Source organism: Lysinibacillus sp. 2017 (assembly GCF_003073375.1).
Classification (GTDB): domain Bacteria; phylum Bacillota; class Bacilli; order Bacillales_A; family Planococcaceae; genus Solibacillus.
In genome coordinates this window covers 1,730,144-1,787,814 of the sequence record NZ_CP029002.1, presented here as the reverse complement: position 1 = coordinate 1,787,814, position 57,671 = coordinate 1,730,144, and the positions used below count along the sequence as shown (strand labels likewise).

The 57,671-nt window shown below is 37.4% G+C and carries 52 protein-coding genes (1 of these 52 cut by a window edge); 17 read left to right on the top strand and 35 right to left on the bottom strand.

Features of this window, described 5'->3' with window-relative positions; all coding sequences use genetic code 11:
- The first annotated feature begins 299 nt into the window (after nucleotides 1-299).
- Nucleotides 300-626 (top strand): DUF378 domain-containing protein, encoded by a 327-nt coding sequence (locus DCE79_RS08590; RefSeq protein WP_108712648.1) that lies wholly within the window; start codon nucleotides 300-302, stop codon nucleotides 624-626.
- 210 nt (nucleotides 627-836) lie between these two features.
- On the opposite strand, the gene DCE79_RS08585 is transcribed toward DCE79_RS08590, so the two are convergent.
- Nucleotides 837-1,430 carry a YpjP family protein gene (locus tag DCE79_RS08585; protein ID WP_108712647.1) on the bottom strand — a complete coding sequence of 198 codons (594 nt, stop codon included), beginning with the start codon at nucleotides 1,428-1,430 and terminating at the stop codon, nucleotides 837-839.
- A 722-nt stretch (nucleotides 1,431-2,152) separates the two neighbouring features.
- Between DCE79_RS08585 and DCE79_RS08580 the strand changes: the two genes are divergently transcribed.
- Nucleotides 2,153-3,202, top strand: coding sequence for a nucleoid-associated protein (locus DCE79_RS08580; protein ID WP_108712646.1), 1,050 nt, complete (start codon nucleotides 2,153-2,155; stop codon nucleotides 3,200-3,202).
- A 53-nt stretch (nucleotides 3,203-3,255) separates the two neighbouring features.
- Here the strand turns inward: DCE79_RS08580 and DCE79_RS08575 are convergent, their stop codons facing one another.
- The 5 genes from DCE79_RS08575 to DCE79_RS08555 all read right to left on the bottom strand — a co-directional run bounded on the left by DCE79_RS08575 (nucleotide 3,256) and on the right by DCE79_RS08555 (nucleotide 9,369).
- Nucleotides 3,256-5,052, bottom strand: a complete 1,797-nt coding sequence (locus tag DCE79_RS08575; protein ID WP_108712645.1) for a M3 family oligoendopeptidase — start codon at nucleotides 5,050-5,052, stop codon at nucleotides 3,256-3,258.
- A 179-nt stretch (nucleotides 5,053-5,231) separates the two neighbouring features.
- Nucleotides 5,232-5,861, bottom strand: coding sequence for a hypothetical protein (locus DCE79_RS08570; RefSeq protein WP_108712644.1), 630 nt, complete (start codon nucleotides 5,859-5,861; stop codon nucleotides 5,232-5,234).
- Between the two features lie 119 nt (nucleotides 5,862-5,980).
- The gene (gene rsgA / locus DCE79_RS08565) at nucleotides 5,981-7,036 is read right to left on the bottom strand and encodes a ribosome small subunit-dependent GTPase A (protein WP_108712643.1); all 1,056 of its coding nucleotides are present in this window, start codon (nucleotides 7,034-7,036) and stop codon (nucleotides 5,981-5,983) included.
- 358 nt (nucleotides 7,037-7,394) lie between these two features.
- Nucleotides 7,395-7,715, bottom strand: a complete 321-nt coding sequence (locus DCE79_RS08560) for a hypothetical protein (RefSeq protein WP_135841896.1) — start codon at nucleotides 7,713-7,715, stop codon at nucleotides 7,395-7,397.
- A gap of 292 nt (nucleotides 7,716-8,007) precedes the next feature.
- On the bottom strand, nucleotides 8,008-9,369 hold the full coding sequence (locus DCE79_RS08555) for a TraB/GumN family protein (RefSeq protein WP_108712641.1): 1,362 nt from the start codon (nucleotides 9,367-9,369) through the stop codon (nucleotides 8,008-8,010).
- Between the two features lie 256 nt (nucleotides 9,370-9,625).
- Here DCE79_RS08555 and DCE79_RS08550 point away from each other — a divergent pair, with 256 nt between their 5' ends.
- Complete coding sequence (locus DCE79_RS08550; protein WP_108712640.1) at nucleotides 9,626-10,102, top strand: YusW family protein; 477 nt, start codon at nucleotides 9,626-9,628, stop codon at nucleotides 10,100-10,102.
- Between the two features lie 94 nt (nucleotides 10,103-10,196).
- Here the strand turns inward: DCE79_RS08550 and DCE79_RS08545 are convergent, their stop codons facing one another.
- From DCE79_RS08545 to DCE79_RS08530, 4 genes are all read right to left on the bottom strand, one after another.
- A complete protein-coding gene (locus DCE79_RS08545; RefSeq protein ID WP_108712639.1) occupies nucleotides 10,197-12,044 on the bottom strand; it encodes an S-layer homology domain-containing protein in 1,848 nt (615 codons plus the stop codon).
- A 178-nt stretch (nucleotides 12,045-12,222) separates the two neighbouring features.
- The gene (locus DCE79_RS08540) at nucleotides 12,223-14,037 is read right to left on the bottom strand and encodes an ABC transporter substrate-binding protein (protein ID WP_108712638.1); all 1,815 of its coding nucleotides are present in this window, start codon (nucleotides 14,035-14,037) and stop codon (nucleotides 12,223-12,225) included.
- A 24-nt stretch (nucleotides 14,038-14,061) separates the two neighbouring features.
- The gene (locus DCE79_RS08535) at nucleotides 14,062-15,558 is read right to left on the bottom strand and encodes an ABC transporter permease (RefSeq protein ID WP_108712637.1); all 1,497 of its coding nucleotides are present in this window, start codon (nucleotides 15,556-15,558) and stop codon (nucleotides 14,062-14,064) included.
- A 13-nt stretch (nucleotides 15,559-15,571) separates the two neighbouring features.
- Nucleotides 15,572-16,969, bottom strand: a complete 1,398-nt coding sequence (locus DCE79_RS08530; protein ID WP_108714468.1) for an ABC transporter permease — start codon at nucleotides 16,967-16,969, stop codon at nucleotides 15,572-15,574.
- Between the two features lie 170 nt (nucleotides 16,970-17,139).
- Here DCE79_RS08530 and DCE79_RS08525 point away from each other — a divergent pair, with 170 nt between their 5' ends.
- Nucleotides 17,140-18,876, top strand: a complete 1,737-nt coding sequence (locus DCE79_RS08525; RefSeq protein WP_108712636.1) for an ABC transporter ATP-binding protein — start codon at nucleotides 17,140-17,142, stop codon at nucleotides 18,874-18,876.
- A 58-nt stretch (nucleotides 18,877-18,934) separates the two neighbouring features.
- On the opposite strand, the gene DCE79_RS08520 is transcribed toward DCE79_RS08525, so the two are convergent.
- From DCE79_RS08520 to DCE79_RS08470, 11 genes are all read right to left on the bottom strand, one after another.
- A complete protein-coding gene (locus DCE79_RS08520) occupies nucleotides 18,935-19,510 on the bottom strand; it encodes an ABC transporter substrate-binding protein (RefSeq protein ID WP_108712635.1) in 576 nt (191 codons plus the stop codon).
- A gap of 127 nt (nucleotides 19,511-19,637) precedes the next feature.
- Nucleotides 19,638-20,228 (bottom strand): 3-isopropylmalate dehydratase small subunit, encoded by a 591-nt coding sequence (leuD, locus tag DCE79_RS08515; protein WP_108712634.1) that lies wholly within the window; start codon nucleotides 20,226-20,228, stop codon nucleotides 19,638-19,640.
- A 12-nt stretch (nucleotides 20,229-20,240) separates the two neighbouring features.
- Nucleotides 20,241-21,650 carry a 3-isopropylmalate dehydratase large subunit gene (leuC, locus tag DCE79_RS08510; RefSeq protein ID WP_108712633.1) on the bottom strand — a complete coding sequence of 470 codons (1,410 nt, stop codon included), beginning with the start codon at nucleotides 21,648-21,650 and terminating at the stop codon, nucleotides 20,241-20,243.
- Nucleotides 21,651-21,679: 29 nt separating this feature from the next.
- Nucleotides 21,680-22,780, bottom strand: coding sequence for a 3-isopropylmalate dehydrogenase (leuB, locus tag DCE79_RS08505; RefSeq protein WP_108712632.1), 1,101 nt, complete (start codon nucleotides 22,778-22,780; stop codon nucleotides 21,680-21,682).
- A gap of 75 nt (nucleotides 22,781-22,855) precedes the next feature.
- Entirely contained in the window at nucleotides 22,856-24,397 is a 1,542-nt protein-coding gene (locus DCE79_RS08500; RefSeq protein ID WP_108712631.1) for a 2-isopropylmalate synthase, read from the bottom strand.
- A 1-nt stretch (nucleotide 24,398) separates the two neighbouring features.
- Nucleotides 24,399-25,412, bottom strand: a complete 1,014-nt coding sequence (ilvC, locus tag DCE79_RS08495) for a ketol-acid reductoisomerase (protein ID WP_108712630.1) — start codon at nucleotides 25,410-25,412, stop codon at nucleotides 24,399-24,401.
- Nucleotides 25,413-25,513: 101 nt separating this feature from the next.
- The gene (ilvN, locus tag DCE79_RS08490; protein WP_108712629.1) at nucleotides 25,514-26,029 is read right to left on the bottom strand and encodes an acetolactate synthase small subunit; all 516 of its coding nucleotides are present in this window, start codon (nucleotides 26,027-26,029) and stop codon (nucleotides 25,514-25,516) included.
- Nucleotides 26,026-27,774, bottom strand: a complete 1,749-nt coding sequence (ilvB, locus tag DCE79_RS08485) for a biosynthetic-type acetolactate synthase large subunit (RefSeq protein ID WP_108714467.1) — start codon at nucleotides 27,772-27,774, stop codon at nucleotides 26,026-26,028. The genes ilvN and ilvB overlap by 4 nt, the downstream gene beginning before the upstream one ends.
- Before the next feature lie 438 nt (nucleotides 27,775-28,212).
- Entirely contained in the window at nucleotides 28,213-29,883 is a 1,671-nt protein-coding gene (gene ilvD / locus DCE79_RS08480) for a dihydroxy-acid dehydratase (protein WP_108712628.1), read from the bottom strand.
- Between the two features lie 378 nt (nucleotides 29,884-30,261).
- Nucleotides 30,262-31,584: a D-arabinono-1,4-lactone oxidase gene (locus DCE79_RS08475; protein ID WP_108712627.1), complete on the bottom strand. Its 1,323-nt coding sequence runs from the start codon at nucleotides 31,582-31,584 to the stop codon at nucleotides 30,262-30,264.
- Complete coding sequence (locus DCE79_RS08470; protein WP_108712626.1) at nucleotides 31,572-32,747, bottom strand: alanine racemase; 1,176 nt, start codon at nucleotides 32,745-32,747, stop codon at nucleotides 31,572-31,574. The genes DCE79_RS08475 and DCE79_RS08470 overlap by 13 nt, the downstream gene beginning before the upstream one ends.
- A gap of 379 nt (nucleotides 32,748-33,126) precedes the next feature.
- On the opposite strand from DCE79_RS08470, the gene DCE79_RS08465 reads away from it, so the two are divergent.
- Entirely contained in the window at nucleotides 33,127-33,672 is a 546-nt protein-coding gene (locus DCE79_RS08465) for a cysteine hydrolase family protein (protein ID WP_108712625.1), read from the top strand.
- Between the two features lie 110 nt (nucleotides 33,673-33,782).
- Entirely contained in the window at nucleotides 33,783-34,040 is a 258-nt protein-coding gene (locus tag DCE79_RS08460) for a GlsB/YeaQ/YmgE family stress response membrane protein (protein ID WP_108712624.1), read from the top strand.
- Between the two features lie 180 nt (nucleotides 34,041-34,220).
- Here the strand turns inward: DCE79_RS08460 and DCE79_RS08455 are convergent, their stop codons facing one another.
- Both DCE79_RS08455 and DCE79_RS08450 read right to left on the bottom strand, forming a co-directional pair.
- Nucleotides 34,221-35,123: an alpha/beta fold hydrolase gene (locus DCE79_RS08455; RefSeq protein WP_234417376.1), complete on the bottom strand. Its 903-nt coding sequence runs from the start codon at nucleotides 35,121-35,123 to the stop codon at nucleotides 34,221-34,223.
- Nucleotides 35,124-35,443: 320 nt separating this feature from the next.
- Nucleotides 35,444-36,136: a lytic transglycosylase domain-containing protein gene (locus tag DCE79_RS08450; protein WP_108712623.1), complete on the bottom strand. Its 693-nt coding sequence runs from the start codon at nucleotides 36,134-36,136 to the stop codon at nucleotides 35,444-35,446.
- A gap of 169 nt (nucleotides 36,137-36,305) precedes the next feature.
- Here DCE79_RS08450 and mscL point away from each other — a divergent pair, with 169 nt between their 5' ends.
- Nucleotides 36,306-36,701 carry a large conductance mechanosensitive channel protein MscL gene (mscL, locus tag DCE79_RS08445; protein ID WP_108712622.1) on the top strand — a complete coding sequence of 132 codons (396 nt, stop codon included), beginning with the start codon at nucleotides 36,306-36,308 and terminating at the stop codon, nucleotides 36,699-36,701.
- A 53-nt stretch (nucleotides 36,702-36,754) separates the two neighbouring features.
- Here mscL and DCE79_RS08440 read toward each other — a convergent pair whose 3' ends face one another.
- Nucleotides 36,755-37,399, bottom strand: coding sequence for an HAD-IA family hydrolase (locus DCE79_RS08440; RefSeq protein WP_108712621.1), 645 nt, complete (start codon nucleotides 37,397-37,399; stop codon nucleotides 36,755-36,757).
- 170 nt (nucleotides 37,400-37,569) lie between these two features.
- Here DCE79_RS08440 and DCE79_RS08435 point away from each other — a divergent pair, with 170 nt between their 5' ends.
- The 4 genes from DCE79_RS08435 to cydC all read left to right on the top strand — a co-directional run bounded on the left by DCE79_RS08435 (nucleotide 37,570) and on the right by cydC (nucleotide 43,346).
- A complete protein-coding gene (locus DCE79_RS08435) occupies nucleotides 37,570-38,685 on the top strand; it encodes a methionine biosynthesis PLP-dependent protein (protein WP_108712620.1) in 1,116 nt (371 codons plus the stop codon).
- Nucleotides 38,682-39,845 (top strand): aminotransferase class I/II-fold pyridoxal phosphate-dependent enzyme, encoded by a 1,164-nt coding sequence (locus DCE79_RS08430; protein WP_108712619.1) that lies wholly within the window; start codon nucleotides 38,682-38,684, stop codon nucleotides 39,843-39,845. Before DCE79_RS08435 ends, DCE79_RS08430 begins: the two co-directional genes overlap by 4 nt.
- A 128-nt stretch (nucleotides 39,846-39,973) precedes the next feature.
- Complete coding sequence (gene cydD, locus DCE79_RS08425) at nucleotides 39,974-41,686, top strand: thiol reductant ABC exporter subunit CydD (protein ID WP_159083076.1); 1,713 nt, start codon at nucleotides 39,974-39,976, stop codon at nucleotides 41,684-41,686.
- On the top strand, nucleotides 41,679-43,346 hold the full coding sequence (cydC, locus tag DCE79_RS08420; RefSeq protein ID WP_159083075.1) for a thiol reductant ABC exporter subunit CydC: 1,668 nt from the start codon (nucleotides 41,679-41,681) through the stop codon (nucleotides 43,344-43,346). Before cydD ends, cydC begins: the two co-directional genes overlap by 8 nt.
- A gap of 220 nt (nucleotides 43,347-43,566) precedes the next feature.
- On the opposite strand, the gene DCE79_RS08415 is transcribed toward cydC, so the two are convergent.
- The 5 genes from DCE79_RS08415 to DCE79_RS08395 form a co-directional block, all read right to left on the bottom strand.
- Entirely contained in the window at nucleotides 43,567-43,890 is a 324-nt protein-coding gene (locus DCE79_RS08415; RefSeq protein WP_108712616.1) for a hypothetical protein, read from the bottom strand.
- Nucleotides 43,857-44,123 carry a hypothetical protein gene (locus tag DCE79_RS08410; RefSeq protein WP_108712615.1) on the bottom strand — a complete coding sequence of 89 codons (267 nt, stop codon included), beginning with the start codon at nucleotides 44,121-44,123 and terminating at the stop codon, nucleotides 43,857-43,859. The genes DCE79_RS08415 and DCE79_RS08410 overlap by 34 nt, the downstream gene beginning before the upstream one ends.
- 403 nt (nucleotides 44,124-44,526) lie before the next feature.
- The gene (locus tag DCE79_RS08405) at nucleotides 44,527-45,270 is read right to left on the bottom strand and encodes a CPBP family intramembrane glutamic endopeptidase (protein ID WP_108712614.1); all 744 of its coding nucleotides are present in this window, start codon (nucleotides 45,268-45,270) and stop codon (nucleotides 44,527-44,529) included.
- A gap of 211 nt (nucleotides 45,271-45,481) precedes the next feature.
- Nucleotides 45,482-45,895: a YhfM domain-containing protein gene (locus DCE79_RS08400; protein WP_108712613.1), complete on the bottom strand. Its 414-nt coding sequence runs from the start codon at nucleotides 45,893-45,895 to the stop codon at nucleotides 45,482-45,484.
- 133 nt (nucleotides 45,896-46,028) lie between these two features.
- Nucleotides 46,029-46,592 carry a GNAT family N-acetyltransferase gene (locus DCE79_RS08395; protein ID WP_108712612.1) on the bottom strand — a complete coding sequence of 188 codons (564 nt, stop codon included), beginning with the start codon at nucleotides 46,590-46,592 and terminating at the stop codon, nucleotides 46,029-46,031.
- Between the two features lie 205 nt (nucleotides 46,593-46,797).
- Here DCE79_RS08395 and DCE79_RS08390 point away from each other — a divergent pair, with 205 nt between their 5' ends.
- From DCE79_RS08390 to DCE79_RS08380, 3 genes are read left to right on the top strand one after another with little or no spacing between them, the layout of a single operon-like run.
- Nucleotides 46,798-47,232 carry a MarR family winged helix-turn-helix transcriptional regulator gene (locus DCE79_RS08390; RefSeq protein WP_108714465.1) on the top strand — a complete coding sequence of 145 codons (435 nt, stop codon included), beginning with the start codon at nucleotides 46,798-46,800 and terminating at the stop codon, nucleotides 47,230-47,232.
- Nucleotides 47,233-47,280: 48 nt separating this feature from the next.
- The gene (locus DCE79_RS08385) at nucleotides 47,281-48,219 is read left to right on the top strand and encodes a ring-cleaving dioxygenase (protein ID WP_108712611.1); all 939 of its coding nucleotides are present in this window, start codon (nucleotides 47,281-47,283) and stop codon (nucleotides 48,217-48,219) included.
- Nucleotides 48,220-48,232: 13 nt separating this feature from the next.
- Nucleotides 48,233-49,288, top strand: a complete 1,056-nt coding sequence (locus tag DCE79_RS08380) for an LLM class flavin-dependent oxidoreductase (RefSeq protein ID WP_108712610.1) — start codon at nucleotides 48,233-48,235, stop codon at nucleotides 49,286-49,288.
- Between the two features lie 116 nt (nucleotides 49,289-49,404).
- Here DCE79_RS08380 and DCE79_RS08375 read toward each other — a convergent pair whose 3' ends face one another.
- Nucleotides 49,405-50,802 carry an alkaline phosphatase family protein gene (locus DCE79_RS08375; RefSeq protein WP_108712609.1) on the bottom strand — a complete coding sequence of 466 codons (1,398 nt, stop codon included), beginning with the start codon at nucleotides 50,800-50,802 and terminating at the stop codon, nucleotides 49,405-49,407.
- A 185-nt stretch (nucleotides 50,803-50,987) separates the two neighbouring features.
- On the opposite strand from DCE79_RS08375, the gene DCE79_RS08370 reads away from it, so the two are divergent.
- Complete coding sequence (locus DCE79_RS08370; protein ID WP_108712608.1) at nucleotides 50,988-51,170, top strand: hypothetical protein; 183 nt, start codon at nucleotides 50,988-50,990, stop codon at nucleotides 51,168-51,170.
- Between the two features lie 117 nt (nucleotides 51,171-51,287).
- Here DCE79_RS08370 and DCE79_RS08365 read toward each other — a convergent pair whose 3' ends face one another.
- Nucleotides 51,288-53,648 carry a bifunctional 2',3'-cyclic-nucleotide 2'-phosphodiesterase/3'-nucleotidase gene (locus DCE79_RS08365; RefSeq protein WP_108712607.1) on the bottom strand — a complete coding sequence of 787 codons (2,361 nt, stop codon included), beginning with the start codon at nucleotides 53,646-53,648 and terminating at the stop codon, nucleotides 51,288-51,290.
- Between the two features lie 169 nt (nucleotides 53,649-53,817).
- On the opposite strand from DCE79_RS08365, the gene DCE79_RS08360 reads away from it, so the two are divergent.
- Entirely contained in the window at nucleotides 53,818-54,324 is a 507-nt protein-coding gene (locus DCE79_RS08360; protein WP_108712606.1) for a hypothetical protein, read from the top strand.
- Between the two features lie 134 nt (nucleotides 54,325-54,458).
- Nucleotides 54,459-55,031 (top strand): hypothetical protein, encoded by a 573-nt coding sequence (locus DCE79_RS08355; protein WP_108712605.1) that lies wholly within the window; start codon nucleotides 54,459-54,461, stop codon nucleotides 55,029-55,031.
- Nucleotides 55,032-55,083: 52 nt separating this feature from the next.
- On the opposite strand, the gene DCE79_RS08350 is transcribed toward DCE79_RS08355, so the two are convergent.
- The 4 genes from DCE79_RS08350 to DCE79_RS08335 form a co-directional block, all read right to left on the bottom strand.
- Nucleotides 55,084-56,130 carry a YkvI family membrane protein gene (locus tag DCE79_RS08350; protein WP_108712604.1) on the bottom strand — a complete coding sequence of 349 codons (1,047 nt, stop codon included), beginning with the start codon at nucleotides 56,128-56,130 and terminating at the stop codon, nucleotides 55,084-55,086.
- A 211-nt stretch (nucleotides 56,131-56,341) separates the two neighbouring features.
- Nucleotides 56,342-56,560: a hypothetical protein gene (locus DCE79_RS08345; protein WP_159083074.1), complete on the bottom strand. Its 219-nt coding sequence runs from the start codon at nucleotides 56,558-56,560 to the stop codon at nucleotides 56,342-56,344.
- A 122-nt stretch (nucleotides 56,561-56,682) separates the two neighbouring features.
- Nucleotides 56,683-57,510: a MetQ/NlpA family ABC transporter substrate-binding protein gene (locus tag DCE79_RS08340; RefSeq protein WP_108712602.1), complete on the bottom strand. Its 828-nt coding sequence runs from the start codon at nucleotides 57,508-57,510 to the stop codon at nucleotides 56,683-56,685.
- A gap of 10 nt (nucleotides 57,511-57,520) precedes the next feature.
- On the bottom strand, nucleotides 57,521-57,671 hold the final stretch of the coding sequence (locus DCE79_RS08335) for a methionine ABC transporter permease (protein ID WP_108712601.1). The gene runs 512 nt beyond the window's last position; 151 of the gene's 663 nt are visible here — the last part of the coding sequence; the start codon falls outside the window, past its right edge; the stop codon is at nucleotides 57,521-57,523.

Sequence of the window (57,671 nt, the reverse complement as noted above, 5' to 3'; positions counted from 1 at the left end):
TTAATTGTTATTTTATATAGTATAGCATATTCTTTTGAGGTGTATTTTGGGACTACTAACACGTTGAACTTTTTAAGGAATCAAACCAAAATACTTCTATAAGGCACTGTAAAGTTACTGTAAAATCTCAAGAAATGGCTTCCATAATTAATTTCACTTGTTAGTTCTCATCATTAATAAATTGTATAAATAAATGGTTACTGGGAAAAATAATTGGAGACATCGATAGTGAGGTTCTTTCGTATATCTTTTCTAATTATGAGGAGCTTCGCATCTAAAAATGAAGGAGATGTTACACGATGGGAATTTTGTATAGAATCGCTTTGGTTCTAGTAATAATTGGCGCAATAAACTGGGGACTAATTGGGTTTTTCAAATTTGATTTAGTTGCTTCTATATTTGGTGGGCAAACATCTGGGTTGTCAAGAATAATTTATGCCCTTGTTGGACTTGCAGGGTTAATATCAATACCTATTCTGATGAAACCATTAGATGATGAGGATGTTGCTGCCGCTTCTCATACAAGAGTAAGCAACAACCCAAGTTATAACATGGAAGCTGGTAAAGAAGAAGATTTCTCAAATATGGACAAACAAAAAAACAAAGATAACAATAATGGAAAATAATTTTCGTACTAAATCCTCTTCTTTCCATTAACTCATGCACTTATTGCGTTCGTCAGTTTTTATTTTGCGGAAATTAATTCAGGCGTATACGCTAAAAAGACCAGATACTCATTCGTGAGTCTGGTCTTCTTTGTAGGTACGAAATAAACGTCGATATCCCAATAATATAACAAAAAAACACCCGCAAATTTTACGAGTGTTTCAGACGTTTTATGACAACCATTTTGGCGGTGTGTTTTTGCTCCAGTAAATTTCACCAAGATCATAGTGTTTCACATACTGGTCTTCAAATGTATGATAATGGAAGTTGTAGTAATAGCCCTCAAAAGGTCGATTTTCAGTACGAACATGGAAACGAATGACGTCTCGATTTGTCTCGTTGTCCACAATGTGGAAGATTTTTTCTGCATACTCGCCACTTGGTTTTTCTGTGATCGCTAAGGAGCGTAATTTATCGTCTTCTAAGCGCGCAACTGTCGCTTCAATTGCTTCTTCGATTTTCGGGAAAATATTCATTTCAAATTCGTCCTCTATAACGGGTCCAACTCGCGTACCGAACTTCATATAGGCTTGTTCTTTTGCAGCTTCTATAAAAGTTCCAATAGTTGGCTGTTCATTATTATCGACAATAAAATCATCTAATTGATACGCACTTGCTATATCGTTTGTCGTGTTATGTTCTAAAGCTGATTTTGCATTACGATCGTCTTCAAAATTCGCCCATATTTCATGATTTGGCGTAATCATTCCAAACGTACATAATGCTACAGTGGCAACAAGTGTTTTATATAACCATTTTTTCATGAATTCCACCTACTTAATTTATGTATAATTTTTTAACAATTCCTTATATTTATATACGAACGCCCGAAGAAAAGGTTTCATCTTTTTTGTATTCATTGTACAATAATTAGGAAGAAATTGTAGGTTTTTCAAAGGAGGTAACATAATGAACACTTCGATCGTACTTGGCCTTGGGTTATTTTTAATGCTTGCTTACGTAACTTCTTTATGCTTCACGGACTAATATTTTATTCTTACTTTGCCATCTAGTACATGCTAGATGGTTTTTATTTTCACTTTTTTATGTATTTCTAAACAAAAAGTCCTTTTAAATTGGACAAGGGGGCCAGCCTCTCCATAATGGAAAGGGGCCCCCTCTAGTATTTAATAGATAGTTTTATAAATAAATGAAAGTCTCAACCCGATCATCCGGGGAATTTATATCTTATTCGGAGTAGCATAACTCCAGTTTTAACCGCGGTAAAATTCCACTAATTTTCTCTAACTTAAGCAACATAGTCCCTACCTGCTACTATGTCCTTGCAGCCCTTTAGCTTGCGCCAGTGTGAATAAGTATCCTCAAAAACACTAGCAGAATGCCAACCCATTCATACCACTATCTAAAATAGCACTTATTTATAATAGCACATATGTTCATATTTGTAAAATCACGAGCCTATCGTGCAAAATTTTGCGTAGTCCGTTATACTAAAAAAATCGGAGTAAAAAGGAGCATAACTAATATGAACGAAGTAGAAACTACACTTTCCATCCAAATGAAGCGCATGGCGGTGACGTTACTTGATATGGAACAAAGCCGTTTCGTATCAGCCAGTCAAACGATGGATCTGTCCGCGCTAGAACAGAATGTATACAGTGAATTTTTCGAGCAATACATTGATGCCACATTTAATAGTCCAAAATCTGTAGCCTGTAAGTTTTTAGATCGCGACAATGATATTTTAACGAAAATGAATCGCTACGTTGAGTATCAAGATGACACCCATTTTCTATCGCTAACAAATGATTTATCAAATAAGCTTTATCAAATCATGCAAACGGTGTCGAATAGTAATGGCTCGGTTTTCGTTGCGCATATTGAGCTAATTGGCGAGCCGTACATTTTATTATTAAAGCTAGATCCAAAAGATGCAGTCCAAATTGATTTAGAAACACTGAACCTAAAAACAATTGAAAATATTTTACCTGATGCAACAAGTCGCGTACAAAAATGTGCGTTAATCCGTATGAATTATGATCCGTTAGAAGAAAATTTATATGTACTTGATAAGCAGTCAGATGGTGAGCCAGCCAAATTTTTCATGGAAACCTTCTTACAAGCTACACCGATTGCATCGGATAAGAAGAAAACAAAAATGCTGATGAAGGAATTGTATGAAACGATTCAGCCAACGATTGCAGAGGAGCAAGCGCCGCGCTTACAACGTGCAATTGATACGGAATTTGAAAATGGTCGCTATATTGAACTTGAAGCATCTGTAAATAATGTTTATCATGCTATTGCTCCAGAAGTGAACCGTGATGATTATGTAGAACAAGGTTCGAAACTATTCATTAGTGAATTTACGGACCGGAATCCTGATTTTACACCAAACTTTGAAGTAAAGCGTGATGATTTGCATGTGTTATACAAGTCAGCAAATAACGAAATCATCTTTAAATACGATAAACACCTAGAAAATATCGACGTTCAACACGATCAAGTAAACGGAACCTATACCATTACAATCCGTGATGCGGATACACTCGATTTTACGTTACGAAAAAAGTAGTAAAATGAAAGCATCCTTTCCACATAATTTGTAGAAAGGATGCTTTTTCTTATTTATTTAGATGTTAATGCGATAAATTCCTCAACGTCTTTCTCACAAAGGGCGATTCCTTTTAACCAGAAATCTTGTTTTGTAATATCTTCTCCTAAGTGTTTCATCGCTAAATCTTCTACTGTCATGACTGCCGTATCACGTAGTAATGCCATGTATTTCTCTTCGAAACCAAGACCTTCTTCTTTTGCTTTTGCATAAATGCTTAATGAGAATAGGTACCCGAATGTGTACGGGAAGTTGTAGAACGGTACACCTGTAATATAGAAATGCATTTTCGAAGCCCAGAAGTGTGGATGCGTTTCACCAAGTCCACCTGCATGTGCTTCTACTTGTGCTTGTTCCATAATTTCATTAATACGTTTAGTTGAGACAACACCATTTTTACGTTCTTCATAGAAGCGCGTTTCAAATAAATAACGTGCATGGATATTCATGAAGAATGCCACTGAACGCTGGATTTTATCTTCTAAAAGTGCGATTTTTTCTTGCTCGTTTGTCGCTTCTTCCACCGCTGCATCTGCTACAATCATTTCAGCAAATGTTGAAGCTGTTTCTGCCACGTTCATTGCGTAACGCGTGTTTAAAGGATGCACTGGACGTAAGGCATACGTATGGAAAGCGTGACCAAGTTCATGTGCTAATGTTGATACATTTGACATTGTTCCAGAATACGTCATGAAAATACGTGATTGCTGTGAAAGTGGCATACTTGTACAGAAACCACCAGGACGTTTGTTGTCACGGTCTTCTGCCTCAATCCAACCATCTTCAAAAGCTGTGCGTGCAAAGCTTTCCATTTCAGAACCGAAGCGACCAAAATGTTTTAAAATGAACTCAGCGCCTTGTTGGTAGTCCATTGTTGCTGTTGAATCCGTTACAGGTGCATCAAAATCGAACCAATCTAATTTATCTGTACCTAGCATTTTTGCTTTATGTGTTAAGTAGTCTGCGAAAGTGGCCTTACGTGAAGTAATCGCTCCCCACATTGCATCGATTGTTTCTTGCTTCATGCGGTTGATTTGAAGTGGCTCTTTTGTTACCGATTCCCAACCACGCTTTTTGTATACCGCTAAACGGAAGCCTGCTAAATGATTTAATGTTTTTGCGAAAAATTCCTCGCGCTCAGTAAACACTTTTTCTAATGCATCGAATGCCGCTTTACGTACCGTACGATCTTTATGTGAGCTTAAGTTATTTGCTTGGCCTACTGATAATAATTTCTTTTCACCATCTACTTCGACTTCCACTTTGATGTCGCCGATTAACATGCTGTACAGTTGCCCCCAAGAGCTATAACCATCAACACCTAATGCTGAAATCAATGCTTCTTCATCTTCTGATAAGGATTCTTTCGACTTTTCACGCCATTCTGTTAAAATGAACGCAAATTGAGCAAGCTCCTCTGTTTCAAGTAAAGCTTCAAATATCGCTTGATCGATTTGACCAATTTTTTGGTTGAAGCTTTCTAAAATCGGTGAAAAATTTGCCGCAATACCTGATAATTGACCTTGTAATAGTAACGCTTCACGGTCTGTCGTATCTTGAGCAGTTAAACAAGAAAGAACGGCACCAGCCTGCGATATATTCATCATTGTATCTTTGATGTTTTCTATAATACTTACTATATCACCTGCTACTTCAACAGAAATAGGCACCTGTAAATTCGTTACCTTTTCTTTTAACTCTTCAAATTTTGGCGTTAAATTTTGGATATGCTCCTTCAACTCGGGTGATGCACTGCCTCCTGGGAAAAAGACATCTAAATCCCAGACTTGTGGATATGTAGTATTTGTCATTGATATAGCCTCGCTTTCAAAATAATTGTACAATTTCTATTTTACTAAATTATTCAGATAAATGCTCGGAAATATTTCGGGAATTGAAATAAAATAACGAGCCCTCGTATTAGGAGGAACTCGTTTCATCAAGATTATAAAATTGGTGACAGTAATCGCGATCTTTAATTCGCGACACTTTATTGGTGTAAATTATGCTCTTTAATCGATTTGTTGAAGCCATGTATAAAGAGAAAACGTTGAATACCTTTAGTTCCTTCAATTGCTTTTTTAGAATACTTCTCAAAAGCAGCCTTATTGTTTTCTTTTAATGCAAGCTCTGCATCAATCGCTGCTTCCATCCAATCCGACTTTAATGAATAACTTTTTGCCTCAACTCGATTTCCTAAACTGGCAGCAATTAAAGCTTTGCCGTAAGGTCCATAGGGCGTTTTCATTAATTTATCGGCAAATTCATGCGCTCGTTCAAAATCTTCTAATCGGATGGCACGGTTCATTTCGTATGTGTTTTTCATCGTTGGCTGTTTATAATGTGCAATCACTTTATCCGATGCTTCAATTTCTTGTTCCATCGTACCTGATTCCACTACTAATAGAAAATTCATGAATGGATCTTTTTTGTTTTTAATGATGTACTTTTTCACTTTATTCATGTCAGTTGAAAAGAAGGCAATGTAATACATATGTAAAATCTTAGCGATTGCCAAGACAATAAAGACAATCAGTAGAATCCATAATGGAACGTCAAAAATACTACTAACTAATCCTGCAATAATTCCTAGAACTATTACATATAGCCAATTCACCATACTCAATTCCCCCTTTTTTACAATTATACTATATTGTACCAGTTGTTTCGATGAAATATGTTAATTCAAAATAAAGCAGGTGAGGAAATACTTCCTGACCTGCTTGAAAAGTTGTTATGTTATTTTTTACTGCTTTTTGAACTTTGTTTAAACTTTCGTTTTTCTGCTAGCAATGCATCAGTATTTGCCTTTTTCTCGATATATGCGAGTTCTTTTTGTAGTTTAAAATAGCTTCTTAAACGAGCTTCTTCGATTGTTCCCTCATCAATCGCAGTACGAATTGCACAATGTGGTTCTTTTTTATGTGTACAATCACGGAAACGGCAATTTTCAGCAAGCTCTTCAATATCAGAGAAACTTGCACTTAAGCTATCCCCTTGATCCCAAAGCTGTAATTCACGCATTCCAGGTGTATCGATTAAGCTAGCACCTGTGGGAAGTAAAACTAATTCACGATGCGTAGTCGTATGACGCCCTTTTGCATCTTCTTCACGAATCCCTGAAACTTTCATTTGTTCATTTTCGACTAACGCATTCGTCAATGTTGATTTACCAGCTCCTGATGATCCGAGCAGTGCTGCCGTCATGCCTTCTGACAACATTTCTCGTAACACTTCAACTCCTTCACCTGTTACCGCGCTTACAACGATTATTTCGACACCAAATGCAATTGATTCCACCTCTTGTACATAAGCATCGACGTCATCACAAAGATCTGCTTTTGTTAATACGATGACTGGTTTTGCACCTGAATCCCACGCTGCGATTAAATAACGCTCTAACCGACGTACATTAAAGTCCGCATTTAAACTCATTGCGAGGAATACGATGTCAACATTGGACGCAACGATTTGTTCGTCCATTTCTTGACCTGCCATTTTACGCGTAAATTTTGACTTTCGTTCAAATAGATGATGAATAATGGCGCGCTCTTCTCCTGGCATTTGTTCGACTAACACGAAGTCGCCAACTGCTGGATAGTCTTTTCGGCTATACGAATTGAAAGCAAAGTTTCCAGAAATACTCGCTAGCCACTCTCCCTGTTCTGTTATCACGCGGTAAGAATGCTTATGCTCTAAAATGACGCGTGCTGGAATTTTATTCGTTGTATTAATTGTTAATTCGTTTAATTGTGTTTCAAAATAAGTGTTAAAGCCTAATGTTTGTAAGTTCAATGAAAATGCCTCCTAATGGCTGTATGTTGGATGTATTGTGTATTTAAGGACACAAAAAACCTCGTGATTAGCAATTCAGCTTATCACGAGGTTCCATCCGCACAGTTAAGAAGCGTGTACAATTATAAATGTGTACACAAAAGGCGAGGTATCGATGACAAACCGAATTGCATTGTTACAAAATCATATACATTTGTCATAATCCAGCACCTTCTTTCTTTATTAATTGAGTTAACTATAGCAAAATATTGTATGTATTGTCAATAGAGTACAATATTATTTTTTGAAATTTATAAAAGTTCTATTAAACCTTGCACTTCTTAGTTTCTCTTGCTTGAAAACTACACGAATCCATTTTTCATTTCCCTCTGTACTCTTTCTCAAACTGAATACTTTGTTGCTTTAGCTTTTCTCCCTTTTCAAAAAGTAGGAACTCCTTGCTTTTTGTGAACTCAATTTGTTGTTGATCGCAAAGGTGTTCTAGGTAATCCATTAGTTTTGCCTCATATTTATAGAAATTCAAGCGGATAGTCGCTTTATTTTTCAACTTCATGCTAATGCCATATCTATTTTTTATGTGAATCCGTTGAATGTCGTGAAACGAAATCACTTTTTGTTTTTGAAGAGGTACTGCCATGAAAGTACGGCGATATGTGAGCTTTTTGTCGTCAATTGTCATGGTCAATTTGATTGTCATTATTAATAAGCTCAATAAAAATAGTATATTGCATAGCAAATAATAAGGTGTGATAAAATCGCCAATATATGCTTGAATGATTAAAAAGACATTATAAAATACGAAAATGAAGAGTTAGGACCAATTTGTTTTCGAATAAAATGTCATTAACTAAACCTCCAAATTACTTATAACTTATTATTCTACAAAAGATTCATTATCCCTTCCATTAAGGAAAAGCTTAAAGGAAAAATACGCGGTATCCCTTTTAAATAAAGGGAACCCGCGCTTATTTTTATTCGTAAAATGGTACTACATCATATCCACTTTGTTCTAAATGATAACGAATATTTTTATCGACTAAGAAATGCCCTGAGCCAACAACTAAGAAGTACGTCCCTGCTTGTTCCTCTAGCACAGAAACAATTGATTTTGCCATTTCTTCATCACGTTTGCCAAATAACATTTGATCAAACTCTGACTGTTCACCCTCGATTGCTACAAAGCTTTCTGTAAAGGTTTTAACATCGCCACGTTTCCAACTATCAAACCATGAACCAAGTAATGTAATTCCTTCATCTACTTCCGTTTCTTCATAAGGTGCTAAAATGCTATCCAATACTTCTTCTAAAGATTGTTCTTGTGATTCTGGTGAAAGTGCCTCAAACATATCTACTTGTGCCTTCATACCTTCTAGCTCATAAATTGGCTTTTGCTGCAGCATTGCACTTAGTAAAAACTGCATATCAATGCCATGCATCGCCATTTGTTCCCCAGTTAAACCAAAAGCATCATCCATTGTAAGAAGTGATAAATTGTTCGAAATTAGCCATGGCTTATGGTATTTTAATTCTTCCATAGATAAGCCTATTTCATCAGCTACTTTTTGAAGCTTCGCGTACGTTTCTTCACTAATTACGTCTTTTAATGTTTGGCTACCAGAGAACATAGCTTTCTCCATATAATAGTTCATGCCTTCTGGGTCTAACATATTTGCCTCAACGAACAAGCCATCTGATTCATCAAAAGCTTTTGTTAACTTTTTATGCATTGGATAAAGGTCAGGGATTCCTAAGTGTATTGAGCCCAATAAATAGATTTTCGTATCTTCATCTTCTACCACCCATGCAACACCTTTTGACCCTTCATCAACTTGTGCATATGTATCCTTAATTAAGCGAATCGCGAATAATACGGCTTGCTGAGTTGTTGCCTGCTGTTCTAGCTGTAGGCCTTTTTCTGAGCCACGTAATACTTGGTGTTCCTTCATATAAGCTACTGGATCTTTTCCCGCTTTAATATCATACTGGGCAACAATATTATATAAACGATTCACAATGTCTCCACGCGTATTGTCACCGGTTACTTGTATTGCTGAAAATTTTTCGTTTTTCTTTAATTTTAATTTGTCGATTTTTTGCTCCGTTAAGTCAATTAACGTATCTAGTCGTTCTTTTGAAATCGCCGATTGGAAATCTTCATAATACCAATCTAATGGAAATACACCAAACTTTTCCCCTTCATTTAATGCTTCAATTGCCCAGTTACTTACTTCCGGCATTGCTTGTTGTTCTGCATAAATTGCAGGTGCAACGGTTGTTAACATCAATGTTGTGCCAAGTGCTGTCGCTAAAGCCTGTTTCGTCATTTTATTCATACTTTGAGCCTCCACTTTAATAGTCGGAAAAATTTGTGAATATTTCCCATAAATTAATTATAGCATATAGAATTTTCTAAAATATGTATATTTAATTAATTTTTTCGGTTATTTATGCATCATTCGCAGTGAAAATCTTTTTAACTAAAAATTAAAATTAAAAGTGACCAACTTTTTACTGAAGGAATGTTAAACTATCTTTTCGATTAAAACCTCTGTAAATTGGGTACTTTAATTATAGAAAGGTGGTCTTTATATGAAAAAAACAGCTTTATTTTTAGCCATTAGTGCAAGTGTCTTTTTAGTCGCTTGTGGTGATAAAGAAGATGCAACGAATGTGCCTGATAATGCACCTGTGGAAGGATCGAACACTACAAATAACAATGTAGATAATACAACAAGTAATGCAGATGCTGCATTTAACTTTACACATTTTGATTTGGATGTGACCTATGCAAACAATAAATCATATGAAGTCAGCTATGAAAACGAAACAACTGGTGCGGAGGTAAAGATTGAGGATGATATAAACAATAAAAAAGAAACCGGCAATCAGGCGGTCGATACACTCGCTCCCATTTTCGGAAGTTTCACATTTGATGCGACAACTGCAAATGATGATGTCATAAATGAAGTTTTACAGAAATTCAATTTGGCTAATGATTATAAGGAATTCGAGCTAGAAATCAAATTTCCCGACGGTACGGAAAAAGAATACAAAAAGGTTCAGTAATTAACTAAATCTGTTCATCATTTCAATTTATTAAGTTTATATAGTTAAAAAACTCACTGAGAATGTTAGACCTTCTCAATGAGTTTTTTCAATTTTAAAGCATATTCGCCATTTGTAAAGTTGTATACAGTACTTTTGCCATTTGTGAACGAGTTAGTTTGTCGTTTGGATCAAAGTTTCCATTTGATTTACCACCAAAAATACCTAATTGGTAAGCAACTGCTACATGATAACGAGCATTTGCAGATACTTTTTGGAAATCTTTAAATGGTACTTTACTATAATTAGTATCTGGTAATGCTATTCCCGCTTGTTTTAACATACGAACTGCAATGACCGCAGCTTGCTGACGCGTTACAATTTGATCAGGATAATAGTATTTACCATTTTTATCATCTAAAATGTTCGCCTCGATTAATGCTTGAATAGATGCGCCATACCATTTTCCTTTCACATCAACATATGGTGAACTTTCTGTCGCTGATAGATTCATTGCACGAGCAATCATCGTTGCATACTGACCTACCGTTACTTGAGCATTCGGTTCAAAATAGTTTGATGACGTTCCTGATACAATATTACGTTTAGCTAACTGTTCAATAGCTACTCGGTTGCCATCTGTCCGAATGTCGTGGAACACCACGCTTTTTGTCGATACAACAAATTCAGCAGATTTCTTCGTTTTAATAGTGTATTTCGTACCACTTTTTTTATAGTTTGCCGCAACTTCATTGCCATTTTCATCTACACGTAGAATTGTAGCGTTTGAAGGAAGTCCTTTAAGTTCGATATCTACATAGTTTGAGAATTGTACATCTTCATTGTTCACCGTTGCCGTAAATACAATGGAATTTCCATCATATTCATCAATTGACATTGCAATGACAGAAGTATCCCGGTAATCCGGAATCGATGTACGCGAAACTTTTAATGTGATGTTTTTAGAAACAGTAATCGTCGTCGGTGTGTAACGCTTCATTTCAGAAAGGGGTACTAAAACCGCATATGAGTTTCCACTTTTCTTTATCGTAATATCATCAAACTCTTCGTCCTCATCTTCGCCATTATAATAATCATATTCTGGATCCCAACCTAAATGAGGATTTTTTAATACGGTTTCAAAATAAGTTAAATCTCTCGTATTCGTCACAAAATTTTGTTGATATACAGTTAAATTATTATATAATTCACGTGCATCTTGCACTTCCTTCGGTGACGAAATTGTTGATAGTTTTGAAATCACATTAATGACTTTTTGCGCTGCTGAACGGTTATATTCTAGTGAAAAATACAATTCATATTCCTTAACTTTTTCCGCAGCTTTGGAAGAAATCAAAGTGCGATAATTATATGGAAGTGCATTATAAGCTAGCATTGCAGCAGAGTATTGCACTTGATAGTCGGTATCCTTTACATTTAATGCCTCTAATTTGGCTTCAGCTGCACGCATATTTGCAATATTAGTTAAGTAAGTTTGTAATTGCGTAACTAAATACGTAGGAATAACAGACTTTTGCAATGACGATAAAGAATTGTAATAACGATTAGCTTCCTCTACGTTGCGAATAAATGAACGATCATTGATAGAAATTGCATTCATTTTATTCGAAAAATTTGTATTAATTGTTTGGTAATCTGTATATGTATTTAAATAATTAAATAACGTGTAGGTATTGCTTACTTGTGACTTTTGAATTGTCGTCAAATTTTCATAAGCATTTTTAGCCAATTGCACTTGGTAATTAAATGATGTGCTATATGGGTTTATTTGATTGATCAACGTTTCAACATAAGTTACTTCACTTGAATAATATGTATTTCCATTATAATAGCCAACTGCCCCACTGTTTTCTGCTGCATGCGTCTCTGTTGGTGGAACGAAAAGAACGGCTGCAGGAATCGCTGCTAATGCGAGCATCGTCGTAGATTTTTTGTAGTTCATCTAATCAACCTTTCAATATAAATTCGTAATTATCATCCATTTTACCATGAAAATAACTTTAATAGGTTTATAATCCATATTATTCAACAACAATCGATCAAAAGTAATGGTGAGTATTTAGGTCACTAAATATGAAAAAACCCAAGCAGACAATCTGCTTGGGTTTTCACTTTATTTACTATTTACTTTCATAATATGCGTTTAAGAATTCTTTTACTTTCCCGCTATCGGCTTCTAATTTTAAGCCAGTGTCAATTAAAGGCGAAACTGTTGATACCGCTGACTTTTTCTTACCTTGGTAGTAGCTGATGAATTCCGATTGGTTGATCGAGTAAAGAACAGCTTTACGTAAGTCTGCTGATTTTGATACATCACGGCTTGTTGTGTTGAATAGCAAGTAAGATACCGCGTTGCTATCAGCTGTTTTTAATTGTAAGTTGCTATCGCCTTCTACAACATCTGTTTTTGTTTCAGGCACTGATTGTAATACGTGGATTTCTCCGTTACGTAAGGCTGACAGTGCGCTGTCATTATCTGCGATGAAGCGAACGCTAATATTGTTGATTTTCGGTTCGTTTTCAGTACCCACTTGGTACGCTGGGTTTTTCACGAATGTTGCTTCGTAATCATTTTTCTTCACTAAAATGTATGGTCCTGATGCTGCTAAGTTGTTCGCATAAGTTGCACCTTCTGTCACAGTTGATTGGTCACCGTAAGAGATGTCTTTGTTTGGATCATAGCTTGCCACATCAAATGTGTTCACGGCAGAAACAGCTTCTTCAGAAACGATACCACCTGATTGATGCGCTAAATAATTTAATACTTGTGGGAATGCCGTTGGTGTTGTAATTTTCACTACTTGATACTTCCCTGCTGCGTTATCCACATCTTTTTCATCCGTTACTACTTGCGCAACTGCAGCTGGTAATTTATCCGACAATTCTTCTAATACCGATTTGCCGTCCGCTGTTTTCACAGACTCTAATGCCGTAATATCCGAAACGATTTCTACAGACTTAATGTTTTCATGAATCGAATACGTACGGTGGTCTGCTACAGCGTCTTTATCTTTCGCACGGTTTAATGTGAACACGACATCTTCTGCTGATACTAAATCACCTGTATCTACCGCTGCATCATTTTCTACTTTTGCAAAGTTAATATCGTCACGTAATACAAAATAGTATTCTTCGTTATTTTCAGAAATCGCATGATTATAAGATAATGAACCATCTGAAACCACTTCATCAGTATCTGATAAGTTCACTAAACGTACGTACATATTTGTATTTAATGTATTAATAGATCCGTCATTTGCTTTAACGGGATCAAGTGAAGTAAGTGAACCAAGTGCTTGGTGTAATACTAAAGTTTCCGAAGCATTTTTTGATGCATCATTAAATGTAATAGACTCCCACACTTGTGCACGTGATTTTGGTAGACGTACTGAATCTGGGTTAACCTCTGTTTTATAAATACCTTGGAACTTTTGTGAAATATAAAGTGGTGCCATGTATGCATTGTCGAATACTAACGCTTGCTCTAGCTCTTTATATTTTTCCTTTGCATCATCACCAGTTAACGTACTTGCTTCATCGATTAATTTATCAACTGTCGCGTCTGACGTACGGCTGTAATCGCCACCTGTTTTGAATAAACCACGAACGGCGTAGTCTGGGTTACCTGTTACTGTCGTCCAGCTAGAAATGGCGATATCAAAGTTACCTGCATCTTGTTGTGCTGTGAATGAACCGTAATCTGGTTGCATGTTTAATTTTACATCAAATCCGTTTTTCACTAGTTGGTCACGCACAATGTTCATGTCTTGCTCAGATGAAGACATCCCAAGTAGCTCGATGACTGGCTTTGTACCAGCAGTTTCCTCAGTATCAGTAGGGCTTTCTTTTACATCGGATTTCGTTTCGACACAGCCTGTTAATGCGATGGCCGCTACTGTTGCAGTTGATGCTAACGTAAAATATTTTTTGTTCATTTTCCATTCCTCCAAAAAGTTTAATTAATTTGATTTCGGGTCTAACGCATCGCGCAGTCCATCACCAAAAAAGTTGAACGATAAAACGAGCAGCATAATACATAGACCTGGGAAAATCGCTAAATAAGAATGAGATTCTAAATACGTGCTTCCAACTTTTAAAATATTGCCCCACTCTGGAATATGTGGCTCAATACCAAGACCAAGGAAGCTTAAACTACTTGTCGAAATGACTGCGCCACCTATTGTAAGTGTCGCTTTGACAATCATTGGTGCCATGGCATTTGGCACGATATGTTTGAAAATAATTGAGCTATCAGATGCGCCTAACGCACGTGCAGATTCAACAAATTCATAGTTTGATATTTGTAAGACATTCGCACGCATCGTACGTGCATAAGTCGGAATTGCTCCAACACTTAACGCAATAATTAAATTTGTTGTGTTTGCCCCAAATGCCGCTATAATCGCAATGGCCAGTAAAATACCAGGAATCGCATACAGAATATCAAGGGCACGCATAATGATGTTGTCCGTGGATTTCCCGTAATAACCCGAAATTGCTCCAAGTGCTCCACCAATAATGGCCGGAATAAATGTGGCACAAAAACCTACAATTAACGAAATTTGCGCACCGAATACAATTCGTGAAAATAAATCGCGACCAAAATTATCAGTCCCTAACGGATATTCAAGCGTCGGTGTTTGCAGGAGCACATTATAATTGTTTTCGACAGCGAAGTCATAGTCAAATGTCCATGAGCTTACGACCGATAAACTAAACATAAAGACGATGAAAAATAACCCAAATACTGCCATCGTATTACGCAAAATTTTGTTCCATGTCTTTTGCCATTTCTCTATAGCTGATGGATCACTGTTGCGCGCTTTTCGAATAAGCGTAATACCGAGTAATAAGGAGAAGAAATTTCCGGTTAATACCGGAAGCAACATCAAAATTCCAAGTGGTAACATCCATTTTGGCGCAAAGCTCACAGTCACATAGCGTGAAATTAAAAACGCTACGACTAAGTAAACAACCGCAAGTACGACAAATGCCCCCATTGCGAGTAAAAATGTATCCACTACATATGGCTTAAAAATATTCAGCCCTGAAATAAGAATAATGAAAACTTGTGTATTGAATGCATACACCGCAAATGTATATTCCGCTGTTTTATTTTTGGTTGCGAGCATAAAACCAAAGCCTGCCGCAAACACATTCCCAACGAAAATCGTTAAAATCAGTGGAATTCCAAGTAAACGCGTACGCTTTGTAATTTCATGGCTATTCGCTAAATCCTTTTTTATAAGAAGAGATGCGACCACCACGTAGATGGTTGTAATTAGATAAAGGACGAAAAACGCGAGTACGTAAGGTCGCCAAACCCCTTGTGTAAAATTAAAACTGTAAAGTAAAAACAACAATGAAAAAATCGCAGAAAAAGCAATGGTAAACTGTGCATTTACATATTCTTGTGTTATTTTCAAAAGCAGTTTTACATCTGATATGAATTTCACTTGTTACCCTCTCCTAAGACTTTTTCATTTTTGAACGAATGCGCGGATCAAAGAACGCGTATAAAATATCAATAATCATATTCACGATTGAAATCGTAATCGCAATATAAACAACTCCGCCTAAAATTGCCGGAATGTCCGGAATAAATTGTTTATCGACAATATAGCTACCAAGTCCGCTAATATTGAATACCTTCTCTATTACTGAGGCACCACCAAGCATCCCACCGAATAATAATCCAATGACTGTAATAATCGGAATCATCGCATTACGAATCGCATGCTTAGTAATGACCTTGCGACCGCTTAGTCCTTTTGCTTTTGCAGTAATAATGTAATCCTCATTAATTACTTCCAACATGCTCGAACGCGTCATACGTGCAATGGATGCAGTAAGCGTTGTTCCAAGCACTACAATTGGCAGAACAAGAGACATCCAATTGTTTGGATTATATGTGGCTGGGAACCATTTTAATTCTAATGAGAACGTTAAAATGAAAATTAACCCTTGCCAGAAGCTCGGAATGGAAAGCCCGATTAATGCAACGAACATAAATACGTAATCAACAAATGAATTTGGACGTACCGCAGAAATAATCCCTACTGGAATTGCAATTGCTACTGCCATTAATAAGGAGAACAGTGCGATTTCTAATGTCACTGGAAATTTATTTAATATACTTTGTGTCACATCTTCCTTCCCAGCAAACGATGTTCCTAAATCAAACGTAAATAGTCCGGATAAAGAATGCCACAATTGCACGAGGTACGGTTGATCTAAGCCATAGAGCGTGTTGAAATTCGCCACCTGATCGGGTGTTGCTTCAACCCCAAGTAAATTTCTCGCTGGATCAAATGGTGATATGTACAAAATCGTAAATACTAATGTTGCAACCCCTATTATCACGAATACACTTTGTATTAAGCGTTCGAAAATGAAGCGGACAAATGAATTACTCGTGACTAATAAAAGTAAGTACATTACTATACCAGGAATTAGACTCAAAATTAAAAATGTAGGATTTTTTAAACGTTGACTAAAGTAGTTTTTATATGTACTTTGTTCAATCCCATGTAAGGCCATCTGTTTTTCCACTTCGCGCTGCAATTTTTGCTCAGCGAGTTGCTGTGCTATTGTACGAACTTTTTGTTCATCTATTTCTTGATTGAAAAAAGTTAATTTCGTACGTTCTTGCTGTTCGTACTGTTGTTGCCATGTTGTAACAGTGCCATCATCAAGCAGGTTTTTCTTGATTGGTGCGGTAAATTCTTCATTTTTAGATTTGGATCCGCTAACATAATACATCGTTAACGTAACTATATGCACGAGTATCCCAAGTACTGTGTACGCGAACATATAACCTTTTTTCGAAGCATTTTTAACATAGCTTTCGTAAAACAAGTTTGATATTTTCACCTTAACAGCTCCTTTCTACTATTTTCCAGCGCTGCGTAATGATTGGCGTTCGAATAGTGTGAATGTTTATATTGTATAATCCCTACCTGTATAGTACAGTATGGATTAGCAATAACTTTTCGTCAATAACAAATATTCGAAATATTTTAAAGGGTGAGCAAATAATGAGTGAAAAACTACTAGCAGTGCAGGATTTACGCGTTTCATTTATTACGGGAGAAACGGAATTTGAAGCTGTTAAAGGTGTCAGCTTCCATGTAAATAAAGGGGAAACGGTTGGAATTGTTGGAGAATCAGGTAGTGGAAAAAGTGTAACCGCTCGTTCGATTATGCGTTTACTACCATCCCCTCCCTCATTTTTAAAATCTGGTACGATTGAATTTCAAGGGAAAAATTTGATTACCCAAACTGAAAAACAAATGGAAGGTATTCGAGGAAAAGATATTAGTATGATTTTCCAAGACCCTATGACATCAACCAATCCAACCATTCGAATCGGTGAACAAATTGCAGAAGGCTTAATTAAGCACCAGAGCTTATCAAAAAAAGAAGCCCATGCGAAAACGATTGAACTATTAAAGTCAGTCGGTATTAAAAATAGCGTAGAGCGTTACAATCAATATCCACATGAATTTAGTGGTGGAATGCGTCAGCGTGTCATGATTGCAATGGCGCTTGCTTGTAATCCCGAGCTACTAATCGCTGATGAACCAACGACCGCTTTAGACGTAACGATTCAAGCCCAAATTTTGTCGTTAATGAAGCAAATGCAAGAGCGTTTGGGTACATCGATTATTTTAATTACCCATGATTTAGGTGTCGTTGCTGGCATGTGTGACCGCGTCATTGTTATGAAAGAAGGCGAAGTTGTTGAAGAAGGTACAACGGAAGAAATTTTCGCAAATCCGCAGCACCCCTATACGCAGCGTCTACTCAATGCATTGCCGAAGCTTCATGAAAAGAAAGAACCTAAATTGGCCCCAAATGTTGATCCAGATGTCGATTTAAACATCCCATTAGTAGAAGTTAAAAATATATCAAAGCACTTTGAATTGAATAAAGGAAATGTGCTCAAGGCCGTCAATGATTTATCATTCCAAATTTATCCTGGTGAAACACTGGGTCTTGTAGGTGAATCAGGTTCAGGGAAATCTACCACAGGACGTACCCTTCTTCAATTACATGAACCAACTGATGGTGAAGTACTGTATAAAGGTGTACCTGTGACACGATTGACGAAAAATGAATTAAAAAGCATGCGACGTCATATGCAAATCATTTTCCAAGATCCCTATTCATCTTTAAACCCGCGGAAAAAGGTACTCGATATAATCGGTGAAGCACTTGATGTGCATAAATTAGTAAAATCGAGTGATGAGCGTCGCGCTCGCGTAGAGGAACTATTAGAACTTGTTGGCTTAAATAAAGAACACGCACTCCGTTATCCACATGAATTTAGTGGTGGGCAACGTCAGCGTATCGGTATAGCCCGCGCACTAGCGGTAGAGCCTAACTTTATTGTATGCGATGAGCCATTATCTGCGCTTGATGTGTCGATTCAAAAGCAGGTTGTAGATTTACTGAAGGACCTGCAGCAACGTCTTGGCCTGACGTATTTATTCATTGCGCATGATTTGTCGATGGTGAAGCATATTAGTGACCGAGTAGCGGTAATGTATGGTGGGAAAATTGTCGAACTTGCGGAAAGTGAAGAGCTCTACGCGAATCCACAGCATCCATATACGAAAATGCTGCTGAATTCCATCCCAATACCTGACCCTGCGATTGAAAAACAAAAGAAGCGTCAAGTGATGACTGAAGAAGAACTGATGGCGAACCGCTTTGATGTGGAGAATACGAAGTTAGTTGAAGTAAGTCCCGGACATTGGGTAGCTGTGTAATAAAAATAGCCATGCTCACATGATTTTTCATGTTTGTGCATGGCTATTTTTATTCAACTTATTTCGTTTGTTTTAAAAGATTGTAAGCATCAACGTTTATCGAATTCGTTGGACGAATACCTTCCATAATGTCCACAACATCTCGTAACAATGGTGTTAGATTTTCCTTAATAAATTCCATTCTCACTTTATCAGAAACTTCAACTTCAACGTTATCTATTCGTAAAAGCAGTTCATCGCACATTAGGTGTATTACTTCTTCTTCACGATATGTAGGTGTATCATTTAAAAATAATTTAGCACGTAAGTCTAAATATTTATACCAATAATCGCGTAAATTAAGCTCACTTTTAGACAAATAATCTTGACGTTTCTCATCATTTGGATCTGTAAGATTTGATAATGTTAAAAGTCTTTCCATTTTATATTCAATGGTAGATTGATTTTCCAATACTTGTAAATTTTGCGTCTCTTCTATTTTCTGTTGTTTTTTGTTTTTTGTGTAGTTGATATACCACTTCACACCAAAATAGAGCGCAATGGCTCCTACTATAAAATACCAATAACTCACAATAAAGCTAATGATAATCAAACCAATAATAAAAACGCCAAAACAACCCCATAAATTCTTCATCGCATACACTCCTACTATAAAACCTTCTATGCTAAATTATATCACCCTAAAAAAATGACAACAACTACACAAAAAAAGGAAAAAGCTTGTTACATAGGTAATTTCCCTTAGTAACAAGCTCCTCAATCTAATATGCAATACGATTTTTCTCGTACTCCGCGATTTGGTCGTCGTATTTAAATGTTAGCGATATTTCATCCCAGCCATTAAGTAGCATTTCTTTATAGTACGGATCCATCGAAAATTCATACGTTTTGCCATAGCTTGTTGTTACTGTCTGTGCTTCTAGGTTTACTTCGATCGCTTGCGCTTGTGCAAGTCCTTTTTCAAGTAGTTCATCACACTCGGCTTCTGTCAGCTTAATCGGTAAAATCCCGTTTTTAAAGCAGTTATTGTGGAAAATGTCTGCGAAAGACGGTGCAATGACAACGCGGAAGCCATAATCTAAAATAGCCCACGGTGCATGCTCACGTGAAGAACCACATCCAAAGTTATCTTGCGCAACTAAAATTTCAGCCCCGTTAAATTGCGGTTTGTTTAATACAAAATCTGTATTTGGATTGCCGTCTTTATCAAAACGCCAATGATAAAATACGAACTCGCCAAACCCAGTACGTTCAATACGTTTCAGGAATTCCTTTGAAATAATTTGGTCGGTATCGACATTTTTTCGATCAAGTGGCGCGTAAATGCTGTTGACGATATTTATCGGTTTCATACGTATCTCTCCTTATGCCTCTTGCTTTTGTAGTTGACGGACGTCTACGAATCGGCCATGAATTGCCGCTGCTGCTGCCATAGCTGGTGATACAAGGTGCGTACGAGCGCCTGCCCCTTGACGTCCTTCAAAGTTACGGTTTGATGTTGATGCACAACGCTCACCTGATGGAATGATGTCTTCGTTCATTCCTAAACAAGCCGAGCAACCCGATTCGCGCCATTCAAAGCCTGCATCAAGGAATACTTTATGAAGTCCTTCTTGTTCTGCTTGTGCTTTTGTTGACCAAGAGCCAGGTACAACAATGCCTCTCACGCCTTCTGCAATTTTTTGACCTTCGACAATTGCTGCAGCTGCACGTAAGTCATTAATACGAGAGTTCGTACATGAACCAATAAATACATGTTGGATTTCGATGTCGGTAATTTTTTGACCTGCTTGTAAATCCATATATTGAAGTGCTTGGTCTAACGCCGCTTTATCCGTTTCGTTGTCAAAATCAGCTGCAGTTGGCACTGTTTGTGATACACCAACACCCATTGCTGGATTTGTTCCCCAAGTTACAATTGGTTCAATATCAGCTGCATCGATTTCTAAAACCACATCATATGTGCAATCTGCATCTGATGCTAAGCTTAACCAATATTTTGCAGCCTCTTCGAACGTTTCGCCCTGTGGTGCATAACGACGGCCTCGTAAAAATTCAACCGTTTTTTCATCTGGTGAAATTAACCCTGCTTTCGCCCCAGCTTCGATGGACATGTTACAAATCGTCATGCGTTCTTCCATTGAAAGCTTGCGAATCGCATCTCCTGTATATTCCACAATATGACCAGTACCAACACCGATACCCCATTTTGCGATGATGGCTAAAATGATATCTTTTGCTGTAACACCTATACCCAGTTCACCATTCACACGGATTTCCATCGTTGGTGATTTTAATTGCCAGAGCGTTTGTGTTGATAATACATGTTCCACTTCTGAAGTTCCGATACCAAAGGCAATGGCACCGAATGCCCCGTGAGTTGCAGTATGAGAGTCCCCGCAAACAATCGTTTTACCAGGTTGAGTAAGTCCTAATTCTGGTCCGATGACATGGACAATCCCTTGATCTGGGTGACCGATATCAGCAAGCTCAATACCGAATTCTTTCGCGTTTTCAGCAAGCTTCATAATTTGCTTTTTCGCGATTGGATCGTTTATTGTTGGTAAGTTTTTAGTCGGTACATTGTGATCCATTGTTGCAAAGCAAAGATCTGTACGTCGCACTTTTCGTCCAGCTAAGCGTAGTCCCTCGAACGCTTGTGGGCTTGTAACTTCGTGTATTAAATGTAGGTCGATGTAAAGTAAATCTGGTTTACCATCTTCACGATGTACGACGTGTTGTTCCCACACTTTTTCGATTATATTTTTCCCCATAGTTTTCACCGTTCCTTACATTAAAGAAATTAGTTATACGAAATCATAATGCTTTCTGAAACAAAGCTTGCATCGATTTCATTTAATACTTTTTCTGTCCATTCATCTGTTGACAGCGTACGTTTATGTTCTTGCGCTAGATCTGCTGTGTAGTAACCGTCTTCAAATACGGCACTTACCGCGCGTTCGATTTCTGCTGCTTCTTCTTTTAAACCGAATGAATATTGGAGCATCATTGCCACCGAAAGGATCGTTGCTGCAGGATTTGCGACACCAAGCCCCGCAATTTCTGGTGCTGAACCATGCACTGGCTCATAAAGTCCGAAATTATCGCCACGAATGGATGCAGAAGGTAATACGCCAAGTGAACCTGTAATAACAGAGGCTTCATCACTTAAAATGTCACCGAATAGGTTTTCAGTAACGATTACATCATATTGTCCTGGGTTTGTAATTAATTTCATCGCTACTGAGTCCACTAAGTTATGTTCTGTTTCTACATCTGGGTACTGCTTTTTCTTTTCTTCAACGATTTCACGCCATAAACGTGATGTATCAAGTACGTTCGCTTTATCTACTGAGCATAGTTTACCTCGGCGAAGTCTTGCTAACTCAAATGCGTTGTCGACAATACGCTCAATTTCTTGACGTGAATACACACATGTATCAATAGCACCTGCATCTGTTTTTCTACGAGGTTCACCGAAGTATAGCCCTCCTGTTAATTCGCGGACGATCATTAAGTCTACATTTTCCGCAACTTCACGTTTTAATGGGGAAGAAGCAAGTAAACTTGGGAATGCTTTAACAGGACGTAAATTTGCAAATAAATCAAAGTGCTTTCGGATTTTTAATAACCCTTTTTCAGGTCGTAATTCTGGTGGATTGTTATCCCATTTAGGACCACCTACTGCACCTAATAAAATGGCATCACTTTGCTCGCAAAGTTCAATTGTTTCATCAGGTAGTGGATTGTTAAATTGATCAATCGCTGCACCACCAATTGTTGCATATTTTAAATGAAACGTATGATTAAATCGTTTCCCAATTACTTGTAGTACTTTAATGGCACTTGATACAACCTCTGGACCAATGCCGTCACCAGGTAGTACTGTAATTTTCTTTTCCATTTGAAAAACACCTTTCTTTCTACGTGAAATTACGTATTGTAGAAGCGCCACTAAATACTATGGCGCTCATTATTATTAACCGATTACTTGTTCTTCGCGTACTTGTTGTTGGATGAGTTGACGATTAATCGCATTTAAGTAGGCTTTCGCTGATGCTTCTAGTACATCTATGGCCGAATCACGACCTGTTGAAGTGTAGCCGTTGTATTTTAAATTAATGACTGCTTCCCCAAGTGCGTCGCGACCTTTTCCTACTGATTTCACGCGATAATCTAAAATGTTTACTTTTCCATTAACAAGTTGTTCTAACGTATTGAAAATCGCTTCCACTGAGCCTGAACCGGTAGCAGCTAATGTTTTTACATCTCCATCTGGTGTAATAACAGAAGCCGTCGCTGTTGGAATATTTTCTGTACCATATTGAACTTGTACGGATTTCAATTCGAATAATGCCACATCTTCAATTGAAACTTGTTGTTCGATTAAGATAGTTGTTAAATCATCTTCAGTGATTTCTTTTTTGCGATCTGCTAGCTTTTTAAACTCTGCAAACGCTTTGTTAAGTTTTTCATCTGATAAATGGAAGCCCATTGTTTCAGCACGATCTCTAAATGCTGCACGTCCCGAATGCTTACCTAACACTAACGCCACATCATCCTCACCAATTAATGCAGGTGAAATGATTTCATATGTTTCAGGATTTTTTAACACGCCATCTTGGTGAATACCTGATTCATGCGCAAATGCATTTTTGCCAACAACCGCTTTGTTCGGTTGAATGACTACGTTCGTTAAACGACTCACCATTTGCGATGTTCGTTTAATTTCTTTCAAGTTTAGGCCTGTTTCAACACCGTAAAAATCTTTACGAATGTGAAGAGCAACACCAATTTCCTCTAATGCAGCGTTTCCTGCACGTTCGCCAATTCCGTTAATCGTACATTCGACTTGGTCTGCACCATTTTGAATTGCTGCAATTGAGTTGGCTACTGCCATTCCTAAATCATCGTGACAATGCGCGGAAAATTTAACGTTTTCTGCACCGCGTACATTTTCTCGTAGGTAGCGGAATAACGCACCATACTCCTCTGGTGAAGCATAGCCTACTGTATCTGGAACATTCACAGTTGTTGCACCAACCGCAATAACTTCGCTAAGAATACGTACTAAAAATTCTTTATCTGAACGAAAGGCATCTTCTGCAGAAAATTCAACTAATGAAAATTTTTCTTTCGCATATTTGACCGCAGCTACAGCTTGTTCAACAATCTCATCTGGTGTTTTCTTTAGTTTATACTCCATATGAATAGGGCTTGTAGCTATAAACGTGTGTACATGTGGTTGTTCTGCATGTTTAATTGCTTCCCACACCGCATCAATATCACTTTTCACAGCACGAGCTAAGCCCGTTACGATCGAGTTTTTAACAGTTTTCGCGATTAGGGATACCGCTTCAAAGTCACCTGGAGATGAGGCAGGGAATCCCGCCTCAATAATTGTGACACCTAATCTTTCTAATTGCTTGGCGATTTCGATTTTCTCAGCAGTGTTTAAATTAATACCAGCTGATTGTTCCCCGTCGCGCAATGTTGTATCAAAGATATCAATTGTTCTCATCTTATTTCACTGTAACCTTTTGTTTACCTTGGTTGATGAATGGCATCATCGCACGTAATTTTGCGCCAACTTCTTCGATTTGGTGATTTGCACCCGCTTCTTTGAATTTTGTATATTCTGGGCGACCTGTTTCGTTTTCTTCGATCCAACGTTTCGCGAAAGTACCGTCTTGGATATCAGTTAATACTTCTTTCATACGTGCTTTTACTGAAGCATCGATGATACGTGGTCCTGATACATAATCTCCCCACTCCGCTGTATCTGAGATTGAGTAGCGCATTGTTGCCATACCGCCTTCGAACATTAGGTCAACGATTAATTTAAGCTCGTGTAATGTTTCGAAGTAAGCAAGCTCTGGTTGGTAGCCCGCTTCTACTAAAGTTTCAAAGCCTGCTTTTACAAGTTCTGTTGTACCACCGCAAAGTACCGCTTGCTCACCGAAAAGGTCAGTAACTGTTTCTTCAGCGAATGTCGTTTCAAGTAAACCACCGCGTGCTGAACCAATTCCTTTACCGTATGCAAGTGCAAGATCGCGTGCTTGGCCTGTTGCATCTTGGTGGATTGCGAAAAGGCCAGGTACGCCTGCACCTTCAGTGAATTGACGACGTACTAAGTGACCTGGACCTTTAGGGGCTACTAAGAATACGTCAACGTCAGCTGGTGGTTGGATTTGACCAAAGTGAATGTTAAAACCATGGGCAAACATTAACGCTTTACCAGCTGTTAAATGTGGTGCGATTTCTGCTTCGTAAACGGCTTTTTGACGTTCATCTGGAAGTAAGATTTGAATTACGTCTGCTTCTGCAGCTGCTTCTGCAACAGTTTTCACTTCAACGCCATCTTCTTTTGCAGCATCATATGATTTACCTGGGCGAATCCCTACTACTACATCAAAACCAGATTCCTTTAAGTTAAGTGCATGGGCATGGCCTTGAGAACCGTAACCAATAATCGCGATTTTTTTCCCCTTTAGTGCTTGCTCGTTAATTTCGTTTTCATAATACATTTTTGACATGTTCATTTCCTCCAATTAAGTTAAGTTTTTTTTTTTTTTGAAATTGGGCTTCTGATGACATCGTCCACCCAGCGTTTTTCATATCTACTAAAAGTCATTGCTTATTTTAAAATGGATAATTGTGGACCTTCGATTTTTTGTGCTTCACGAACTGAAGCAGTAGCGCCTGTTCGCGTTAATTCTTTAATGCCATATGGTCGAATTAATTCGATAAAGGCATCAATTTTCTCTGGATGACCAATAACCTCATAGGTCACAACGTTTTTCGAAGTATCTACCACTTGTGGACGGAACGGTTCAACAATGGCGTTCATTTCCATACGCAAATTTGGTGGTGATACGACCTTAATCAGTGCTAATTCACGAAGTACGATGGCTTTTTCCGTAATATCATTGACTTTTAAAACATCAATTTGTTTTGATAATTGCTTGATTAATTGCTCCGTTTTACTTTCGTCCTCAATATTTACGACAAAGGTCATTTTTGAAAAATTCGGTTGTTCCGTATGTCCAACTGTAATGGATTCAATATTAAATTGGCGTTTCATTAGTAAACCTGTTACGCGGTTTAGTACGCCACTTTGATTAATTACGGTTACTGTAATAACACGTTTCATGGTTTTTCCACTCCAATCATTTCATGTAGACCTTTACCAGGTGCGACCATCGGGAATACACTAACTAATTGCTTCACACGACAATCAATAACAACTGGCTCATCAGATAGAATGGCTTCTGCAAAAATCGATTCTGCTTCTGAAATATTGTTAATGCGATATCCTTTCACACCGTATGCATCCGCTAATTTCACAAAGTCTGGCTGGATTGGCATTAGTGATTGTGAATAACGTTCTTCATAGAATGTTTCTTGCCATTGGCGTACCATACCTAAGCAACTATTGTTTAAAATGACCACTTTTACTGGTAAGTTAAATTCTTTTAATAACGTCAACTCTTGGTTCGTCATTTGGAAGCCTGCATCCCCTACAAATGCGATGACCTTCTTATCTGGTCGTGCGAATTGTGCGCCTATCGCGGCTGGGAACCCGAAGCCCATTGTTCCTAGACCGCCAGATGTTACCCAACCATGATCGTTATTCAAATGGTAGTATTGCGCTGCCCACATTTGATGCTGTCCTACATCTGTTGTTACGATAGCATCACCATTTGTTAATTTATGAACAATTTCAACGGCTTGTTGCGGTAATACTTCTTCAGTGTCCGCTTCATACCACAAAGGATACTTATCACGGCTTTCATTTAAGTACGTTACCCATTCAGAAATATCGGGAGTTTGGAAATCCTTTTTCAGAAATGCATACAATGCTTCTTTCGCGTCCGCTACGATTGGAATATCAGTCGGGACATTTTTTCCAATTTCAGCTGGATCAATATCGATATGAACGATTTTTGCATTTGGAGCAAATGATTTTAAATTGCCTGTTAAGCGGTCATCAAAGCGTGCACCGATATTAATTAGTAAGTCACACTGCGTAATGGCATTATTTGCAGTCGCATAGCCATGCATCCCTGCCATTCCGAAGAACTGCTCATGCTGTCCATGAATACTTCCTAGTCCAAGTAATGTATTCACAACTGGCAATTTATATTTTTCAATAAATTCAGTTAATTGTTCGCGTGCATCGGCAAATAAAACACCAGCTCCAGCAAGTACGAGTGGTTTTGTCGCTACCGACAATGCTTGAATTGCCTTCTGAATCTGTAAGTAGTTTGGTTTTGTCGTCGGCTGATACCCAGGTAAATAAATATTATCTGGTGTTTTAATTTCATCACCGAAAACTGATTGCGATACGTTTTTCGGGAAGTCAATAACAACTGGTCCTTTACGTCCAGTATTGGCGATATGAAATGCTTCTTTTATGATGCGCGGAATATCTGCCACATCTTGGACCTGGTAGTTGTGCTTTGTAATTGGTGTTGTAATTCCCATAATATCAGCTTCTTGGAACGCGTCTGTTCCAATTACCGATGTTGCAACCTGCCCCGTGAAGATAACTAATGGAATCGAATCAATCATGGCATCCGCAATCCCTGTAACAAGGTTCGTAGCGCCTGGACCTGACGTTGCAATAACGACACCTGGTTTATTCATAACACGTGCATAACCCTCTGCAGCATGAATCGCGCCCTGTTCGTGTCGTGTTAAAATATGGCGAATGGGGTTACGGTATAGTGCATCATAAATTTGTAAAACCGCACCACCTGGATAACCGAAAATAATATCAACACCTTGATCATGTAGTGATTGAACTAAAATATCTGCACCATCTCTTGGTTTTTGAACGGGTTGTTCTTCTACTTGGATTTCAATCTCTTGATTGGTTGAAGCATTTGCACTCATTTTGAATTCTCCTTCCTTATTTGAAAATATATGTGTAACATCATCGATATTTTGACCAAAAGAAAAAGCCTTTTCTCCGCACGCAAAAGGAAGCCGATTGCGTAGGGATGAAAAAGACTTTTCATGGTACCACCCTTGTTTATAGCTAAGTAGTTTCGGAACTTTTAAAAGTATCCACAACTATTTGCCACCTCGTGAATCATTCCTGAGTACAAGATTTACAAATTAGCTAATGCTAAATAAGTGCAACTAAATCCTGTGAATGATTCATTAATAACGAGCATTTCGAATATGCCCGGAGCTATCTAATGGCTTACGCGTTTAATAGCTCACTCCGAGGGGATGTCGGATATAGTTGTATCGCCGGCTTCCACCATTACCGGCTCTCTGGTAAATACAAAACTCTATATCCTTTAACCTCATCAACGATTTTTGATATTAAATTTTCATGACGCCGCCTTGAGAAGCATTTGTTACTAATGCTGAGTAACGAGCTAACCAACCGCGCTTAATTTTTGGTTCAAATGGTTGTAAATTTTGACGACGTTTTGTAAGTACCTCTTCAGATACTTGTAAATTAATCGTTCGGCTTGGTAAATCGATTTCGATCGTATCCCCGTTTTCAACGAGTGCGATTGGACCGCCCTCTGCTGCTTCTGGTGAAATGTGACCGATAGAAATACCGCGAGATGCACCACTGAAACGTCCGTCGGTAATAAGTGCTACCTTTGTTCCTAATCCACGACCTTGTATCGCTGATGTTGGAGCTAGCATTTCTGGCATCCCTGGACCACCTTTTGGCCCTTCATAGCGAATGACAACAACGTGTCCTTCACGAACAATGCCTTCGTCTATCGCTTGTTGTGCTTCTTCTTGAGATTCAAAGACGATTGCTTCTCCGACAAATTTTTTAATCGAAGGATCGACTGCACCAACTTTAATGACCGAGCCTTCAGGAGCAATATTTCCAAATAATACGGATAATCCACCAACTGGGCTGTATGGGTTATCTTTCGTACGAATTACTTTATCATTTGTAATTTCATAATCTTTCACAAGCTCACGCATCGACAAACCTGTAATCGTTGGGCGATCTGGATGAATCGCACCAGGAATTTTTGTTAATTCATTTATAATGGCTTGCACGCCGCCTGCTTTTGCGATGTCATCCATCGAAATATCCGATGCTGGCATAATCTTCGCTAAATACGGTACACGCTCAGCTACTTTATTAATCTCTTCAATGTTATAGTCAATTTCTGCTTCATTGGCGATGGCTAATGTATGAAGTACGGTATTAGTCGAACCACCCATTGCCATATCAAGTGCAAATGCATCGTCTATCGCTTCTTTCGTCACGATATCGCGTGGCTTCACATCTTCTTTAATCATTCGTACAAGATGCTTAGCTGCTTCGTAAATAAGTTCTTTTCGTTTGTCACTAGTTGCAACGATTGTTCCGTTACCAGGTAATGCTAAACCTAGCATTTCCATTAAACAGTTCATTGAGTTGGCTGTGAACATCCCTGAACATGAACCACATGTCGGACATGCATTATTTTCAATATCAAGTAGCTCTTCAGCTGTCATGTTGCCGGCCTTATGTGCGCCGACTCCTTCAAATACACTCGTCAGGGATAATTGCTTCCCAGTTGACGAAATACCTGCCTCCATTGGACCACCTGATACGAAAACAGATGGAACATTCGTACGCACTGCTGCCATCAACATTCCTGGTGTAATTTTGTCACAATTTGGAATGTAGAACACCCCGTCAAACCAGTGTGCGTTTATTACTGTTTCTGCTGAGTCAGCAATGATTTCACGTGATGGTAGTGAATAACGCATCCCGATATGTCCCATTGCAATTCCATCATCCACACCGATCGTATTGAATTCGAATGGAATCCCGCCAGCTTCTATGATTGCTTCCTTAACAACATCTGCGAATTCACGTAGGTGAACATGTCCTGGAATAATATCAATATAAGAGTTACAAACACCGATGAATGGCTTCTCTAAGTCTCTAGCCTTTACTTTCCCAGTAGCGTATAAAAGACTACGGTGTGGAGCTCGGTCAACTCCAAGTTTAATCATGTCACTTCTCATTTCTAACGCCCCTCAACGTAATGCATGTATTCTCGGATGTAACTGTTATCTCTATTATTTTGAATATTCGAACTTTCAAAATTGCAAGTTACGAATGATTTACTTCGCTTTTATCTTACATCACTGTGAAGTTTTGCGAAGTGGTGTACTAAATTGTTGTTATCATAGTACGAATTCAGCGTATGCGTCAACACTATTTTTTGAATTTTTTATACAATTCAAAAATTTCAGAACAATTGAAATCGCTTTCATCGTGATTGCTGCATCGTTTTAGCTCTTTCGTTACTATTTTTTAAAAATTTTAATTTTCTAAAAACTCAAGAGTATTATCATCAAAAAATACGTACGAGGAATTTTCTCATACGCATTATCTAACATTCACTTGTCAAAAATATTTTTGAAATATGTTGTTAAAAACACATTATACGGATCTAGCTGTTTTCTTTGTTCATTGAATTTCGCAGCATTCGGATAAAACTGTTCGATATTTTGATCATCATAATTATTCATTTTCCCCCAGTGCGGACGCCCATCATATTTCACCATCATGTTACGTATCCAATTAAAATAGGGTGACTCATTCATTCCTTTATACATATGAAATGCCAAAAACGTACTTTCCAGACCTTGTGTGGGACTTAAATAGCCCATTTCCCCTGCTGTCGTACGAACTTCAATCGGGAAATGCACATCAAATTCTTTTCTTAAAAACATCGCATGCACTTCCTCCATACAAGCTTCAAACTGATCAATTGAAATAGCGTATTCCGTTTCAACAAACTTTACATTTCGTGGAGATGGATAAATTTCATAACTAATTCCTGTACGTGCTTCCCCTCCAACTAAATTTGATGCGATTCGACTAACCGCCAAACTAAGGGATGGTTTACGCTTACAAAGTTCTGACGCCACATAAAACAAGCCATTCTCAAGTGCCTGATTTTTAGCTTGATCGATTATTTTTTGAATTTTAGGTTGTTGCTGTGGCGCGACTTGTTTCATTTTTTTCACTTGAATTTGATTACTACCTGGGAAGTAAAACCATTCGACGTTTCGATTTTCGCGAATCGTTTGTTGGAAATTTTGAATTTCCGAATGAAAGTCATGTCGTTCCGATGTATACGCTAAGCTGTATAAAGGAATAACTTGAATCGTCACCTTAACTAAAATACCTAGCATACCCACCGAAACATGCAATGCTTCCGTTAAGGCATCCTCACCACGGTCATGTTCTAAGTAGTCTCCTTCACCCGTGACAATCCCCCAACGTGTTACCATGGAAGCAAACGAACCAAGCGTGATGCCTGTACCATGTGTTCCTGTAGAAATCGCCCCTGCTAAAGTTTGCTGTTGAATATCCCCCATATTAATAAGGGCTAAGCCATACTCCGCTAGAATCGGCCCTACTTCATACAAATACGTTCCTGCATAAAATGTAGCAGTATGCGCTTCTTTATCAATAGAGATGAGTCCGCGCAAATGATGAAGTGTCAATGCTGTTTGTTCTGGCATTGCTACCGGGCTAAATGAATGTGCAGCTCCCGTTACGCGGATTGTACGATTTAATAGCGCCTGTTCCTTCACTATTTGGCATACTTCTTCTACAGTATGAGGTGCAAAAAATCGACTTGGGTACGCCAAATAGCTTTCTGACCAGTTCGTCCATTTTTGTCCTTCTTCCCAATTTTTCATAGAAAACATTGCCCATCCCCCCGATAAGTTCGAATTGGTCCGATATATTGACCGTCCTTTATTGCATGTAAAACTAAAAATCGCTCACATAGCTCCCCAGCTTTTGCATGCCTCATATAGATTGTATCGCCAATTTCCACTTGACCACTTTTTACTTCAATCGGCGTTTGTACTTCCCCTGCTCCTTCTAATGGTAAAAACGCAAATCGATTTTTTTCTAAGAATGTTGGTAAACGATCAAGTCCTACCGCCCCTGATGCAATGTAGCCTCCACCATGACAAACGGCAATAGTAGGTGCAAATTTTCGAGTGACTCTTAATGCAAACCCAGCAGCAGGTTGTAGTTGCAAGCTATCATAACCATCAAATAAAGCTGGTGCATAAAAAGCAGAGCCCACTGTGATTTCCGTGACGTCTCGTTGCAACGAGGAAAGCTCCATACTGCCAGACCCACCTGCATTTACAAACTTCAAATCATGCAGACTTTTCACATGTGCGACTGCAAATTGACGAAACGATGTAATTTTTTTTAAAGATTGCTTTTTCAAAGTACGAATTAAAGCTCCCTTTGCCCCAAGTAACTGCTTTGAAACATCAGCCACCCCTGCAATTTGCGCATCATAACCCATCACGCCTTCAATAACAAGATGTGAACAAGCTTCTAATTTGGTTAATAAAGTAGATAACTTTTCAAATGTTGAAATTGGTGAACGCTTCGTTCCAAAATACAGGAAACGATAATCCGTCGAAACATTCAGATCGATACAAATAGTTAACTTCACTTGTTCTTGCTTTGCTATATCATTTAATAGCTCTGCCTGCTCTATAGAATCAATCATAAACGTGACAGATTTCCCTTTTTTTACCCACTCAGCAAGTTTTGCAATGGATAGTTCTTCATAAACGGGGTAGCCTATTAATAGTTGATCGAGTCCTTGTTCTAGTAAATAGTTCGACTCACTTGCAGTAAACGTCATATAGCCTGCGAAATGATGCAGCTCCTTTGCTATGTATTGCAACATAGATACGGACCTCACTGATTTTGTGGCAATGCGAACTCTTTTGTTTCCACATGCTTGATTGACAAAATCGATATTTTTCTTTAACGCATTAAAGTCAACCCAAGCAAACGGTCGTTCAATCGATGAAAATACTTCATTGTAAATATCCATTTGAATCACCTCTTATAAAAACTTAGTAATGGCTTCTCTATATTTCAGCTCTTTTCCTTCTTTCCAATCAAAATAAAAACCTAGCAAACGAATTTGCTAGGCGTAATTTTTCTAATTTCTATTAATTTATTAATAACATTTCAAGGGCAAAATTCAACATGATTAACGTGTGAAGTCCAACAATAAGAAGTCCTTGGCGATTTAACTTTCTCATTAAAGCCATATCCATATGAATCACCTCTTCGCTTTATTTAAACACACTATACAATATGCAATAGCAAAAGGTAAAATAATTCGAATATTTTGTGAACAAATTTACACAGCAATTTCCACTTTGTCATGGCATACTATTGTTTAATAAGATTAGGGGGTTTTGAATATGTCAAAAAAAGCATTAATCGTCATTGATTATACGTATGATTTTGTCGCTACAGATGGAAAATTAACTTGTGGTGAACCAGGTCAAGCAATCGAAGGAAAAATTGCTTCACTAATTGAGGAATACGTGCAAGCAAACGAAGTCGTTGTTTTTGCGAATGATTTACATTACGAAAATGATGACTATCACCCAGAATCAAAATTATTTCCTCCACATAATATAGTAGGAACAGCTGGTCGTGAATTATTTGGTTCAGTGAAGGCTTTGTATGAAAAATATCAATCACAAATCATATCATTCGATAAAACGCGCTATAGTGCGTTTGCTGGGACAAATTTGGATATTTTGCTGCGTGAACGAAAAGTTGAAGAAGTTGTACTTGTAGGAGTTTGTACCGATATTTGTGTACTGCATACTGCTGTGGAAGCATACAATTTGGGCTATAAAATCTCTGTACCTGCTAATGGTGTCGCGAGTTTCAATGAAGTAGGTCACAAATGGGCTCTTAGTCATTTTGAATCATCCTTAGGTGCGAAAATCTTATAATCCATCAATTCACGATTTTTTTTAAAAATATGTTTAACTTTTTGCTAGATAGGAAATAATTAACTAGATGCAATTATCTTACTAAATTTTTACAAAGGAGAGAAGAGATTATGATAAGTTTTATCTGGTTTTTAATCATCGGGGGAATTTTAGGATGGTTAGCAGGCGTTGTTTTAGGTAAGGATATTCCAGGAGGAGTTATTGGTAATATTATTGCTGGTATCATTGGTTCTTGGATTGGTAGTATGATTTTAGGTGATTGGGGTTGGAAAGTTTCTGACTTCTACGTATTCCCAGCTTTAATCGGTGCCATCGTTTTAATTTTTGTAGTAAGCTTCATTTTAAAATCAATGCGTAAAGCTACTTAATAAATAAAAGTGTGACATTTTACTGTAACGAGTTCAGTTGATGGGGAGAAAAACACTAATAACAATGTAAATATCAAACTAATTAGCATATATTCCAACAGCAAATTGGCATTATGAATGGGAAAGTAAAAACGCTCAGAAAAAATCTGAGCGTTTTTTAACGGAGTATGAAAAACTATATTATTTAATCGGAACAACCTGATTAAAATATTCCATGATATTTGTTAGTATCGATTCCCATAATTCGTCGTTTTCGGTTAGAAAATGCCCACCATTTTCGATGTAATGTGATTCGGTATTTAATAACTTTTTCGCCATAACCTTTACTTCATTAATAGGAGATAAAGTATCATCTTCACCATGCCATATTTTTATGGGAGTTTTAATCTCCTCTAATTTAAAGCCCCAATCTTTTGTTAGTAATTTAGATTCGTATATAACTTCATCTACTCCTTGTCGATATGCCTCTTTAGAATGAATAACTCCATTTTCTAACACTTCTTCATCTAATAGCATTTTATTGTCCCATTCTGACAAATGACTGCCGCCTTTTTTTAATGTTGCTTTATATTTTTCTGGGTTTTTATCAATCATTTTCTTTTGAGAATTGTTAGCTAATCTTAGTAACCACGGAAAGTAATTAGTAAGGAAAAATGCTAAGCGATTTTCTTTTGACATAGCTTTAGAAGGTTTACCATCTACGAAAGGCGTGGCTGTTGAAACAAGGATACATAGTTTTACCTTATCTGGTAAACAGTGCGAAACAGCCGTCGCATAAGCGCCTCCCCCTGAAACACCTAAAACGGAGAATTCATCCAATTGTAAATAATCAGCAAGCTCTTCGATATCTGATGAGTATTCGATAATTTCACGATTAACTTTTTTATCTGATAAACCATAACCAGGTCGGTCAGTAGCTATTAAGTAGAACCCCAATCTGTGTGCTATTTTATCATCTTCTAAAAACCAAATTCTCGAACCTGGAGTGCCGTGAAATAAAAAAAGTGGCAGACCTTTTTTGTCACCATAGACCGAAAAACCTAATTTTCTACCGTCAGATAAAGTCATTATGTTTTCTTGCAATAAATCATCTCCCTTCGATTACATATTCATTTTAGCATAAATTTTCCATTTTCCTTTTAGAAGAAAGAATTCAATTTGATATTATGCGAACAATTAACACCCGTTTTGACATAGAGTTTAACAACACCTCATAAATTTATGTGGTCTCTTCAAAGTGTACGCTAATTGATGTGCTAATTTGGGTGCTAAATTACCTTAAGTGCCGATATAACAACAAAAAGAGGGACACCAATTCATGTGTGAATTGTGTCCCCAATTAGTTTGTTATTTAATGTTTTCTCCCCATCAACCGAACCAGTTAATTTTACTGTCACACTTTTTTATTTGGCCTCTTCTAATGCAAGTTGCTTAAGCTGATCGCCGTAGTCGGTATATAAATTATAATAATGCAGAATATCTTGAACATATTTCTTACTATGATTATATTGGAAGACGGCTTTTTGAATTTGGCCTTCTTTTACACCAGCCCTAGACAAAAAATTAGCCGCACTATATACTGCATCCTCGATGTCATAAGGATCCGCTACACCGTCTCCATTCGCATCGACACCATAGCCACCATATTTTTGGATAACTGCTGGATTTGTTTTTTCTTTTTCGGTGATTTCTCCTTGTCCTAGCCCTTTACAAGATGGGTGTTTCCAACCGACAAATGTGCACGGCATAAATTGCATATGCCCTTCTGCACCAACGGGAGACTCTAATTTTTTTAATGATGAAAAGCGCGTTTCTACTCGGTGATGTGCAGCCAGTAATGTCCAAGGTACACCATACTTTTGCTCTGCTGATACATATACAGGTATGTATTCAATCGGAATTTCTAAATCAAATTGTTCTTGAATCTGCTGATATACCGACTTTTCAGTAAATTCATCAAAAAACGGCAAACCTTTAATTTGCTGCCAACTAAAAAAGGCAAAAATATAAATCATTAATGCGATAGGTATTAACAATAAAATTAAAAAGATTTTTGCATTTGGTGATAAAAGCGGTTTTTTCTTCTTTGTTGCCATAGTCGCCACCATCTTCGTTTCATATTTACTAGTTTGAAAAATTGTAAAATTTACTATGTATTACTATATTATTATAAATGGTATTTCTACTATTTCCATAGTTGAATTTTATAATAACTATCGGTACAATAGGAATTCGCAGGAAATATTGTCAGAAGGAGCTGTTTTTATGTGGAAAGACTTTAAAGAATTCGCCATGAAAGGCAATGTCATGGACCTAGCTGTTGCCGTTGTAATCGGTGCTGCTTTCGGTAAAATCGTAGATTCATTAGTTAAAAATATTATTATGCCATTAGTAGGAATGTTAACTGGCGGTATTGACCTTACAAATGAATGGAAATTTGGTTCAGGTGATGCGCAAATTGCACTTGGTGTATTCGTACAATCAATTATTGACTTCTTAATTATTGCATTTGCTATCTTCGTAGTTTTACGAGTAATTACGAAATTCAACCGAAAAAAAGATGCAGAAGTTGTGGAAGATCCAACACCAGAGCTTGATACGAAAGAAGAATTATTAAAAGAAATCCGTGACTTACTGAAAAAGGAAAACGAACAAGCCTAATTTTTAAAAATAGAATCCTAGAATACCAGACTAATGGCTATTCTAGGATTTTTTTAGTTGACCACAGCTAAAATGTCTTCAAAGCTATTAACGACAACATCTGCTTTTTCAAGTTCATTTTCCTGCGCAAAATCAAATCGTACGCCAATTGACTGGAACTCATTGTCTTTTGCTGCAACAAAGTCAGATAGTCTATCTCCTACGATATAACCATTCTCCAACTGATTTTCCTCAATGACACGCTGAACAAGTTCAGACTTATTACCCGATTCTATTCCATCAATGCTATAAAATTTAATCACCCATTGTTGCATCTCATATGTTTCAAAGATTGCTTGTAAATACGGGGACTGACCATTACTTGCGATATAGATCGGATAATTAGCCGCTAATTTTGCGAGCGTCTCCTCTACTCCCTCATACAAAGCTCCCTTTTTAGCACGAATCAGTTGAATCAGCTGTTCATGGAACCATATATTACTTTGCTGGCGAACTTCTTCAGCGTGCTCTGGACAAAGTGTTTGCCAAACAACTTGCAGTGGAACGCCCATGATTTGTCGATATGTATCAATTGGTGTTGCACCATTCCACAATTTTTGTGCGCGTAATTTTTTAAAAGCGCCTTCTAATGCTTCCTCTAAAATTAAATTTGTTTGAAAAAGTGTACCGTCCATATCAAAAATAATCGCTTTTTTCATATTTCACCCTCCATTTTTTCTTGAAATCACATAGATTCACAATTTCTATCCTTCTAATCGTTTGTAAAATTACATAAATCCTCTATTGTAGCAATTAGTTTAACATGATAAATTGATTTAATAATCCATTCATTCTAAATGTTCTATAAATTCAAAAAGGAAGTGTTTTCATGTCACAACGCTCGATTGAAACGAAACTCGTACAACTTGGGAATTTAAGCGATCCTAAAACAGGTGCGGTCAACCCACCGATTTATATGTCTACCGCTTATAAGCATGCAGGTATTGGGGAATCTACTGGTTATGATTATACACGAACTAAAAACCCGACACGCGAAATTTTAGAAAACGGCATTGCTGACTTAGAAGGTGGCGACGCAGGTTTTGCCTGTAGTTCGGGTATGGCCGCCGTTCAACTTGTATTAATGATTTTCAAGCCAGGTGATGAGTTAATCGTACCAGATGATCTGTACGGCGGTACATACCGTCTATTCAAAACATTTGCGGATACATACAACATTAAGCCTGTTTACAATAAGTTTATCAATATTGAAGAAGTTGAAGGCTTAATTAATGAGCATACAAAAGCGTTATTCATCGAAACACCTACAAACCCATTAATGCAGGAAATCGATTTAGTCGCTTATGCGGCGTTAGCGAAAAAACATAACTTACTATTAATCGTCGACAATACGTTCTACACACCATACTTCCAACGCCCAATTGAGCTTGGTGCAGATATCGTCATTCACAGTGCTACAAAATATATCGGCGGTCATAATGACGTCCTTGCTGGCTTAGTTGTTGCAAAAGGAGCTTCGCTTTGTGAACAAATTGGCTACTTACATAATGGCATTGGCATGGTGCTGTCCCCGATGGATTCTTGGTTACTTATTCGCGGGTTAAAAACACTTCATTTACGTTTAAAACAACATGATGTAAACGGTAAGAAAGTGGCTACCTATTTAGCTAATGAACCCCTTGTATCAGACGTTTTATATACAGGAAAAGGTGGGATGTTGTCATTCCGAGTAAAAGATGCCGCGATGGTGAATCCATTTTTAAAAGCGATGAAGCTGATTACGTTTGCGGAAAGCTTAGGTGGCATTGAAAGCTTTATTACCTATCCTGCGACACAAACGCATGCCGATATGCCCTATGAGGAACGTGTGGCGCGCGGTGTTTGTGACCGTTTACTACGCTTCTCTATTGGTGTGGAAGAAGCCGATGATATTATTGCGGATTTACAGCAAGTATTTGAAACATTGAGAGGTGAATTCGCATGACAGGTCGTATAGAAACTGCTCTTATACACGGGGCGATTCGTGAAGGCTACTCGGATAAAAAAGGTGCTGTCAATGTACCGATGTATTTATCTTCTACGTTCCATCAAGAATCAATCGATGAATTTGGTGAGTACGATTATGCGCGTTCAGGCAACCCGACGCGTGCCGCACTTGAAAAAGCGATTGCTGAGCTTGAAGGTGGAAACCGCGGCTTTGCATTTGCAACAGGAATGGCAGCGGTATCTGCTTGCTTCATGATTTTATCTGCAGGCGATCATTTAGTCATTACGGAAGATGTGTACGGCGGTACCTATCGTTTCGTGACGAAAGTATTGCCGCGCTACGGTATTACACATACATTTGTTGATTTTACGGATATAGAAGCTGTAAAAGCTGCTGTTCGTCCAGAAACCAAACTCATTTACATCGAAACACCGTCAAATCCTACACTAGGGATTACCGATATTCGTGCGGTTGTGGATATTGCAAAAACGAGCGGTGCAATGACGTTTTTAGATAATACGTTCATGACCCCTCTTCACCAGCGTCCACTTGAATTAGGGGTCGATGTCGTAATTCATTCGGCGACGAAATTTTTATCAGGGCACTCGGATATCTTGGCTGGACTCGTAGTAACGAAGGATGAGGAGCTAGCAAACCGCATTTACTTTATCCAAAACTCATTTGGCTCGGTACTTGGTGTGCAAGATAGCTTTACACTCATTCAAAATATGAAAACAACTGCAGTACGATTTAACGAGGAATCCCGTGTTGCCATGCGTATTGCGAAGTTTTTAGATACGCATCCTCTCGTGGAGAAAGTATTTTATCCAGGCCTTGAATCACATCCTGGCTACGACATTCACGCCAGCCAATCGACATCAGCTGGTGCAGTACTATCGTTTAGCTTACCTAGTTATACGGTAGCAAAAGCATTCGTGGAAGCAATGAAAATCCCTGTATTCGCAGTTAGCCTTGGTGGTGTTGAATCGATTTTATCGTATCCTGCCAAAATGAGTCACGCGGCGATGGAGCCTGAAGAACGTGCAAAACGTGGGATTACAGATGGGTTACTTCGCTTTTCAGTTGGCTTAGAAAATGAAGATGATTTAATAGAAGATTTCACACAAGCATTAGCCATTGCAAGTAATAAAAAGTAATAAAAAGTAATAAAAAATAATTAAACGTAACCAATGAAGTCCTTAATTTGGATTTTGTTGGTTTTTTTGTTTACATTGCACCTAAAAAAGAAATAGATAAGGAAGTGAATGGATTTCGGGGGATTTTAATGCGTGTGTTTTTACAACGATTACATAAGTACAAACACTATCAGCTAGTTTTTTTTATCATTGCTTTATTTTTTAGTGCTGCGATTGTGCTACAAGGCTTTAGCATTGTCAAAATTGTCGATACGGTGTTTATTCAAAAGTCGGCTTTTCCAGAAACCTTCCCCTACTTCGTGCTATTAGGATTTGCGATGCTCCTTCGCCTCCTTGCCCAATACTTTTTCAATCATTTCGGTAATCATTTTGCTGCTTATGCGAAAAACACCATTCGTGACATGTTGTTAACAAAGTGGCGTTTGGACTCATTTGAAATGATGAAACGCGACCAGACTGGGCATAAAATTTCACTATATGTCGACACCGTGGACGAACTTGACGGCTATTTTCGTGAATACATCCCGCAAAAAATGAAATCACAAGTAGCTCCAATTATTTTGCTCATTTGCATTTTATTTGCTAATCCGAAAAGTGCGCTTATTTTACTAATTACAGCACCATTTATTCCTCTTAGCTATATTATTATCGGCCTGCAAACAAAGCAAAAATCCGAGCAACAGCTTGAAGCAATGAATCGATTTTCAGGGAAGTTTTTAGACTTACTACACGGATTGCAAACGCTAAAGTTGTTTTCACAAACTGAAAAACAACGCGGTGTTTTGCAAGTTTATAATTATCAGTTTCTCAACACGACCATGACCGTATTAAAAGTGGCATTCGCCTCCACATTATTTATCGAACTCATCACAACACTGGGTGTGGGACTTATTGCGCTTGAAATTGGCTTTCAAATGATTATTTTTCAAACGCTCTCTTTTGCATCCGCTTTTTTTGTATTAACGCTCACACCTGAGTTTTATAATTCTTTAAAGGATCTCGGTGCAGCTTTTCACACAGGAAAAGGCAGTATGGCGGCGATGAAGCTCATTGAACAAGAGCTTGAAGAAAAATCAGTACCTGTAATTTGGGGACCCCAAATACTTTCAGATGCAAGTGCACCTAGCCTAGCATTACTCGATGCAACCTATCGTTATGAGAATGGCACAACAATTGGTCCACTATCGATTGAAATTCCTGCCAATAAAACAGTTGCATTCATTGGTCCTACTGGTCACGGCAAAACAACGGCGCTTCATATGCTTGCTAGTACCGTTGCCTTAGATCAAGGATCTATCTCTATTAATGAGCTTGAGCGCAAATTGATAAATGAACAGAGCTGGTATGACACCATGTGTTTTATTAGTCAGCATTCTTTCGTGTTTGCTGGCACCGTGCGGGAAAATTTAGTGATGGGAAAAAGTTTTAATGATGAAGAAATTGTCTCCTCGTTGTATCAAGCACAATTGACGGATTGGCTAGGTAGCTTGCCAAATGGACTTGATACGAAAATTGGTGAAGGTGGCATTGGTTTATCCGGCGGCGAAAAACAGCGAATTGCGATAGCACGTGCCCTTGTTCAAAAGCCATCGCTTGTCTTTTTTGATGAACCTACCGCTGGACTTGATGTGTTGACTGAGCAAATGATTACGAAAGCGATGAAACGGTTGGCAATGGCTGCAACGATTATTGTTGTGACCCATCGTTTTGAAACATTAAAAAATGCAGATTTCATTTATTGTTTCAAAAACGGGAAAATTCGTGCGAGTGGCACACATGAAACAATGCAAGAAGATTCGTTTTATCAGGCGATGAAAAATGGAGGTGCTCTTAATGCGTGAACTTTTTCTACTCATTATTCGCGAGAAAAAAGACATTCTCCTCGCGCTAATTGTCGGCACCCTTAGTGGTATCACCTCGGTGGCACTCTTTGCTCAAAGCGGATTGCTCATTTCGCAGGCCGCGTTAATGCCGCCGTTTTATATTATTTTAATATTAACGGCATTTTTAAAAGTATTTGGTGTTGCCAAATCAACGAGTAAATATGCAGAACGGCTCCTAACCCACCGTACTACGTTTCGCATTTTATCAGACATTCGCTTGCGATTTTTTGACCGTTTAACCCCTATAGCGAGTGAGCTTTTTAACCGCTATCAAAGTGGCGACTTGCTTGCACGTATTACGAATGACGTGGCGACATTGCAAAATTTCTTTTTGCGCGTTGTCTATCCCCCGCTTGTTGCACTGTTAGTCTTTCTTTGTACGGTAATTTTTACAATGTTTTTTTCTCCTTGGATTGCGCTCGTATTGTTCTTTGGTTTTTTACTTGTAGCTGTCATAATCCCTGCGCTTTTTATATTAAAAAAGCAACAACCACAAATGGTGAAACATCAGCTAATGAATGAAACGGCGGAATTTTTGTACGGCTTCAAAGAATTAAAACATTACAATCAGCTCGGCGCGAAAACAAATGCTCTCTTAGCTCTGAGTGAAACGTATACAGAGGAAGTGAGAAAGGAACAGCAAACACTTGTACAAATGCAGCTCCTCAATCAGGTGGCTGCCCTTTTTACGATCTTTATTGTGATTTTTTTAGGTGCTTACTTTGTGGCGAATCACTCACTGGACGGCTTGTATTTGGCAATGCTTATTTTAATAGCACTAACGGTATTTGAAACAGCGATTCCACTCGCAACGGTTCCTTATCATTACAATCAGTCGGAGGAAGCTATGGAACGGCTTCAATTGGTGGGGCGTGATAAGGAGGTTGGTTCGGTCGTTTTCGAGCAGAGTAAGTCTTTTGAAATACGTGCGGAAAATGTTACATTTCAGTATCGTGAAGATATGAAGCACGCGTTGAAGGACATTTGTTTTACAATTCAACCTGGTGAAAAAATCGCGATTGTTGGCCCAAGTGGCTCTGGAAAATCAACACTCTTTCAGTTATTGATTAAAAGCTTTTCCGCAACAGATGGTGAGCTTTTCGGACATAATTTACCGTACAATGAAATCGATGCAGATTCTCTTTGGCAGCTGATGGCCATTCAATTGCAGCACAATCACTTCTTTTCAGGGACAGTTCGTGAAAATCTACTTATTGCAGATGAAAATGCTGTTGATGGCGTGCTAGAAAATGCATTACAACGAGCTCATTTATCACTGTCATTAGATCATGACGTGTTAGAAAAAGGTGAAAATCTATCAGGTGGTGAAAAGCAACGACTCGCCTTTGCCCGCGTCCTCCTTAAAAATAGTTCCATTTGGCTCTTAGATGAACCTTTCACTAGCTTAGATGCGGAAACCGAACAAGCATTATTTCAGGAAATGCTTAGTGCTACTACGGGGAAAACATTGTTATTTATTACACATAAACTGACGGGGCTTGAAAAAATGGATCGGATTTTTGTGATGCAAGATGGGCTGTTAATTGAAAGTGGACATTATGATGAATTGATGGACATGAAAGGATTGTTTTTTGAGATGCGTGGGCGTGCTGGATGAATATTAAATTTAAAAGAAGCACTGCTCAAATTATAACGGGTTCGGTTGATGGGGAGAAAAACTAAAAATGCAATGTAAATAACAACCCCATTAGCATACAATTTAACATTGATTTGAACTTATAAATGGAAATTGCAAACGCTCAGATATGTATATCTGAGCGTTTTTCGTATAATTTACAGTGCTTGATTAAGCGCCCTTGTTAGTTGAAAAACTACTATCAATCAATCTTTTTCGTTGGTTTAATTGTAGAATAAATTAACTCTCCATTTTCAGAAAATCCCCTAATATTTGCAGGCATTACTAACTCCCCATCGACTTTAGCAAAGAAAAAATGAGCTTTTCCTGAACTAATTATCAACGCATCTTCAAAGAAATTTCGCTGTATTTCGACTTCTATTTTCTTAATAGTAGGATTGATAATTTGACCAAAGTAGTGTGATGTATTTCCCCTTGAACCTGCACTCCAATTAAATTCCTCGTCTTGCACTGGTGGATAATAAGTACCAGCTAATGTAGCTTCGCTTCCAGTATCATCTCCCAATAACCCAACCAGTTTTGCTCTAACCTAGCAATCATAATTGAATGAGTATTTCTAAAAATGGTTAACCACTCCCCGTCTATTTTTCTCACTAAATAGACTTCCTCTGTTGTTGGAGACCAGTTGTTTGTGATTTTAAATACATCATCTTTAGTGGGCAGTTGTTTGTGATTAAATATTAGAAATACAGTTAAAATTATCGTTATTATTGCTACCCCAATAAATATCTTTCTCATTACTTACCCCCTCTGTTGTTAAAGTAACATTTTAACATAAATTACCTATTAACCTTTTAAAAATAAGTTTGTCAATTCGCATCAGTTTTAACACTAAATTAGCAAGACCACATAAATTTATGCGGTCTTGCTAAACGTGTGTCAAAGGATATGTTACTGTTTTCTTTCCAATATCCGAACCCGTTACTAAAGTTAAAGCAGTGCTATAACGAATTACACATTGAAATTTCTGACTCACCGTCAACACGAATTTTATATTCGAGAAGATACTGCCTATAAACATGTACAATTTGATCAACACGGAAGACTGGATTATCGAAGCATGTATTTATCGAAAGAATAGAGCGCAATGGACATTCAAAAAGATGACTCTGGCTGCATACCAAAGTCATCTCAATACCATTTATTCACTTACTAATAAAGGTGAATTTTGCTTCTGATTTTTACGCAAAGATAATGCTAACGAAATGGCAGTAACGCTTAAAACTATCAGTACGATCGTGTCAAGAATCGCACTAGCTCCTCCATCCCCTAGAAATTGAATGAGATTATGAAGGGTATGAAACAGAATCAGCGGATATATGTTTCCTGTTTTAATAAATAGTTGTGCTAGCACAATTCCTATTAATAGTGAATAAATCAATTGAAGTCCCATTTGCCCAATACTCTGACCAGATAACAAGTTAAGCATATGTGTGACAGAAAACAATATACTCGAAGTCAGAATCGCTGGAAGGATACCCAGTGGTAGTAATATTTTTATCATTATTCCTCTATAAATACTTTCCTCCACAAAGCCAACTAAAATCGCAAAGCCCACATAGAAAACAATTGTTTCAAGAGGCTGAGAACTAAATCCTTGAAAACATAAGACGATTAAAATAACAAGTAGGGGGAAATAGAGTATCCAATTTGATCTTGTTATTTCACTTTTGAAACCAAAATAAGCCCACTTTCTCTTCAATGTAAAATAAATAAGTAAAACTAAAGCTGTTGGTAGAAATGATATTAATATTGGAGAATTGTAACTTAATTGTTTAATCGTAGCGATTGCCCCCGCTATAAAAACGACTAGTAAAAAACTGACCTCAATTAAAATAATACTTTTTATAGGGTGTTTTTTAGAATAACTTAACTTATTATCCATTGCATCTTTCCTCCTAATAATATCTTCTCGCCAATCATGTCCAAAACTATAAAAAATTCGCCTATTATATTCTATTCAACTTGTTTTAAGCTCATACCTTTGTTTATTTTTCAACAGCTTAGTTGTGATACAGGATGGACTATTAGATGATGGGAATTTTGCTAATAAAACATTAAAGACCATCCTATTAAAGACGGTCTTTATCATTCACCTATTCGATTACTTCAATCAATTTATCCGTCATGTTTTCTGAAATTGAATACGTCGTATGCGTGTCCCTAACAATCATTAACGTGCTTAGTTGTCCCTTTTCCCCTAACCATAAATGATAGCCCTCTGTATTTCCTTCTGGATCAAGCACCGTGAAATCATATTCTGGATCAATCATGTCAGCTATCCCTACATTTTTCGAAGCAGTTGTAATGGCATCACTGAAAATCCCCAACTTTTCTTGATCAACATATTCAACAAAAAAATCGGAGTTTACTTTCCCGAAACCAGTTGATTTTGAAATTGAAACCTTCGCAATTTGTACAATCACATTTTCGCTATTACTTGATTGGCAACCTATTAAAATTACAGAAGTTAAAGACACTGCCAAAATAAAAAATAGAATTTTTTTCATTCTTATACCACCTTCATACGACTCTTTCATTTAAAGTTTCCATGTTATTAATTCAAAATAAAATTTTTCAGCCTTTTTGAATCCATCGTATATAAACGACCATACCCTTCGTTCTCATTGTTACTTATAATCGTCACGAGTTCTTGTAATAGATTAAATGGTCAGTCCATTCATCATCTTCGTATATAAAACCTTTTCGAATACATTCAAATTCCATCCCAACACTTTCTACTAATTTAATGGAAGGCATATTATCAATATTAATATGCGCCTCAATACGATGAAATTTCAATTGGTCGAATGCTAACGTCAGAGCTGCACTCACCGCTTCTTTGCCGTAACCCTTTCTCCAATGCTGATTGTGAATGGTATATCCGATCCTCCCCCATTGAAAATCATCTCTAGTTAAAGTTGAAAAATCAATCATACCTAGATGCGTACCCTCTTCTTTGCTATACACACCGAATATGTAAGTAGTATCTGTAAGTGCTAATTCTTGATGTTTGTCTACTAGATGACAAAACCACTCTAGTGTACATTCGCTCATATCTAATTTCCCTTGATCATGGCGATTTTGTGATGGATACCGGTTTTCAAATTCCTTTAACCAATTTTCATAGTCAGTTTTCTTTAATGGTCTTATTACTAATCTTTCTGTTTCTGAATTATATTCGAATTTTTCCTCTTTTACTGTCAATTTGACATCTCCTCTACATTTTCTATTTACTAAGGACGTAACCTGCTTTAATAATATATTACGTCATATGACACCAGTCCTCCATCATGAATTATTCGCTTCAACTTCCAAATGGTTACACGTTTATTATTTCAAATTCGAGATAGTTTTGTTGATTTTCCATCAATTGAGTAGTAAAGTGATATTTACGAAAGGACGTGTTGGCTTGCAAAACAATACACTTGGCTCACTTATATGGCTTCGGATGATGCGTTTTACTCATCAAAGTAATTTATTATCAAACGAATTTTTAAGAGATTTTGGCTTAACGACCGCGCAGTTTGATGTACTGTTACAAATATCAATTGCTCCACGGATTACACAATCTGAACTTGCCGAAAAAGTCACGGTGACGCAAGGTGGTATTTCGCGCATGCTCGCTCGTTTGGAACAAGATGGTTTAATCGAACGTAAGCAAGATTGGAAAACGAAATATATATCATTGACGGATAAAGGTGCGACATTACTAGACAATGCATTTGATGCACAGCTTGCCTTTCAATCATCATTTTTCGATGAAACATTATCAAAAGAAGAACAAAAACAATTATATCGACTGCTATCCCGGGTTCAAAAAAATAGCGAACATCGTAGTAAATAGATTTTTCTCTCTAACTTGACTACCAAGCTTAAAATAAGGAGGACTAAAATGTATACAATTCCAGGACATCACCACATTTCAATGATCACAAAGAATGCACAGCAAAATAATACGTTTTACCGTGAAGTATTGGGCTTACGCCGCGTGAAAGTAACTGTTAACCAAGATGATACATCGATGTATCACCTATTTTATGGGGACAAAACAGGTAGCCCAGGGACCGAATTATCATTTTTTGAAATCCCTTTAGTTGGTCGTACACATCGCGGTACAAATGCCATTACGAAAATTGGCTTACTTGTACCAAGCATTGAAAGCCTACACTACTGGCAAGCTCGATTTGATGAATTAGATGTCAATCATGAAGGTATCTCAACGTATGTTGGTCGCCCTGCCCTTCTATTTGAAGATAAAGAAGGCTTACGTATGGCACTAATTGTTGGCAACGGTCAAAAGGTAGACCATTGGGAAACTTATGAAAAATCACCAGTGCCAGAAGAACATCAAATCCAAGGCATGGGTACAGTTGAAATGACCGTGAAAAACTTGTCAAAATTAACAAGCACACTAACTGAAGTTTTCGGATACACAATTGCCGAGCAAGATGAGCGTACTGCACGCTTTCAATCAATCAACGGTGATGTTTTCGGTGAAATTTATGCCATCGAACAAGACGGACCATCCGAAAAACCTGGACGCGGTAGTATTCACCACTTAGCGATTCGAGTAAAAAACGACGAAGAACTAGAATACTGGAATGAGCAAGTGAAAAACCGCGGCTTCCATTCATCAGGAATTATAGATCGCTTTTACTTCAAAAGCATCTACTTCCGTGAATCCAATGGGATCCTATTTGAAATTGCAACAGACGGACCAGGTCTATTACGTGATGGAAATATCGATACACTTGGTGAACAATTAGATTTACCAGACTTTTTAGAAGCACGTAGAGAAGAAATCATTGGAAAGCTAAACCCAATCGAATAAGGAGGAGTCCATGATGGAACAATATCGCATTAATGAAGCAAACGGTATGGAATTTGGATTATACACGTTAGGAGATCATATTCCAAATCCTCTAACAGGACACCGAATTTCAGCACAACAACGTATTCAAGAAATAATCGAGGTAAGTAAACTCGCAGAACAAGCAGGCATTGATGTGTTTGCAGTTGGCGAAAGCCATGAGCAATATTTTACAACCCAAGCACATAGTGTTGTACTTGGTGCTATTGCACAAGCTACAGAAAAAATTAAAATTTCGAGTTCAGCAACGGTTTTAAGTGTAGCAGATCCTGTTCGTGTCTATGAAGATTTCGCAACGATCGATTTAATTTCAAATGGACGTGCTGAAATTGTGGCTGGTCGTGGTTCACGTGTTGGCGCACACGAATTATTTGGTGTCAGCCTACGTGATTACGAAGATATTTTTGAAGAAAAATTAGCATTATTAAAACAATTAAATGATAAAGAAATTATTAATTATGAAGGTAAATTCCGCCCTGCACTTAAAGATGCTCACATTTTACCGCAGCCGCTAAATGGTTCGATACCGATTTGGCGTGCGGTTGGTGGGCCTCCTACAAGCGCGATGAAAGCAGGCTATATGGGCATTCCGATGATGCTTACTACTTTAGGGGGTCCTTCAGAAAACTTCAAGCCTTCTGTCGATGCGTATCGTGAAGCCGCACAACGCAGTGGATTTGACCCTGCGACTTTACCCATTGCGACAACAAGTTTATTTTATGTAGCAGAAACGGAAAGTGAAGCAGTTGAAGGCATGCACCCTCATTTAAGCGGTGGCTTCCAGGCAATCCGGGGACAAGGTTATCCGCGCTGGCAAGTGGAACAAGCACCTGACGTTCGCGATGCCTTAATGGTCGGTAGTACAAATCAAATTATTGAAAAAATGTTGTACCAGTACGAGCTATTCGGCATGCAACGCTTCATGGCCCAAATCGATTTTGGCGGCGTGCCTTTAGATAAAGTGATGAAAAACATTGAGATTATTGGGAACGATATCATTCCTGCCATTAAAAAATATACAGCGAAATAAAATTGACCCGTCTTGAACAGTGCATCGTAGGCGTTTAAGACGGGGTTTGAATTGTATCTAATCCAGATTTAATGCTGCAGTATACCGAACTTAAACCATACATTAAATCTTCATCCTTATGAGCCATCCAATAGTTGAAGAATCCACTTCTTCATATCAACAAGACGATTAGATTTAGGGAATTCCCTCGTTCCCGTAACAATGATTGGAACAACCGAATCTACTTTATGAAGAGACCCATGAGCGCCACCTCCCGCATGATCGTGACTATGTTCTTCAATGAACTCATACGAAGGCTTAGCATCCACGATAATGACACGCCCTTCCTGTGAATGAAGCGCTCCATATAGCCTTGCAAGGGCATCTGGATAATCTTGATACTGAATGCGTACTTCTTTTGTAACTTTTAAGTCTAATATTGAAGCATTCCCAGCAATTCGCCACGATTCTTCATAGTCGTCAACATAGGTAATCGCGATCGCAAGTTGGGCACTCCTTTTTTCCCCTTTCCAAAACGTAAAATCTCCCAATGAATCATTTAAATTAATTAAAGAAGTCTCTTTATCTTCATTTACGAACGATTGGCCGCTATCTCCTAATACAATCCATGTTACTTCCTGAATTGCTTCTTCCCAAGATGAAAAGCTATTGAATATATCTTGTAATGCCTGATCTGCTTTTTCAATGCCCTTTAAATTGTCTGGACCATGTTTGTGTATGGAAGCATCTGCATCTGGCAAATAAGCCAATGTGAATGAAGGTAACTTCTTTTGTTCGATTAAGTATTTCAACTCATTTGCAGTGAATTTGTTATTGACTCCCATACGATTCCATACAAACTTATGACGATTATTCGATGGATTATATTGAGATAGCGCACCAAGTGAAAATATTGTCGGTCCCTTTATTTCATTTTTTTTTGGTAACAGATTAGTCATCGATATAAGCTTTGGGACGTTTAGTTGTTGTTCAAAACTTCCACGGTATAAAAGACCATTGATCGAAGCAGATACAAGGTCTCGATTTGCAAGCTCTTCATGAATGGTTTGAACCTCTTTACTTAAATGGTCTTTATTAAGATGAACAATACTGTCCATTGCTACATTCCCTACCCCATTATTCCATATTTCACGGATTCCACTGCCATAACTAATCATTCGATTTTCATCTTCCTTAAACCAAATCAATCCCGGCACTTTATGTTGATTCGGATACGTACCGGTTAATAACGTACTATCGATGGTGAGAGACATCGTCGGATAAGAGCTAATCATTTCCTGATTAAGCTGTCCATTGTTGATCAAAAATGCGAAGGCCGGTGCTTTACCTTCTTTAACTGTTGTTTGTAATGGTTCACTCATTAATGAATCCACAATTATAAGTATAACGGGCTTCTTTGTTGATTGTATTGAAATTTCATCCAACTTTTTTATTGGAGATATAGAAATTACTACTATAAGAGTTGCGCTGAGGATTATCAATATTATAAACGCGATGACTATTTTTCGCTTCATGGACTCACCTTCAAATCAATTTATTCATGTTAGTATGGTTTGATTTTTATTAATACATGTAGGTGAGGATTAGCTTTGGATATTTGATGTTGCTTTGCATTAAATTTGATCTAAGTCAATAAAGTATTAACCGAGCCATCTTTGACAATAATGCAAATAAATAATTTATCTAGGATGTGATTTTAATGGAAGAACTATATAAACATTTTGACGAAGAATTCAACAAATTAGATGACCGATTTGCTCAAATAAATTTTGAAACTCTAAAGGCTTGTGAACTAATTCTCGAAAATCCGAATCGCTACTCTGATAGAACCTTAGCCTTTGCTAGCGAAACTAAATCTCAAATAACTCAATTGTTAAATTGAACATAATAAAACCGCACAAAAATGAGCTAGGAAATGTATCTCCTAGCTCATTTGTTTTGCTACCTATTATTTACCAAAGTGTGCGTTAGTTCATTAAGAAATACTCACACTTATTAATTAATTTGTTTTTAATAAATATTTACCAAAGCCATCTGTTCCATCACCAATAAATTGAATGTTACTATCTTTTTCTAATACATTAACTGCTTTTTTCGATGACTCAAATACTACTTTAACGTTGTCCGGAATCGGAGCAAATTTCCAGTTACCATCTGCTGATGGGTCAATCGTTTTTTCCGCTAAGATATAGTCGATAATCGATTGGCGGTTTTCATCTGGATAAATTTCTACCGCTGTTGCATTACGTACACCAGGGAATGTTCCGTTAGCACGGTAGTTGTTCGTTGCTACGATGAAATCTTGTTTTAAGTCGATTGGTTCACCTTTGTATTGTAAGTTAACAATACGTGAAGCCTTTTCGTTCACTAAATTACCACTTGGATCATATTTTGCTGGCTGTGTTACATCGATTTCATATGTTACACCATCAATCACATCATAGTTATATGAACGATAATCGGCATTAATTAATTGTTGTTCTTCTGTTTTTGTTACATCAATTTGATTGTATTGACCTGCAGACATTTCTAACCATTCTTTTACATCCGCACCTGTTACTTTTAGCATTGACAATGTGTTGTCATATAAGTAAAGATCTGCTACGTTTTTAATTGCTAATTCGCCTTTTGCTACATACGTATAGTAGTCCGGATCACTTCTCGTACCCGCTTTAAATGGTGCACCCGCAGATAATACTGGTAAATTTTCGTATTGTGTACCTTTTAATTTTTCTTTCAAATAAATCGTTTGTGCATCTGTTACGATTTGAATTGATGGATCATCTTGTACTTGTGAGAAATAGCTATGAATTGTCGCTGTCGTTGTTCCTACCGCTTGACGAACATACTCGATTGTACCTTCATGTGCTTCCTTCACACTATCAACGACTGCTTGGTTTACATCTGAATTGTCTTTAGAAATTTCACGTACAGCGCCTGTTCCATCTGTCACATCCCAAGAATCGCCTTTTTTCTCAAGTTGTAAATCAATTACTCCAAGGTGGCTACCGTATTTACCAGCCATGACAATTGGTACACCGTTCATTGTACCTTTTTCTAAATCAACCGTTTTAATAGACGCGTCTACTTTACCTGGGAATACATCATGTGCGTGTCCTGAAATAACCGCATCCACATCTTTAATTTCTGTCATTAAATAAGAAACATCTTCTTCGCCAACTTCATGTGTTGCATCGCCCATACCTGAGTGAGATAACACAACAACAACATCTGCGCCTGCTTCTTTCATTTGTGGAACAATCGCTTTTACAGCTTGAATTGAATCATCAACTGTAACTTTTCCTTCTAAATTCGATTTATCCCATTTTAAAATTTGTGGTGGAACAATACCTGTTACACCCACTTTAATCATTGCTTTTTCCCCATTTGAATCGACAACTTCTTTTTCAATCATTACGTAAGGATCGTACATTAGTTCTTTAGTTGTTGCGTTACGAATATTCGCATTTACGTATGGGAATGTTGCATCATCTGTTACTTCATCTAAAAAATCTAAGCCATAGTTAAATTCATGATTACCAAATGTAGCAGCATCGTAATCCAATGCAATCATTGCTGCAATTGAAGGATGAATCTCACCATCTGCTAACTTTTTCACAGATTGCATGTATGAGCCTAGTGGCGTTCCTTGAATTTCATCACCATTGTCAAATAACAATGTATTTGGATTTTCTTTTCGTGCCTCATCAATTAATAATGCTGTCTTGGCAAGCCCTAAACTGTTTGATTCAGTATCTTTATAGTAGTCATAGTTTACAACATTTGTATGGATATCTGTTGTCCCTAAAATACGTAATGCTACAGTAGTATTTGCTGCTACTGGACTATACTCTGCTAAAAAGCGCTCTAAAATTTTGTCCAGTTCTACTTTTTTAACAATATTATTTGGTCGAATTGTAGCATCTTCATAGCCTTTTAAAAGACCTAATTTTACAGCTTTCGCCATTTCTTGACGATTAGCTTTTGCAATTGTATCTGCATCTTTAAATTGATTTAATACATCTTCTGAATATGTAGCATCCCCTTGTAAGCCACGTGCTGCAACGATGAACGCTTGTGAGCGAGACACCTTTTCATCTGGTGCAAATTGTGTAGGAGTTTTTCCATTAATTAACTTTAATTCTATTGCTTTTTCAATATAAGGCTTTAATGATTCAGGTACATCTTTGAACTGTACAGATTTACCAGAGCCAACAGTTACACCTAATGCATCAATAACTGCCTTTACAAACTCACCGCGCGTTATTTCCTCATCATTTGCCGCCGATGCTGGTGCTACCGTCATTCCACTTGCTAAAAGTGATAATGTAAGTGCAGAAGCAGATAATTTTTTCCACATACAAATTCCCCCAATATTTCATTTATTATGTATTGTGTGACTATTAGATAATATCAAAAGATTTAGGTTTTATCAAAATAATATGAAAAAAAGTATATATACGCTACTTTCAAATATACTATATAGGAAGTAAAGTAAGCCAAAAAAACCTTAGAGGAGATCCGTTTCTATGTATAAAAAATTCATACTCATCATGGTTATTCTGTTTTTGATAGGGGGCGGAATCGGGTTTTACATTAGTTCAAAGGCTAGTCCTGAAAAACAAGCGGTTAGTTCAACAATCGAATATGAGCCAGTAGTTAAAGGAAATGGAACAGAAGCGTCTAGTGGTACTGATTATGATATGGAACGTGACCAACTCAGAGATACATTAAACCTGTCATTCAGAATTATTAACGCCATGATTAATAAAGATTATGCGTATTTAGAAAATGTCATTGACCCCTCCGTTACGCTAAATAGGGATGATAATATAATTACTTTTACTGAGGTAAATTATGAGAGCGAATTAATGGAGAGATTTGATTATAACAACTTTGAGTTTAGAGGTTATATGCGTGATGGAGAACATATATTGATTATTTTAGGAGTATATAATGTCACGTACGAATTTAAATATGTTGAAAATAAAAATGTACCAGGCACCTATTTATTGAAATCCATTCTTACTAATTAGGAACAGCTGAATCTTGTTAAGTATTGATAAAGATGTTAGAAAGAAATACCTAAAAAATATAGAAAAACAATTATCATGCTTCTCTTCTAGTGAACTTTACAATGAGTTTGAAATTTAGCAGGCGAGGTGCGCAAATGAAAAAAGTTAATAATACACGGTTATTACCAGTATGGGTGTGCTTCACTTTTAGTGTGACTTGTTTAGTTATAATATTTTCGCTAAGTAAGAATGGAATCTTTTTATATATTGGAAATCCAACACATGGAATACCTCATTATTTATTCATATGCTTATTCGTAATTTTAACTTGTGTATCCGGTATTTATTTGGTTCATTCAAAGCTTAAAGATAAAGGTATTACGGCAATTGCTATGATTGGTAGTTTTTTTATTTTAGCTTACACATTCCTGTATGGCGCATTGTCTTTAGAAACGGTTTATACAACCTTTTCTTCTCCAAATAATCAAGCGCATTTTCTTGTAGCTGAAAGAGCTACTGGGGATGTTTATCAATTATCAAAAACAAAACTATTTATGAAACATCTAGCGGATATTCAAACTGATGATGAGTTTAAGCCATTTGATAATATGGATTATCAATTAGAGTGGAAAGATAATAATGAATTAGTTATAAAATATGGGTTTAGTCATTCGTTATTTCCAGAAAAATATCGTGAAATTAAAGTAACCTATAGTTCATTAGAATAGTTAAAACAATTATCGCTCAAAACAGTTAGATAATAGCTAACGAAGTAAGGAATTATCTTTTAGGTTTACGTAGCCACGAAAATAAAATCGCTATTATCAAGATGATTCCAAAATAGCCCATAATCGCATATAATTTGCCTATTAAAGTTGTAAAACCCACAAGACTAATAGCAAATCCTACTAAACATAGCAGCATGACAATTAACTTAAATGATATGCGCTGTGGATTTCCAATTCGTACTGCTAGTATATAAAGCGTCCCAACAGCTGTACTATAGATCATTGCAAGTAAAATAACAGACATGATAATGCCAACTATCGGGTGAATCTGTTGTGCAAGCTCAAGCGTTGGCATTTCAACTGCTGCCACAACGTTCATTTTTGCAAATAACGCCGCGTTAATTAGCAAAATTAACAAGCCTAGTACGATACCACCTAATGCACCACCGCGTCTGGCAATTTTTCGATCCTTGGTCGTCCCCCCCATAACAATAAGCATTGCTGCTCCTGCTGTAATATTATACGAAACATACAATATCGCACCTGATAGCCAGTGAGAAGTTGCTGAAGGCTGGTTTTTTGCCATGACATTTAGCTCGTTAAAAGCGTAATCCATTGTAAATACGGAATAAATTAATAGAATAAATATAATGCCCATCAAATATGGCGTTAATGTCGCAATAATTTTGATAATACTTTCCGCATTCAACAAGAGCGTAAAAATGACAGCTAATGCCATCAGCATACTCCCAAAGGAAGCTTCGATACTGTACATTTGATTAAATGTGGAACCCGCTCCAGCAAACATGACAATCGAAATTCCGAATAAAACAAAAGAAATTAATAGATCTAGCACTGGACCAAAAAAACGACCGCCAATATAATGTACGCCTTCTTTATGGGAAGTAGTTTGCAAATCAGAGCCGATTTGAGCAAGGGTCATGCCTAAAATGGCAAAAATGATCGCTGCTACAATAGAGCCAAATATGCTCATAATACCAAAGCTTGTAAAGTACTGCATGATTTCCTGTCCAGAAGCAAAGCCTGCTCCAACTACTAAACTGACGAATGCACCAGCAATTTGTATACTCTTTTTCAATACGCACCCTCTTTACTCCACTTTTCACCATTCCCACTTTATGCGACTGTTCTTCTAATCATGCAAAATAAAAACACCCAAATTGGTAGATTCATCTAATTTGGGTGCCATATTAATCACAAGTTATATAAAGTAAAGAAGAGGAACCAAGGCACTGGCCTTGATTCCTTCCAATCAATGTGTTGAATGTTGAATTGTTATCAAATATAAACTAGTGCCATGCCGTCCGTTCACTTACAGGTTGATTATTGTCTGCTGGTCTTTGTTTTTTTACAAAATCATTAAATTTACCTGAAGAGAAATTAAATTCAGGACTAAACTCTTCTTGCTGACTTTCCTGACGTTTTAGATTTACCTGTAATTTATTTGCAGTAGGCTCTTTCTTAACAGTTGACTTGTTACGATTAGTAGTCATATTTGATCCAATCAACCTCCATTAATTTTTTGAAAAGAGTTAAACAGCTTTCTGTCTTAACTCATCTCATTCTAAGGTTTGACTAATAGGAATGATTTTATAAATTTACTCTAAAAATATATTCAAGTAACCGTTCGCTAAAACGCTGGTGATGCTGTTTCCTCATAGTTTTCGATTAAAAATTCACGAACTTCATCACTGACCATTGCTTCCTTCAGCTTTTGAATCACTACATCGTCCTTATTATCTTCGCGTGTTACTAATTGAAGCGCATATTCATTGCCTGTACCTTCAGTTAGAATGGCATCTTTTGTCGGTGTTAATCCAAGTGGAGCTGCATATGCTGGATACATAACTACCGCATCTGCTTCATCATACATACGCGCTAACATTAATAGGTCGACATCACTAAATTGTAAGTTTTTCGGATTCGTTGCAATATCTTTTAATGCGTAATATGTATCCGTTTTTTCTTTTAATGTAATCACGTCATGTTGTGCTAGTAATTGTAGTGTACGGTCTATATTTGATAAATCATTTGCAATGGCTAGTGTTGCACCATTAGGAAGTGCATCCCATGATTTATAATTTTTCGAATAGATACCGAAGTTCGGATAGTAAATTTTTTCAATCGCTACTAAATTAGAATCGGTACTTTTATTGTACTCTTGCATGAATGGTTGATGTTGGAAGAAGTTTGCGTCCACTTCCTTTGCTGCTAATGCCGCATTTGGTTGGACGTTATCCCCTAAAATGACCACTTCAAGCTCGATACCTTCTTCAGCTAATAATGGTTTTACAACATCTAAAATTTCAGTCATAGGTGGGATTAATGACGCCACCTTCAAAGTAGTAGACTGTTGTTCTTGTGCTTCATTGTTGTTCGGAACGGCTTCGTCTTTTTCGCTACATGCTGCCAGTGAGAATACAACTAGCGCTGTGAATAGCATGAATAATTTTTTCATTTTTTTGCTCCTATCGTTTATCTATTTTTCTTGCAACAGTAGTGCCTATTATCTGAATTCCCTGTACAAGAATTATCATAATGATGATCATATACATCATAAGATCAGTTTTGAATTGCTGGTAGCCGTATCGAATTGCAAAATCTCCAATTCCTCCACCA

Coding starts and splice junctions, on each gene's coding strand:
- cydC (WP_159083075.1), top strand. CDS start 41,679: ATGCGTGAACTTTTTCTACTCATTATTCGCGAGAAAAAAGACATTCTC.
- DCE79_RS08380 (WP_108712610.1), top strand. CDS start 48,233: ATGGAACAATATCGCATTAATGAAGCAAACGGTATGGAATTTGGATTA.
- DCE79_RS08400 (WP_108712613.1), bottom strand. CDS start 45,895: ATGAAAAAAATTCTATTTTTTATTTTGGCAGTGTCTTTAACTTCTGTA.
- leuD (WP_108712634.1), bottom strand. CDS start 20,228: ATGAAACCGATAAATATCGTCAACAGCATTTACGCGCCACTTGATCGA.
- DCE79_RS08555 (WP_108712641.1), bottom strand. CDS start 9,369: ATGAATAAAATGACGAAACAGGCTTTAGCGACAGCACTTGGCACAACA.
- ilvB (WP_108714467.1), bottom strand. CDS start 27,774: ATGAGTGCAAATGCTTCAACCAATCAAGAGATTGAAATCCAAGTAGAA.
- DCE79_RS08470 (WP_108712626.1), bottom strand. CDS start 32,747: ATGGATATTTACAATGAAGTATTTTCATCGATTGAACGACCGTTTGCT.
- DCE79_RS08375 (WP_108712609.1), bottom strand. CDS start 50,802: ATGAAGCGAAAAATAGTCATCGCGTTTATAATATTGATAATCCTCAGC.
- cydD (WP_159083076.1), top strand. CDS start 39,974: ATGCGTGTGTTTTTACAACGATTACATAAGTACAAACACTATCAGCTA.
- leuB (WP_108712632.1), bottom strand. CDS start 22,780: ATGGAAAAGAAAATTACAGTACTACCTGGTGACGGCATTGGTCCAGAG.
- ilvN (WP_108712629.1), bottom strand. CDS start 26,029: ATGAAACGTGTTATTACAGTAACCGTAATTAATCAAAGTGGCGTACTA.
- DCE79_RS08500 (WP_108712631.1), bottom strand. CDS start 24,397: ATGAGAACAATTGATATCTTTGATACAACATTGCGCGACGGGGAACAA.
- DCE79_RS08355 (WP_108712605.1), top strand. CDS start 54,459: ATGAAAAAAGTTAATAATACACGGTTATTACCAGTATGGGTGTGCTTC.
- mscL (WP_108712622.1), top strand. CDS start 36,306: ATGTGGAAAGACTTTAAAGAATTCGCCATGAAAGGCAATGTCATGGAC.
- DCE79_RS08590 (WP_108712648.1), top strand. CDS start 300: ATGGGAATTTTGTATAGAATCGCTTTGGTTCTAGTAATAATTGGCGCA.
- DCE79_RS08540 (WP_108712638.1), bottom strand. CDS start 14,037: ATGAACAAAAAATATTTTACGTTAGCATCAACTGCAACAGTAGCGGCC.
- DCE79_RS08340 (WP_108712602.1), bottom strand. CDS start 57,510: ATGAAAAAATTATTCATGCTATTCACAGCGCTAGTTGTATTCTCACTG.
- DCE79_RS08370 (WP_108712608.1), top strand. CDS start 50,988: ATGGAAGAACTATATAAACATTTTGACGAAGAATTCAACAAATTAGAT.
- DCE79_RS08520 (WP_108712635.1), bottom strand. CDS start 19,510: ATGAAGAATTTATGGGGTTGTTTTGGCGTTTTTATTATTGGTTTGATT.
- DCE79_RS08410 (WP_108712615.1), bottom strand. CDS start 44,123: ATGAGAAAGATATTTATTGGGGTAGCAATAATAACGATAATTTTAACT.
- DCE79_RS08525 (WP_108712636.1), top strand. CDS start 17,140: ATGAGTGAAAAACTACTAGCAGTGCAGGATTTACGCGTTTCATTTATT.
- DCE79_RS08550 (WP_108712640.1), top strand. CDS start 9,626: ATGAAAAAAACAGCTTTATTTTTAGCCATTAGTGCAAGTGTCTTTTTA.
- DCE79_RS08360 (WP_108712606.1), top strand. CDS start 53,818: ATGTATAAAAAATTCATACTCATCATGGTTATTCTGTTTTTGATAGGG.
- DCE79_RS08465 (WP_108712625.1), top strand. CDS start 33,127: ATGTCAAAAAAAGCATTAATCGTCATTGATTATACGTATGATTTTGTC.
- DCE79_RS08560 (WP_135841896.1), bottom strand. CDS start 7,715: ATGACAATTGACGACAAAAAGCTCACATATCGCCGTACTTTCATGGCA.
- DCE79_RS08430 (WP_108712619.1), top strand. CDS start 38,682: ATGACAGGTCGTATAGAAACTGCTCTTATACACGGGGCGATTCGTGAA.
- DCE79_RS08570 (WP_108712644.1), bottom strand. CDS start 5,861: ATGGTGAATTGGCTATATGTAATAGTTCTAGGAATTATTGCAGGATTA.
- DCE79_RS08435 (WP_108712620.1), top strand. CDS start 37,570: ATGTCACAACGCTCGATTGAAACGAAACTCGTACAACTTGGGAATTTA.
- DCE79_RS08580 (WP_108712646.1), top strand. CDS start 2,153: ATGAACGAAGTAGAAACTACACTTTCCATCCAAATGAAGCGCATGGCG.
- DCE79_RS08440 (WP_108712621.1), bottom strand. CDS start 37,399: ATGAAAAAAGCGATTATTTTTGATATGGACGGTACACTTTTTCAAACA.
- DCE79_RS08405 (WP_108712614.1), bottom strand. CDS start 45,270: ATGGATAATAAGTTAAGTTATTCTAAAAAACACCCTATAAAAAGTATT.
- DCE79_RS08475 (WP_108712627.1), bottom strand. CDS start 31,584: ATGTTTTCTATGAAAAATTGGGAAGAAGGACAAAAATGGACGAACTGG.
- DCE79_RS08385 (WP_108712611.1), top strand. CDS start 47,281: ATGTATACAATTCCAGGACATCACCACATTTCAATGATCACAAAGAAT.
- DCE79_RS08460 (WP_108712624.1), top strand. CDS start 33,783: ATGATAAGTTTTATCTGGTTTTTAATCATCGGGGGAATTTTAGGATGG.
- ilvC (WP_108712630.1), bottom strand. CDS start 25,412: ATGTCAAAAATGTATTATGAAAACGAAATTAACGAGCAAGCACTAAAG.
- DCE79_RS08575 (WP_108712645.1), bottom strand. CDS start 5,052: ATGACAAATACTACATATCCACAAGTCTGGGATTTAGATGTCTTTTTC.
- leuC (WP_108712633.1), bottom strand. CDS start 21,650: ATGGGGAAAAATATAATCGAAAAAGTGTGGGAACAACACGTCGTACAT.
- ilvD (WP_108712628.1), bottom strand. CDS start 29,883: ATGAGAAGTGACATGATTAAACTTGGAGTTGACCGAGCTCCACACCGT.
- DCE79_RS08545 (WP_108712639.1), bottom strand. CDS start 12,044: ATGAACTACAAAAAATCTACGACGATGCTCGCATTAGCAGCGATTCCT.
- DCE79_RS08585 (WP_108712647.1), bottom strand. CDS start 1,430: ATGAAAAAATGGTTATATAAAACACTTGTTGCCACTGTAGCATTATGT.
- DCE79_RS08450 (WP_108712623.1), bottom strand. CDS start 36,136: ATGGCAACAAAGAAGAAAAAACCGCTTTTATCACCAAATGCAAAAATC.
- DCE79_RS08365 (WP_108712607.1), bottom strand. CDS start 53,648: ATGTGGAAAAAATTATCTGCTTCTGCACTTACATTATCACTTTTAGCA.